Here is a 57671-nt window from a genome sequence, read left to right on the forward strand (position 1 = left end):
TCTCTTTACATAATTTCTTATTCTAGATTAAGTTGAAATCCATTATATACCGATAAATTTGCTTTGAAAACTAAATCAATATGAAAACTCTCGAATTCTTATTACTTGGAAAAAATGAAGCGATTTTAGCCATTTTGCTTCGATTAGTAAATGCTGATGAAAACTGGAATGCGGTTGCGTTTAATAATGAGACCGAAGCTCAGAAATATTTCGAAAATCATAAAATCGACTTTGTGCTTTTGAGCTCTGGAATTGAAGATCACATTGAAAAAGATTTTACAGCTTTTTGCCTAAAACAACAACCCGATGTTGAAGTAATCGAACATTTTGGAGGCGGAAGCGGTTTATTGAAATCGGAAATTATGCATCGATTGTATTTAAAAGGAAAGCTTTAAATTTGTAATTCAAAGCTCCAAAAATGGAAAAAACGTACTCAGTTGTAATTCATCCTTCCGATAATGTTATTGATGCAATCAAACTAATGAAGGATTATTTAAAAAGTAAAATTGGCTGGTTTAACAGTTGCAATTCCGTTGCGCATATTACAATTTGCGAATTTAAGATTGAAGAATCTCAACTTCCTTTCATCAAAAAAAAGCTTTCTAAAACTGCTGATGCTTTTACACCTTTTCAAGTCTATTTAAATCATTTCAATTCTTATCCAAACAGCGGTGCTTTTTTTATTGGCACAACAGAAGATTCAGAAAATAATCTTGTTCCTATAATGAGAAAAATTCATGAGACTTTGAAATCCCAAAATCTTAAAAAAAGTGACAATCCTCATTTGTCAATTGGAAGAAGATTAACACCCGAAAATACAAAAATAGCTTCTGAACTTTTTACCACAATTGATCTTCAGTTTTTGTGCGACAAGATTGTTTTGCGAGAATTTGATCCCGTTAAAAAACAGTTTTTTGTAATTGATGCTTTTTCTTTTGGAAGTAATCCTGAACCGGAATTCGTTCAAGGAAGTCTTTTTTAACCGGAAAGAGCAGAACTACCAGAAACTTGAAACCTTAAACCTTAAACAAAAAAAACAATTCTATAATTTTCGTATATTTGAATTTTACAATTCACAAATATGAAATCCCTAGATTCATTTTATCAAGATATTACCGAAGGCTCCGCAATTGAACCTACTTCATTATTGCCAAATGACATTCAGAAAGAAATTGGGCATTTTAATGTTTTCGACATCAAGGAACTTCTTGAACGCATGAAAGGAAAACCCGGAATGCCTTATGACCGCAGGGCTTACTACAAAATAAGCTTGATAAGAGGCCATAACCGCGCCGAATATGCTGATAAGATAATCGAAATTGAAAAACAAGGATTGTTATTTGCAACGCCAAAAATTCCGTATAATTATCTGCCTCAAGACACTAATCAAGCTGGGCAATTTTGTGTTTTTACAAGTGAGTTTTTATCCAAAAGCAAAAGCGGCATTGATCTTGACGAACTTCCAATTTTTGCTTCAGAAGGTTATCCCATTTTTCAGCTTTCAGACGAAGAAGTTTCAGAAGTTGAATTGATTTTCAACAAAATACAAAAAGAAATCAATTCGGATTACATCTATAAATATGATTTGATCCGAAATTATGTTGCAGAATTAATTCACTTCGGACAAAAATTACAACCTATAACAGCACTTTATTCCAAACATAATTCGGCTGCGAGAGTTTCCTCTTTATTTGCTGAATTATTAGAAAGACAATTCCCAATTGAGTCGCCAAATCAGCGATTAGAATTACGAACGGCAAAAGATTTTGCTTCGAGATTATCGGTTCATGTCAATCATTTGAACAAAGTTTTAAAGGAAAATACCGGAAAAACGACAACCGAATTAATTAGTTCCCGATTGACAAACGAAGCAAAAATCCTTTTAAAACAAACGGATTGGAATATTTCAGAAATCGCTTATTCTTTAGGTTTTGAAGAACTAGCGCACTTTTCCAATTTCTTTAAAAAGCAAACTTCATTGACGCCTTTGGCTTTTAGAGCTTAATTGTAGATTTTAGATTGCAGATTTTAGATTATTTACAATAGTTACCATAAAGTTTGGTCATTGCGAGGAACGAAGCAATCTCATTTGCTAAATAAAACTAATGACTCATATGAGTTTGGTTGCTTCGTTCCTCACACTGACATAAAATAATTTGATTTGAATTTCGCAAACATCGATTTGATATTTACAATTCCCCAGCTCTACTTCGATCTTACCTTTGTATTAACAATTTAAAAGATCAGAAAAGATGAATTTATCAAACAACAAAATTTTAATAACAGGCGGTGCAAGTGGTATTGGACTTGGGCTTGCCGAAAGATTTATTCAGGAAAACAATACCGTTATTATATGCGGAAGAAGAGAATCGGTTTTAAACGAAGTAAAAGCAAAATTCCCTTCGGTTATTACAAAAGTCTGTGACTTAAGTAATGAAAAAGAACGCATTGCACTTTATGAATGGATTGCCGAAAATCATCCCGATTTGAATGTTTTAATCAACAACGCTGGAATTCAGAAATGGGTTTCAGTTACTGATGCAGATTTTTATGAAAGCATGAAAACAGAAATCAATACTAATATTGAAGCTCCATTGCATTTAACTTCGTTATTTATTCAGTTAAAATCATTGACAACGGTAATGAATGTAACTTCTGGATTGGCATTTTCTCCATTTGCAAAAGTTCCTGTTTATTCAGCTACAAAAGCATTTTTCCGTTCGTTTACGCTTTCACTTCGTCATTTGCTAAAAGCAAAAAATATCGAAGTAATCGAAATTATTCCGCCAGCATTGAATACTGATTTAGGCGGAATTGGCCTGCACGACGCGCATCCAAGCGTGAGCAGTTTTATCGAATCTATTTTTGAGCAATTAAAAAACGGAAGACAGGAACTTACTTTTGGAACCAGCGAAACAAGATTAAACGCAAGTGTTCCTGAATTAAAAGCATCGTTTGAGGCGCTACACGGGAACTAATAATTTAAACACATAGAAACATAGAGATTATAAACGCATAAAAGGCATTTTATTTATTTAAACAAACATTAAGTTTGCTATGTGTGAGAAACTAGTTTCTTTTTGTACTCTTTTTGAAAAGAAAAAATCTATGTTTCTATGTGTTTAAAAACAATTCACATTTCACATTTCACATTTCACATTTCACATTTCACAACTCACAATTAAAAAACATGACAATAAATACAAAAATAGCTCTGGTTACAGGCGGTAGCAGAGGTTTAGGAAAAAATATGGCAATAGCAATTGCAAAAAAAGGAATCGACGTAATTATTACGTATAACAGCAAAAAAGACGAAGCCGATTCAGTAGTAAAAGAAATTGGAAGTTTAGGACAAAAAGCAGCTTCGCTACAACTTAATGTTGCAGAATCTGGAACTTTTGACGCCTTTTTTGAAGAAGTAAAAGCAGTTTTAAAAAGCACTTTCAAAACAGATAAATTTGATTTTTTAATAAATAACGCTGGAATCGGGATTCACAATTCTTTTATTGGAACTACAGAAGCAGAATTTGATCAATTGACAAATATTCAATTCAAAGGTCCGTTTTTCTTGACGCAAAAAGCTTTGAACGTTATGAATGACGGTGGTGGAATTGTAAATATCTCAACAGGTTTAGCACGATTTTCTTTTCCTGGTTATGCGGCTTATGCTTCCATGAAAGGTGCAATTGAAACTTTAACAAAATATCAGGCGAAAGAATTAGGCGCAAGAAAAATTAGAGCAAATGTTGTGGCTCCAGGTGCCATCGAAACAGATTTTGGTGGCGGAGTTGTTCGCGATAATGAGCAATTGAACAAAAATTTAGCAGCAGCAACAGCTTTAGGAAGAGTTGGTTTGCCAGATGATATTGGCGGTGTGGTTGCCTTTTTATGCACCGAAGACGCACGATGGGTAAATGCGCAAAGAATTGAAGCTTCTGGTGGAATGATGCTTTAATGGTTGATGCTTTAATGGTTGATGGTTGATTGTTGATGGTTGATTGTTGATGGTTGATTATTAATTGTTAATTTTTGACGGTTAATTTTTGACGGTTAATTTTTGATGGTTGATTATTAATGGTTAACTAAAATTTAATACAAAAACAAAACCCGACAGTCCTAAAACTGCCGGGTTTGTCTTTTCAAATATATTGAATTAGTAAGCAAACATATTTTAATTTTTCTCGATTATGACATCAAAGTCACCATCTTTATCAAAAACAACATCATAAAATTTTGAGTCTTTAGTCACTCCAACTTCATACGTTGTTTTATTTTTATCATCAACAACAACCGCTATTTCCTTAATCGCTTTTGGTGAATAATTCTTTCTCAAATAATTCTGCGCAGGCCAAGGCAATTTACTTAACGGAATTTGAAGTTCAAATGCTTTCAAAACTCCTAAATTGTCATAAATCGCGACTGCTTTTGTGTTTTTGTCTTTGTTGAATTTCGCTTCATAACGAATTTCATCATCATCGTCTCCCACATATTCTTCCGACCAAACAGCCGTTTTTCCTGGATATTCTTTATCAAAAGCAAATTGCACCTTTTCTGGAGGCGTTATTACTTTCTTCATATTTGTGCCTTCTTGTGCAAAAAGAAAACCTCGGCATAAAAAAAGAAAAATCAGCAAAAGACTTCTCATAATTCTTTGTTTAAAAAATTAATACATCAAAAATATCGTATTAAAATTACTACTTTTAAATGAAGAACAAATTAATTTTTTAGATTTTTTTGTCTCAGCTTACTGTAGCAACATAATTAATAATTGACAATCAACAATTAACAATTACTTCTTAAGTCGATCAGAAAGTTCTCTTTTATAAGTAATTCCAATAGGCAGTTTTTCATGTTTAATGATCACAAAATCTTTTTCGGTTTCTTCAATTTTATCCAATGCTACGATATACGATTTGTGAATTCGTATAAAGTTCCTTTCGGGCAGGCATTTCTCAAATTCAGTTGTTGTTATCGAAGCTAAATACGTTCGTTTTAACGTATGCAGTTTCACATAATTTCCAAAACTCTGAGCATATAAAAGCTGATCCAATTCGATATCAATAAAAAAACCATCAACTTTGACACTAACTGAATTTATTGCAGCTTCTTCTTCCTTGACTTTTACATTTTCTGTCGAAAAAAATCGGTCAACCGCTTTCAAAAATCTTGGAAAATAAATAGGTTTCAACAAATAATCAATTACGCCATAATCATAACTTTCAAGCGCAAATTCAGAATAAGCTGTCGTTAAAATTGTCTTAGGGTGATTTGGAATAATTTTCAATAGTTCCATTCCCGAAATCTCAGGCATATTGATATCCAAAAACATCAAATCGACCTGATTTTCACGCAGATAATCCATTGCTTCAATTCCGTTATAACCTTGAAAAACCAATTCTAATTGCGGATTCTGCTTGATATAATTCGCCAAAACGTAATGCGCCGCTGGCTCATCATCAACAATAATACATTTTTTTGGCTCTTTCATTATACAAACTTTTTCAGCTGCAGTTTCAAATCAATTATATACGTTTTTTTATCGTCTTGAATGTCTAATTTATAGTCTTTTCCATAAATCAAATTCAGTCTCTCAATAGTATTTTTTAAGCCAATTTTAGTTGAAACAACATCGGTTTTTTTCGTCGGAATTGAATTTACAACGTGCAAATGCAACAAACCATTTTCAACCGTAATAAAGATTCTCACAAAACATTTTTCGATAGCACAAGTTCCGTGTTTAAAAGCATTTTCTATAAAAGCGATTAAAAGCATTGGCGACACTTTATAGGCGTTTTCATTGTCGATTTTACAATCATAAGTAATATCACAACGATAGCCAACACGTTCTTTTTCGAGCTGTACATAACTGTTTATAAACTCCAATTCATCTTCTAAAGTTACGCATTGTTTGTTATTGCTTTCAAGCTGATAACGCATTAATTGCGAAACTTTCATAATCAAATCAGGAGTTCGGTCAGGAAATTCCAGGCTAATTCCGTAAAGCGTATTAAAAGTATTGAATAAAAAATGCGGATTCAATTGTCCTTTTAGCGAATTCAACTGCATTTGGTTGAATAGCAACGTTTCATCAGTATGTTTTCTGTGGATTCTGTAAAATTTAAAAACAATAATTGGGCTTAAAATACAAACCAAAGTTCCTAAAACACTCGCTAATTGATAAATATAACTTCTTTGATGCGAGTTTTGATACAAACGGCAATTGCTGAACATATCAAGCATTGTAATCTCATAAAGAATGACGGAAAACACAAAAACACCAAAAAGAGTCAGAAAAATATAGGTTATAGGACGTTGTGTTTTGAATAATATTGGAAGAAGAAAAAAGCGATTAAACTGCGCATGCATGTACAAAATGCAGTAGAAAAAAATTCCCATTAATATGGAAGTGGCGGAGCTGAAAAGCATCCAGTCATTTTTTAACGTATAAATTGTAAATGAAAAAAGGACAACAGCAATTTCCTGCCACCACTTGTTATCCAATATATTATCAAACTTTTTATTCATTTTTAAAACTTAAATAGTTCACAAAGTACGGACAAATATTTAATTATTTTTTCCAAAAAATGACAAATTCAATTGGTCATTTATCAGTGCAGTACATCACTTAACAACCGCTTTATCTGCATAAGAGAAATAAATTTGCGCTTTAATTTCACACTTTGAGTTTTATGTATTTCAAAAAAATTACTTTATTATTTTTCTTGATTTTAGCCTCAAATGGTTATTCACAAACCTTGTCTTTAAAAGAAGCAATAAAAACGGGTCTTGAAAACTATGGTTCGATCAAAGCAAAAAACAATTACGCCAGTGCCTCAAAAGAGACATTAAAACAATCTCGACGTGATTATCTTCCTAATCTTAATTTATCTGCTCAACAAGATTATGGAACTATTAATGGACAAAACGGTGCATTATATGGATTTAATGGTTTAGGAACTGCTTCTTCTGGACCTGTATTACCAAACCAAAACTGGAATTCTGCTTTTGGCGCTTTATATTTAGTGAACATGAACTGGGACTTTTTCACTTTCGGAAAAACTCAGGAAAAAATCAATTTAGCAAAAGTTGATGTTCAGGCAAAAGAAAAAGATTTAGAGCAGGAAATGTTCCAACAGAAAATTAAAATTTCAGCCGCTTATTTGAATTTATTGGCGAGCCAAAGGTTACTGATTTCACAGCAAAAGAATTTAAGCCGTGCAGAAGTTTTCAAAAAGACAGCTGTTGCCCGAGTTAAAAACGGATTATTGGCTGGAGTAGATTCGACCTTGGCAACAGCTGAAGTTTCAAAAGCAAAAATCGCGCTGAATCTTGCTCGAAATTTCGTTAAGGAACAAAACAACAAACTGGTTGATTTAATGGGTGTTGCACCTCAAGATTTTATTGCTGATACTTTATTCGTAAATCAAATTCCGAAAGAAGTTTTAAGATCAACAGCTTCGACTGACAGTCTGCATCCGCTTTTGCAATTTTATAAAACTAAGATTGAGTATAGCAATCAACAAGTTAAATTATACAAACGCTTTTATTACCCGACGATGAGCGCTTTTGGTGTTTTACAAACCAGAGCTTCGGGTTTTGAAACGGGTTATGCGCTAGATCAATCCAATTTCAGCAGAAATTATTGGGATGGCGTAAATCCAGATCGTTCAAATTACTTGGTTGGAGTTGGAATTACGTGGAATTTGACAACGCCTTTTAGAGCCAACAAACAAGTAACATCTCAAAAATTTGTTTCGCAAGGTCTGCAAGAAGAATATAATCAAGCGAGCAGAGAATTACAGTCACAGCTGGCTTTCGCCGAAGATAAAATAAAAATCACTTTGGAAAATTATGCCGAAGCACCAATTCAAGTCAATGCCGCACAACGCGCTTATATTCAAAAATCGACTTTATACAAAAACGGCTTAACCGATTTGACCGATTTGACACAAACGATGTTTACGTTGAACCGCGCCGAAATCGACCGTGATATTGTCAACAACAATGTATGGCAGTCGTTCTTGCTGAAAGTAGCCGCAACAGGTGATTTTGACTTATTTATAAATGAATTTTAATTATAGAGCCTAATGAATTTAATACGTTTTGCACTCCGCAAACCCATCTCCATATTAGTATTGGTTGCGGGTCTATTTTTCTTCGGAATTGGTGCCATCAAAGACATTAAGGTAGATATTCTGCCAAAAATGAATTTGCCGGTTATCTATATTGCACACCCATTTGGAGGTTATACGCCAGACCAAATGGAAGCTTATTTTGCCAAAAACTACGTGAACGTTTTACCTTTCTCGAATGGTATAAAATCAGTAGAGACCAAAAATATTCAGGGGTTGATGATTATGAAATTAACCTATTACGAAGGTACGAATATGGCTCAGGCTGCTGCCGAGTTGAGTGCGCTTTCAAACAGAATCCAAGCGGCTTTTCCACCGGGAACACAGCCTCCGTTTATCATTCGTTTTGATGCTTCTTCTTTGCCAATTGGACAATTGGTTTTGAGCAGTAAAATACGTTCAAACAACGAATTGCAGGATTTAGCCAACGTTTACGTTCGTGCTTCGTTTACTTCGATTCCGGGATTATTATCGCCAGCTCCTTTTGGCGGAAGCCCAAGAACAATTGAGGTTAACGTAGATCCAGATTTATTGCGTTCGCACAATATGACGCCAGACCAAATTGTTGAAGCTATCAGAATCAACAACCAAACTGCGCCATCTGGAAACGTGAGAATGGGCGATAAAAACTATATTACGCCAACAAATAATACCATTAAGGAAATCAAGGATTTTGAAAACATTCCGTTATTTAAAGGAAGCGTTCAAAACTTGAAATTAGGCGATGTCGCTGTTGTAAAAGATGGTGCCGATATTACACAAGGTTATGCATTGGTAAACGGAAAACGTTCGGTTTACATCAGTATTGCAAAAGCCGGAGATGCTTCGACTTGGGATGTGGTTCAGAAATTAAAAGCCGAATTGCCAAAAATTCAGAGCACATTGCCTGAAGACGTTAAATTATCATACGAATTTGACCAGTCTGTTTATGTAATCAACTCGGTTAAAAGTTTGATTACAGAGGGAATTATTGGTGCGGTTTTAACGGGATTAATGGTTTTATTATTCCTTGGTGACCGTCGTGCGGCTTTGATCGTAATTATGACAATTCCAATTTCTATTATTTCTGGAGTTTTATTCCTGAAATTATTCGGGCAAACGATCAACTTGATGTCATTATCAGGATTGGCTTTGGCAATTGGTATTTTGGTGGATGAAAGTACGGTGACGATTGAAAATATTCACCAGCATCTCGACATGGGGAAACCAAAAGCGCTCGCTATTTGGGACGCCTGTCAAGAAATTGCCTTGCCTAAATTATTGATCTTGCTTTGTATTTTGGCGGTATTTGCTCCGGCATTTACAATGGTCGGAATTCCGGGAGCGTTGTTTTTGCCATTGGCTTTGGCAATTGGTTTTTCAATGGTAATTTCATTCTTATTATCTCAGACATTTGTTCCTGTAATGGCAAACTGGTTAATGAAAGGACATGCAAAACACGAACATGGTCCAGAAATTACAGATGATGAAGCAGAATTTAGAGACTGCGGATTAACACCAGAATCTGAAAAAGATTTGATTACGCAGAAAAGAGTAATGGTCGAAAGATTAGATACTGATCAAAACGGAAAAATAAGTCCGTTTGAGCGATTCAAAATTCGCTTTATGAAATTGCTGGATCGTTTGTTCGTTCATAAAAAAATCACAACTATTACGTATTTGATTTCTGCAACGGCTTTAGCTGTTTTATTGATCACATTTATTGGAAAAGATGTTTTCCCGAGAACCAATTCTAGTCAGTTTCAATTGAGATTGCGAGCAATTGACGGAACACGTTTGGAAAGAACAGAAGAACAAGCCGTAATTGTTTTGAAAGAATTGAAAAAAATGGTTGGCGAAGAACATATCGGAATTACCTCTGTATATGTGGGACAACACCCGTCATTGTTCTCAATCAACCCAATTTATTTGTTCATGGCAGGTTCTCATGAAGCTGTTTTTCAGGTAAGTTTGAAAGATTATCACGAGGATATGGATGAGTTCAAAGACGAGTTTAGAAGCCGACTTAAAAAACTGCTTCCGAATACAAAAGTTTCTTTTGAACCAATTGAATTGACCGATAAAGTTTTGAGCCAAGGATCTCCTACTCCAATCGAAGTTCGAATTGCAGGAAAAGACAAAAAACGAAATGAATTATACGCGAATCAGATTGTAGAAAAACTAAAAGCGATTTCGTATTTCAGAGACGTTCAAATTGGACAGCCAATTCATTATCCAGCAATGAATATTGATATTGACAGAACGCGCGCCGCCGAATTAGGCGTTGACATGAATGATATTTCGAGATCTCTTGTAGCTTCGACTTCATCATCAAGATATACAGAGAAAAATACTTGGGTTGATGAAAGAGCCGGATTATCATACAACGTTCAGGTGCAAGTGCCTTTGAACAAAATGAAAAGCAAGACTGATATTGGCGAAATTCCATTATTAAAAAATTCGCTTCGTCCTGTTTTAAGCGACGTTGCAAAAATTACACCTGGCTTTGTAAGCGGTGAAAACGACAATTTAGGGGCAATGCCATACATTACTGTTACAGCAAACATCAATCAGACCGATTTGGGGACGGCTTCAAAAGACGTTGCTACAACAATCAATTCGTTGGGTGAATTACCTAGGGGGTTATTCATAACACCAATTGGATTAAGTAAAGTATTGGAGGAAACATTAAGCAGTTTGCAAGTAGGATTATTGGTTGCCATTTTTGTAATCTTCTTAATGTTGGCCGCTAATTTCCAGTCGTTCAAAGTTTCGTTGGTGATTTTAACAACCGTTCCGGCGGTAGTTTTAGGAGCCTTAATAATGCTGACTTTAACTGGTTCAACATTAAATTTACAATCGTACATGGGAATCATCATGTCGGTTGGGGTTTCGATTGCGAATGCCGTTTTATTGGTTACCAATGCCGAGCAATTACGAAAACGAAATGGAAATGCATTAGAATCGGCGCGTGAAGCAGCGGCGTTGCGTCTTCGTCCAATTATCATGACATCAGTTGCGATGATTATGGGAATGTTGCCAATGGCAATTGGTCACGGCGAAGGAGGCGATCAAGTTTCTCCGTTAGGAAGAGCGGTTATCGGCGGATTATTATTTTCTACTTTTGCCGTATTATTAATCCTTCCGCAGATATTTGCGTGGGCACAAGAAAAAACAACAACACAATCTGTTTCTTTAGATCCTGAAGACGAAGAAAGTATCCATTATATCTCATCTTTAAGTAAGTCGAAAGTTGCAAAGTCATAACTCGTTGAGTGTAATTATTTTTTTAACACATAGAAACATAGATTTTAGTTTTAAATAAAAAAAGGTAAAAGAAAAAACTAGTTTTCACACATAGTCCCGAAGCCTCGGGATGTATTTTAAAAAGTGAAACGCCTTTTATGCACAAAGAAAAGCTATGTATCTATGTGTTAAAATAATCACTCTCAAAGAATTAAAAACATATTCATTATATAAAACCAAAAAATGAACACTAAAATTATAAAATATAGCGCGCTGTTTTTTGCAGCATTATTTTTCCTGAACAGCTGTAATTCTAAAAAAGAAGAAGTTGTTACAGCAGAAATCGAACCTAAAACAGAAACCTTTCTTTTAGAAAAAGAAAAACTGACTACCGAATTGCGTTTACCAGCCGAATTAACTGGTTTTCAACAAGTAGATTTATATGCAAAAGTGAGCAGTTTCGTAAAAGATCTAAAAGTTGATATTGGTTCAAAAGTAAAAAAAGGACAACTTTTGATTGTTTTAGAAGCGCCTGAAATCAGTTCGCAATTGGCTGCAGCCGAATCGAGATTAAAATCGATGGAAGCGATTTATGCAACCAGCAAAAGTACCTACAACCGTTTGTATGAAACCAGCAAGGTGGAAGGAACGATTTCTAAAAATGATTTAGAAATGGCAAACGGAAAAAAGAATTCTGATTACGCACAATATCAAGCCGCAATTGCAGCACACAAAGAAATCTCGATTATGAGAGGTTATCTTGAAATCCGTGCTCCTTTTGACGGTGTTGTAGCGGCTAGAAATGTGAATTTAGGAACATTTGTTGGTCCGTCAGGAAAAGGTTCTGATTTGCCTTTATTAACGATTCAGGAGCAAAGCAAATTGCGTTTAGCCGTTTCGGTTCCAGAATTGTACACAGGATATTTGCACCAAGGCGACGAAATGAGTTTCAACGTAAAATCATTGCCGGAAACTTTTAAAGCAACAATTACCAGAATGTCAGGCGCATTGGATTTAAAACTTCGTTCTGAAAGAGTCGAAATGGACGTTCACAATACAAAAGGCGATTTATTGCCAGGAATGGTTGCCGAAGTTTTATTGCCGCTTAACGCGAAAGACAGCACTTTTGTAGTTCCGAAATCGGCTGTGGTAAGCTCTGCAGAAGGAATTTATGTGGTAAAAGTGGTGAACCACAAAGCGACAAGAGTTGACATTAAAAAAGGAAGAGAAATCGACGATAAAATTGAAATTTTCGGTGATTTGTCTCCAAACGATAAACTGGTAAAAATTGCCAGTGAAGAAACTAAGGAAGGCGACACAATAAACGAATAACCTGCGTTTAGTCTTCTTCTTAGTAGATTACCCAAAAACTGTACGCATTTACGAATGCGGCATTTTAAAATTTGATTTGGTTTTAAAATGCAAAATTAAATTTATTTTGAAAAGGGAGCGGTGCTATTTTTAGTGCCGCTTCTTTTTTTCGTTTGGAAACCGAAATAACAATTGACATTAAAGAAGGAATAGAAATCGACGATAAAATTGAAATTTTCGGTGATTTGTCTCCAAAAGATAAACTGGTAAAAATTGCCAGCGAAGAAACTAAGGAAGGCGACACAATAAACGAATAACCTCGTTTAGTCTTCTTTTTAGTAGATTACCCAAAAACTGTACGCATTCTTAGGAATGCAAATTTAAAAATTTGTATTTAGGACAGTTCCTCTTTTTTGAAGAGGGATTGTCCTTTTTTTTTGTAATTTAAAAAGAATATATTTGAATGAATTATTACTGAAACAAAGCATAAATTGATTAAATAATTTTGAAAAGAGATTTTACACAAAAGACTATAAGCACTCTTAGAAAAAGAGCTGGGGAAATGTGTACTATATGTAAAAGACTAACATCTATTCCTCATACTGATCCTGAAAAATCAATTAGTCTTGGAGAAGCTGCACATATAAAAGGAAAAAATAATTCTCCAAATAAAAGATTTGATAATTTACTCAGTGATGAAGAAGTAGCAAATATTTCAAACTCAATTTGGTTATGTAGAGAATGTCATAAAAAAATTGACACCGATGAATTACATTTCACTGTTCAATATTTGAAAGATGCAAAAAAGCAACATGAAAGTGATTTGACTTCAGGCAAACTAAATTATACAAAGTTCATAGAATATCAAAAACTAGAATTTGAAGTTCATTATCTTAGACAAGAATTGGACAATAAGGCTAATTTCAAATTAATTGAAAAATTAGAAAAGGAAAAACAACAATTTAAAGAAAAAATTGATGATATAGAAAAAATGCTATTAAATAGCGCCAATTCTCTAGAAAAAGCTAAAAAATGTTTTTTTGAATTAAATGATCTTGAAGCCACATTAAATTTAATAAATGAAGACACTCTAATAAAAGAGGAAATAACTATTGCTCAAAAAAGATTATTAACTGCTCAAGTGAAAGAAGCTCAAGGCAAAAATAATGAAGCAGAGATAAATTATCAAAAATCAATTGACATCTATCCCTATTTAGAAAATTTGTTCTATTATGGTAAATTTCTTTACAATAATGTACAATATACTAATGCTGTAAAATTGTTTAAACGTATCGTTGGACCTGGAAACGACAACTCTGTAAAAAAAACGGATCTAAATTATGAATCGATTCATATACTTAATAGAACCTGTTTATTTCTAGCATATATTTTTCAAACACTTAATGATGATTCGAGCGCCACTCAATATATCAACAATGCTTTATCTTTTCAAAAATATTTGATCGATAAAAACCCAAAAGAAATTGACTTTCATATTAATACATTAAGTGTCCAAGGAATTTTATTAAATAAAAAAGGTCAATATAGAGAGGCTTTAAGATTTCACAAAAAAGCCTTAGAATTAACTGAAATTATTTTTGACAAAAACTCACATGAAGTAGCTTCATGTTTAGCAAATTTAGGCATAACTTATTTCGATTTAAATGAGAAAGAGGATGCAAAAAAATATTTAATGCAGGCATTAAATATCCTTGAAGGAATACAATATAAAGTTGAAAGGAATAAAAGTTCATTAGCACAATTATACTTGTGGCTTTTCCGTCTAACTAATGATGAGATATACTGTAATAAATCATACAATCTCTATCTAGAATTATCAGAATACAATCCAAAAAAATATCTTCGAGATAAAATTATCTCACAAATCGATGTTGCAGCAATAACTATTAATTTAAAAGAAAAAGAAAATTTGTATGAAAATATATTATCTCAAGAAAATGATTTAGTAAGTATTGATAAAAATCTTTATGAACCATTATTAGCAAATATATATAGAATATTTTCCATAGATTTAATTAATCATAATAAATTAGAAAAAGCATTATTAATGATTAATAAATCTATTCAACTTTTCACAATAAATGCAAAAAGAAATCCAAATAATTCTCAAGATTTTATCATAGCAATTAATTTACAAATTGATCTTTTACTTCAAGACAAAAAAAATAATAAGGTTGAATTAGAAAACAGTATATATCTTTTTAGAGACTTAATGCATAATAATACCTCAAATTCAAAAATCTTTTCAGAAGTATTTGAAAACCGATTAAATTATTTACTGTCAGAAATAAATTAAAATATATGGTTACGGAAAACCATAATACCTAATCAATAGAACATACTACATTTCCAAAAATTTTAAATATTAAATATTATGGGAACAACAGTTGCAAACGTCTTAATATCTTATGATATTGACAAATTACATTCATCAGTTAAGGATGCATTAGAAAAACTAGGTTATTTGGATCGCTTTAAAAATCCTAATGACCCAAAAACTTATTTACTACCAAATACAACAATGTGGCATCCAAAAAAATCTTCAAATCAAGCTATGGATGACCTAAAAACTGTTTGTAGAAATTTGCAAGTTAAACTTGAAAAAGCTGTTACAGTAAATGCCTCTGAATTTGTTGGGCTTTAATTAAAATTAAAAAAACCTCGACCTTAAAAAATCGAGGTTTTTCCATTTTATAAACCTTACTCCTCACTCAATAAGGATTCAAAATCCCCCTGCTGGCGCGAGCGTCTCGCTCGTGCACGCATTCCGCATAAAAGGCACGAGCGAGACGCTCGCGCCAGCAATACGATGTAATAAATAATTCAAAACTGAAATAAAAAAGCATTATTTTTGAGAAAACAGAATCACAAATGATTGATATAAAAACATTTGACCAAGCAGAAGATTTACAAAATCCGAGACGTGTATTAAAATACATGCTGCTATTTTGTACATCGGGTAAAATGACGCTTTCTGTGGATGAAAATGAGTATATCATTACCAAAAATTCAGTCATAACCATCACTTCTGGTCAAATTCATTATATCAAAAACTGCAACGAAGCAACCGGATTTGTTCTTGAATTTACTTATGATTTCTTCTGCAAAAATGATAACGACATCGAACTGATTTTTCATAATAGTTTGTTCTGCCATTTTGCAATGAATGAAGTCATTCAAGTTGATGACGATAAACTGGTTATTGATTCGCTAGAACTTATTCAGCAAGAAATTGCCGAAAAACCTTATCAATACCTCATCTCTATTCATTCCAGAATCCAATTGATTTTAATAGAAATCAATCGGTCTAAAATAAAACTCGGAGAAGAAATTTATAAACCTGATGCTTTGTTTCTTCATTTTCTGGAAGCGATTCGCGGGAATTTTGACAAAAATCTTTCGGTTACGGAAATTGCCAATTTAATTGGAACTACCGAAGCTAAACTGAATGAACTCTCCAAACTACATTGCAATAAAACCGCTCAAAATATCATCTTCGGACTGATTATTTCTGAGGCAAAACGTTTGTTTACTTACGAGAAATTATCGGTTAAAGAAACGGCTTATGCTTTGGGTTTTAATGATCCGTTTTATTTTTCGAACTTCTTCAAAAAGCACACGAATATTTCTCCAAAATCTTATAAGGAAAAAGTAACCGAATTATAGTTTGAAACTTGTTACGCGTTTTTTTTTTAACACATAGAAACATAGATTTTATATGTGTTTAAAAGGGTGCAAAAGAGAAACTAGTTTCTCAACACATAGCTGACTATGTTTGTTTAAATAAGTGAAACGCCTTTTTTAAGGACTGTAATCCTATGTTTCTATGTGTTTAAATAAATCGCATGGAATGTTCTATTACATGCTTTTTCCAAGATTCTCTATTCTTTAACGAGAACAACCGCCCGATCTTTGTATCTGATTAATAACTAATAAAATAGTCTATGAAAAGATATCAGGATTTTGCCGTTTTGCTTTTACGAATCGCAATGGCAATTGGATTTTTATCAGCCGTTTTGAGTCGGTTGGGTTTGTTGGGGAAACAATCTTCTGGTTGGGAAAATTTTCTGGCTTACGCCGAAGAAGTCAATTCTTTTTTGCCTAAAAGCTTTATTCCGTTAATTGCAATTTTCAGCACTTTTTTGGAAGCATCATTTGCTGTTTTATTATTGATTGGCTTTCAGACTAGAAAAATGGCTGTTGGCGCTTCAATACTTACTTTTCTTTTTGCGCTGGCAATGACGTATTCTTTCGGAATTAAAGAACCTCTTGATTATTCGGTATTTGTATTTTCTATGGGCTCTTTTCTTTTAGCCACCGCCGACAACTATCGATGGAGTTTGGACGAATATCTTTTAAAAAATTAATAAATCCTTTTGAACCTGAAAAAATAATCAAACACATAAACATAGGTTTTAAATGAACTTAAAAGAATGCAAAAGAGAAACTAGTTACTCAACGCATAGTCCCGAAGCCTCGGGATGTATTAATGCAAGTGAAGCGCCTTTATAAGTTTACAATCCCGAAGCTTCGGGACTATGTTTCTATGTGTTGAAAATGATTATACAACAGTTTAACTAATTAAATGAAATAAATTATGGAAACTAAAATCACAAAAAGCACTGAATTAGAATGGAAATCGCTTCAAGAAGAAGGCATAAAAACAGACGGAATTTATGCTAAAGTACTTCGCTTCGACAAAACCACGAACCGCCCTCCTACTTTTCTTTTAAAGTTTGAACCTGGCGCGTCATATCCCAATCATGTGCATCCGGCTGGCGAAGAAATCTACGTTCTTGAAGGCGAAGTACGCTCTGGAAAAGATGAACTAAAAGCTGGCGACTATTTGTATATGCCTCCGGGAAGTACACATTCTGTGTTCTCTAAAACGGGTTGTACACTTTTGTTTATGGTTCCGGAAGAAGTTCAGATTTTGAAGTAATAATTTTAGGAAGTTTCTAAGCCTTTGAAATGTTTGTTTTGAAGGCTTTTTTTATGAGTCTTTTCTAGTCCCTTTACAATTTTTGAAATAAAATTAATTTGTATTATGTGTAAGAAATTTTAAATATATTTGAAAAAATATAGTTGCGTATTTTAACATCCAAACTCAAAACACTCTAAGCCAATTCATCAAAATCAAACAAAAACTATTAATTGATTAAACAACAAAAAATTACCAAAAAATAAAAAAAACCTGAATGAAATATAAAATTACTCTACTTCTTTTTTTAGCTTTTTTTACATTTACAAATGCTCAAACTATAGATGCAACTTTAGTCGAATTAAATTTTCGTGAAGATAGCGACCCTCAAAAATTAACGCCTTTCAAATCTGGATTCTTTTTTACTGCAACAGATGGTTACTATAAAAAGTTTGGCCGGGAATTATGGTACTCAAATGGTACTACAAAAGGTACAGCAATGGTTAAAGACATTAGAGCCGGACAAACTTCTTCGAACCCAAGTTCTTTAACTGTTGTCGAAAATCTCCTTTACTTTACAGCTTATGATGAGCATGGTACCGAATTATGGAAAAGTGATGGAACTGAAGCTGGGACATCATTAGTTAAAGATATAAAGCCAAACAATACTGATGAATATAACGGACCGACAGAATTAATTGGCTGGAAAGGAAAATTATATTTTAATGCGAGTAATGAGCTCAATGGCTCTGAACTCTGGACAAGTGACGGAACTGAAGCTGGAACTTATATGGTAAAAGATATAAATCCAAAAGGAAATGGCAGTCCTAGTAATTTATTCATTTTTAACAATGCTTTGTATTTTATAGCCGATGACGGAGTAAATGGTTTTGAACTTTGGAAAAGTGATGGTACAGAATCAGGAACTAAAATGGTTAAAAATATTAGTCCAAATAGCTCAGGACTTACTTTTGGAAATCAATTTTTGATCATGAATAACAACTTTTATTTTTTCGCAAATAATACGTTTAATAATTATGAGCTATGGAAAAGTGATGGTACAGAATCTGGAACTCAAATGGTTAAAGATATTAATCCAAATACTAATTCCATCACCACAATCTTAAAAGGAGTTTCCCTTGACAATTTGATAATTTTTGAAGTTAATGATGGCATTAATGGTTCTGAAATATGGAAAAGTGATGGTACAGAATCTGGAACAATGATGGTCAAAAACATTAATAACACAGCGACAAGTAGTATAAGTTATGATAATAAATTCGCAGTGTTTAATAATGAAGCTTACTTTATAGCAAATGACAATGTAAATGGAGCTGAAATATGGAAAACTAATGGAACTGCAAGTGGTACAATTTTATTAAAAGACATTAGTGAAGGACCATCATCAATATGGATAGAAAAATTTCATGTGGATAAAGTAAACAACAAACTTTTATTTTATTCCAATGGTACTAATTCCCCAGAAAGGAAACTTTGGGCAAGTGACGGTACAGCAGCTGGTACATTCAAATTATCAGATGTTCAAGCAAGTAATATCTCAGGATTAGAACAAAGTTTTGTTTCTGTTAATAATAAGACATACTTCACAGGACAAACTGAAAAAGAAGGAAATGAACTATGGAGTACAGATGGTACAATATCTGGAACTTCTTTTTTCGCTGATCTAAATTATTCAAACAGTAGTAATGCTTCTAAATTTACTAATGTAAACGGAAATCTTTTTTTTAGTGCAAACGAGAAAGAATCCGGAAATCAATTGTTTAAAAGCGATGGTACTGTTCTGGGTACAAAAATGATTAAAGATATAAATCCAGGCTATAACGGCATGGACAACTTGTCTGAAATGAAAGCAATAAATGGTACCTTATTTTTTAGTGGAATTGACGCTACTCATGGATATGAATTATGGAAAAGCGACGGAACTGAAAATGGAACTATTATGGTTAAAGATATCAACCCAGGCAACAAAAGCAGTTTGCAAAATTATAATGACAAACAATCTTTTACTGTCATAAATAATATTCTTTATTTTTCTGCTGACAATGGTTTAAATGGTTTTGAATTATGGCGAAGTGACGGAACTGAATCAGGAACCTACATGATAAAAGATATAGCTACTGATAGAAGTAGTTATCCGAAAAGTTTTACCGTCTTGAACAATACAATTTACTTTATTGCTATTGATCAAACCGGAACTGCATTATGGACAACTGATGGTACCCAATCTGGAACAATTAAAATAAAAAATTTGAACGATATGAGGGTTCTGCAAACCGTGAACAACAAATTATTTATTGTTGCAGAAACATCTGGAACAACTTATGGACCACATGATGTATGGGTTTCAGATGGAACGGCGTCTGGAACAAGTCATATCAAAAGTTTTGGAGATAATATCGACAGTGATATCCAAATAACGGCTTCACTTAAAAACGAAATATATTTTGTTGCCAGAAGTCCCGAAAGTTACAATAAGGCAGTTTACAAAACTGACGGAACAATTGGAGGTACTGTTTTATTGTTTGATGGAGCGACACATCCAATATCAAATCTTGATATAAATACAATTTTAACATGTGGTGAATATGTATATTTTGTGATTGAGGATTATTTAAGGATTCCAAGAGAGTTGTGGAGAACTAATGGAAAAATAACAGAGCAAGTCGCTAACACAGAATCTGCTGTTTTCACCTACATCAGAGGCTTGACATGTTTTAATAAAAATTTATTATATTTTCTTGAAACGTTCCCTCATAAAGTGTCGATGATCAATGATCAATTAGCTCAACCAGTAGAGTTAAATTTAAATCTTCCAAATGGCCAAAAATTTGCTGACAATGAAGGCATTGAAGAATTCGGAGCAACGGATAATACTTTATATTTCAGAGCACGAACTGATATTAGTGGAAATGAACTTTACATTGCAAAAATAAATAGCCCAAACTTGAGTACTATTGATCATAACAATGCCAAAAATAATGACCTTAAACGTGTAAGTGTTTATCCTAATCCAGCTAATAAAATAATAAATATTAGATCTTTTGATAATTCTGAAATTGTTAAGTTCGAGATATGGGATGTAAATGGAAAAAAAATTCAGGAACAATTTAATGATGACTTAAAAGGCGAAATTAAATATGATGTAAGCTGGTTGCATACAGGAATCTATTTTGTAAAAGTAAAACTTTCGGACGGAAAAGTTAACAATCTAAAAGTTATCATTAATCACTAATAATTACAATTAATTACATTTTTATAGCACTCCGTAAAATCTCCTGATTTGCGGAGTTTTTTTTAGTATAAATACACAATGCTTAAAATGAACTTATATCACTTATATGGTGAAATAAAACTTATTTAGCTGGTGTTATAAGAATATTGCGATATTCCACAGGTCGGGGTTCGCTTTCATTACTATCAATCGCTCCGCCCGTAATTCCTAGAATATTCTGATTGCTGATTATGGCTATAAATAATAAACTCAACATCAAAATCTGATGATATAAATTCAAGAATGGTTTTGTTTTGGTTTTGTGGTTCATATCGTTTTTTTGAAATAAAAGAAATTTAATTTTCAAAAAAACAATTTTGGAGTTAAATCTGTAAGATTGAGATATTCCTTCGGAATTTTGTTTTTCATTGAAATGAAAAAATCTTTCTTTTTAATTGTTTATCTAATGGCTGTGATATTTTACTTCAAATCCTTTTTAATTACCAAATATTTCAAATCGGTATTTCCGGCGTTTTTGATTCCGTGTTCAGCATTTGGCGGACAATAAAAACTAGTGTTTGCCCCAGCTGTAACTGTTTTTCCGTCAAGAAAGAATTCGGCTGTTCCTTCTAAGATGTAAAAGAATTCTTCTTCAGGATGATGATGTGGCGCATGTGTCGATTTTCCAGGTTCTACAATACTCATTTTTAGCGTGTTTTCCTGAGTGAAGTTTTTGTCGGCAAACCAATATTGATAACCAACTTTTGTTTTGGTGGCTTTGTTTAAATCAAAATGATTGACACAATTTTCAATTGTGTATTTTGGCGCTTCAGTTTCTTTTTTGGCTTCCTGAGAAAATGCTAAGTGCTGGAAAAATAAGACCACAATTGTAGTTTTTATGAGGATTGTTGGTTTCATTATTTTTTTTTTTTACTCTTTCGTTTAAACTGGACTAAAGTCCAGCCCTACAAAATAGCCCGAGCCTTTGGCTCTTTTTAGGGCGAAATAAAATTCCGAAGGAATGATTTATATTGTAGAGCTGGACTTCAGTCCAGTTTAATAACGGGAATTATTATACAGTTTATTTTTAATGATTCTAATGCAAATTCATATTAGCTTTTAAAAATCCTTCAATAAAGGATATATTTTTTTAAACTTGTTGAAAGCCACTTCATATACACTTTTATGTTTCGTATTAGGGAAATAAGTTTTTCCCGTTTTGTTATCATTTGTGATCTTCTCTCCTATTGATTTTAAACCAATAAGAACAGCGCCCCAAGAAGATCCTTCGATAGTTTGCGAGGTTTCAACCTGCATCTGAAAAATATCAGCGACTATTTGAAGCCATAACTCGCTTTTACCAAATCCGCCACTGGCCATGACTTTTGTTTCTTTTCTATCTTCGGGATCCGGAATTAAAATTTCTGTGATTTGGAACAATCCAAATAAAATTCCTTCTAAAGTGGCTCGGACCAAATGCGCTTGTGTGTGCGTAATCTGCATTCCTAAAAGAGTTCCTTGCGCCGAGGCATCCCAAATTGGCGCTCGTTCTCCCAATAAATAAGGCACAAAAAGCAGTCCATCAGAACCGGCAGGAATTTTTGCAGCGTCATCAATAAGAACTTCTAAAGATTTCTCTGTATTCAGCAACGTTTCTCTCAACCATTGTAAAACTATTGCCCCATTATTGACAGCACCTAAAGTAAGATATTGATTGTCCATCAAATGATAACATTGCGTGCGCATTTGGTCGTCAAGATATGGTTTGTCAATTGGCAGTCGAACAGCTCCGCTTGTGCCGATCGTTAAAGCAATACAATTTTTGTTCATTGCGCCTGTTCCGAGATTGGCCAACGCACCATCGCCACCGCCTATTACGTAAAGGAAATCATCTGAAATTCCTTTGCATTGGTGTGTGACTTCGCAAACTTTAGATAGTTGATGCAATTTTATGTTCAAGAAATCCAAAACTTCCGCATCCCAATCTAAAGTATGAATGTTCAACAATCCGGTTCCAGACGCCATAGAGGTGTCTGTATAATATTCGTTGGTCAAATGATGCCAAACATATTCTTTAATACTGATGAATTTATAAATTTTGGAAAATAGTTCAGGGTCAAATTCTTTAAGCCAAGCAATTTTTGTGAACGGAGAAAAAGGATGAATTGGTATTCCGGTTTTTTGATAAAAATGCTTTCCTTGATCTGAATTTTTAAGTTTTTCGGCAATTTCTGCTGCTCTATTATCTGCCCATAAAATAGCATCTGTCAGCGGTTTTCCATTTTCATCAATGGCAATAACACTTTGCATCGCCGAACTAAAACTGATAAACTGAGGCCGAATTCCGTTTGTAATCTCACTAATACATTCCTTTACGGTTTGTAAAATTTCGTGCGGTTTTTGAACACTCCATTCCGGTTTGGGATGATACATTTCGTACGACTTAGCAATTTGTCGAAGCACATTTCCCTGTTTATCAAAACAAACGGCTTTTGTAGCTGTAGTTCCTATGTCAATGCCGATATACAATGTTTCCATGTTATTTATTTGATCCATAAATTTAAAAGTAATACACCAATTAACCCCATTACTCCAATAATTGTTTCCATAACCGTCCAAGTTTTAAAAGTGTCTGAGACGCTGATGCCAAAATATTCCTTAAACATCCAAAAACCAGTATCGTTTACATGCGAGCACATTAAACTTCCAGCGCCAATAGACAAAACCATCAATTCCGGACTCACACCAGATGCAATAACTAAAGGCTGTACAATTCCGGCTGCGGTTAATCCGGCAACGGTCGCAGATCCTAAAGCAATGCGGATAATAGTTGCAATAAGCCAGCCTAAAAATAAAGGCGAAAGAGACGATTGTTCGAAAAACGTACTTAAATCTGTTCCAATTCCGCTGTCAATTAATACTTGTTTAAAAGCACCGCCGGCAGCAATTATTAAAATTATCATCGTAGCCGCACTTAAAGCACTACCCGATTTATCCATGATATCCTGCATTTTTCTTCCGCGCAAAATGCCTAAGGTAAATACAGCAAAAAGTATTGCAATTAACATTGATGTCAACGGATTTCCAATAAAAAGCAATACGGCACGTAACGCACTTTCTTTAGGCAATAGTAATTCGCTGAAGGTTGCTGTTGCCATTAAAAAAACTGGAACTAATGCCGTTACAATGCTAATGGCAAAAGAAGGTATTTCTGATTCAGTGAAAGTTTTACTGTCGAATAATCCTTTTGGTGGAAAAGCATTTATTTTTTTTATAAATTCAGGAAAAATGATTCCCGCCATTAAAAGCGACGGAAGTGCAACTATAAGTCCGTAAAGAAGTGTTTTGCCTATATTGGCTTTAAAAATAACCGCAATTGCTGTTGGTCCCGGATGTGGAGGCAAAAAACCATGCGTAATAGAAAGCGCCGATGCCATGGCAATTCCTAAATAAATGATAGGCTGTTTTGTGCTTTTGGCCACTGCAAAAACCATTGGGATCAAAATTATAAAACCTGCATTGTAGAACATCGAAATTCCGACAGAGAATCCAGTAATGACCATTGCCCACTTAATATGCTTAATTCCAAAGGAACTAATCATGACCGAACTGATTCGCTGTGCAGCGCCACTATCAGAAAGCAAATTTCCTAAAATAACACCAAAAGCAATTATTAAAATTAAAGAGCCTAACGTACTTCCTATTCCTTCCTGCATCGAATTGATTAAATCTGGAAACGGCATTTGCTTGAAAATCCCGACAAAGAAAGCGGCAACAATTAAGGAAATAAAAGCATTGAGTTTTACTATGGAAATTAGAATCAATAATAACAGAATCCCTGCAATTAGAATCAGTAGCGACATAATTTATTGATTAAGTGGTTTTGAATTTGTCTTGTAAAAATATTACTTTCTGCACGTAAAAAGGTGGCATTTACAATTTAATATGTTAAATAAATTCATTTAAAATTGCTTAGAAAAATTATGAAAAAGATACCTTCTTACCTAGCCCCGATAGAAGCGGTATCTCCCGATTTAGAAAAGCAAGGCTTTTTAGCCGTAGTTTTTCTAAATCGGGAATATAGCGGATAGCGGGGACTAAACGTTCTTTTGAAAACGGATTTTCTGCTCCTGAAAAGAATCTTACCCCAATTTTGCAGTATATCAGAAATAAGAACTACTTTTAAAACCTCTTCAAAAGCAACTTTTTTTATTATGAATCTATGCCAATTTAAAACAAAATCACTTCTACTATTTGTTATCACTTTAGCTCTTTCAAATTTTATATCCGCTCAGACATCAAACGAAAAAAACTATAGCTTAATAGCAAAAGGTGCAGTTCTCACAAAACTATCGGATCAACTCAGTTTTACCGAAGGTCCTGCTGTAGATAAGAAAGGAAATATTTATTTTACGGATCAGCCGAATAATCGAATTATGAAATGGTCAGTTAATGGCGAGCTTTCTGTTTTTATGGAAAATGCAGGAAGATCTAACGGTTTGTATTTTGATCGTGCGGGCAATCTTTTGGCTTGCGCCGATGAAAAAAATGAGCTTTGGAAAATAGACCAGAACAAAAATCATACGGTACTACTAAACAATTTTGAAGGAAAAAGGCTGAATGGCCCTAATGATCTTTGGGTTGACCCAAAAGGCGGTATCTATTTTACAGATCCTTTTTATCAAAGAGATTATTGGAAACATACTACCAAAGAAATTGAAAAAGAATGTGTTTACTATTTGTCGCCGGATAAATCTAAAATTATCAACGTTGCGAATGATCTTGTAAAACCTAATGGCATTATTGGAACTTCGGACGGAAAAACCTTATTCGTTGCGGACATAGGAGCAAATAAAACCTACTCGTATGCAATTGAAAGCAATGGTTCTTTGGGCAAAAAAATGCTGTTTACCGAATCAGGTTCAGATGGAATGACTAGAGACGAGCTTGGAAATATTTACTTATGCGGAAATGGAGTTACTATATTCAATCCGCAAGGAGAAAAAATAGCCCATATTGATGTTCCTGAGCCATGGACAGCTAATGTTTGTTTTGGAGGGAAAAAATTTAAAACATTATTTATTACTGCCAGTAAAAGTGTTTATACAATAGAAATGAACGTTCGTGGAATGAAATAATCAATAAATCATCGATTTTATTATCGATTTTTCACAATCTTGTCATTTCGGAACGAGACCCGAGCGATAGCGAATAGGCGAAGCAAATCTTCGCAAGAAACTCCACAATCTAAATCGATAATCTTTGTCGAGCTACTTGCGAAGATTTCTCGTTCCTCGAAATGACAAACTTTGTGGTAAACTTTGACAAAGTTCTAATGAAAAAATTTATGTTCTCTCCTAGCCCCGATCGAAATGGCATCTTTTTGTGGTGGGGTTCACCACAAAAAATATAATGTAGAGCGGGACAAATCGTTCTTAAAAACGAAAAGTGCCCTGCTTCTAAAAAATATTAAAAGCGCAAAACCTCAATAAATTCAAGGCTTCCTAATCCATCTATGGAACAATAAGAAAATATTATGATAAAAATATTTCATAATTAGAAAAACCGCCATACATTTGCCTAACAGTGTTAAACAATTTAATACTTAATCAAAATGGCTAGTAAAGATCGAATTTTAAGACAAAAAGAAGAGACAAGAAACAATATTCTTGGGGCTGCTTATGACATCGTAAAAGAAGACGGCTGGAATGGTTTGAGTATGCGCAAAATTGCTGACCGAATTGAATATACTGCTCCAATTATTTATGAATATTTCTCTAATAAAGAAGCTATTTTAAATGAATTAACTGCAAAGGGATTCATTAAGCTGGCAAAAGAATTAGAGGAAGCGAAAGCAAAATTTGAAAAACCTGAAGAACAATTAGAAGCCATGTGGATGGCGTATTGGGACTTTGCCTTTACAGATACCGAAATGTATCAAGTGATGTTTGGAGTTCAGATGAATTGCTGTTCGCAGAAATGTTCGCTTTCAGATGCACCTTACATGATGTTTACAGAGGTTATTGCTGAAATTATGAAAGACAGCAAACCAAGTCAGGAAGTGATCAAACAAAAGTATTTTACTTTCTTTTCTGTTATTCACGGATTGATTGCTATCAACATCATAAATAAAAATATTTCATTAGAAAGCATCAACAATCAGATTTTAAAAGATGCTATTGGCGGTATCATCAAATCGATACAATAAAAAAATTTTCAAATTTACTTAACAGTGGTAAATAATTTAATTGGATAATATAAAATCCTTTTTTTTATAACGATAACTTAACACTGTTAGAAAATTTAATCTTAGTAATTTCGAGTTTTTTTTACTCTTTTACTTAACAGTGATAAATAATTTAATACCGATTTAAAATACAATTGAAAAGGCTTATAAAACGGAAATTTGCGCACTTTTACTTAACAACGTTAGAAAATTTAATATTATTAAATATGAATCCCGAGAATGTCAGAATATCACAATTTTTTAAAAGAAATGTTCAACCAATTAAAACCAATATGAAAATGAAAAATGTAATAATAACCAGTTTTATTCTGGCTTTAGTAGTAAGCAGCTGTGCTGATAAAAATCAGGCGCCTACTGCTCCGCCTCCACCGGTTTTACCTGTGTTGGCCATCACAAGTGCAAATACAACAACGGATGCTGAATATCCTGCTGCTATACAAGGAACTGTAGATGTTGAAATTCGCCCACAAGTAAGCGGAAACCTTGAAAGAGTTTTGGTTGACGAAGGCTCTTATGTAAGCAAAGGACAAACTTTATTCAAAATAAACGAACGCCCTTTCCGCGAGCAGTTAAACAATGCTTTGGCAAGTCTTCACGCTGCAGAAGCGGCTTTGATCAACGCTAATTTAGAAGTTGATAAACTGACACCGCTAGTTCAAAACAAAGTAGTTTCTGATTATCAATTGAAAACAGCTAAAGCTTCTCAAAAAATTGCTGCTGCCAATATCGAACAAGCAAAAGCAATGGTAGGTTCGGCTAAAATCAATTTAGGATACACAAATGTTACAGCTCCAGTGAGCGGTTACATTGGAAGACTGCCTAAAAAACAAGGAAGTTTAGTTTCTGCAACTGATGTTGAACCTTTGACTACTTTATCTGATGTTCACGAAGTATTTGCTTATTTCTCTTTAGGCGAAACAGATTTTATTCACTTTAAAGAGCAATACAAAGGAAGTTCGCTTGGCGACAAAATCAAAAAACTGCCACCTGTTACTTTGATTTTGGCTGACAACAACGCTTATCCTCAAACCGGAAAAATCGATATGATTGACGGTCAGTTTGATAAAACAACCGGTGCCATCACAATTAGAGCAACTTTTCCAAATGCAAACGGAACACTTCGTTCTGGAAATACAGGGAAAATCCGTTTAGGTTTAGAACACAATGATGCGATTTTAGTGCCGCAAGCTGCAACAGTTGAAATGCAGGACAAAGTATTTGTTTTCACTGTAGGCAAAGACAACAAAGTGACTAAAATGCCTATCGTAGTTGTAGGTAAAAGCGGAACAAATTATTTAATTAAAGAAGGTGTAAAAACAGGCGACCAAATCGTATTGAGCGGTATTGACAAACTTCAGGATGGACAAGCGATTCAGCCAGAAAAATCAACTAAAGTTGCCGAAGTAACTAATCAAAAATAATTATAAAAAACAATGTTCAAAATATTTATACAAAGACCTGTACTGGCAACCGTAATTTCCATTTTATTGGTGATTCTTGGTGTATTGGGTTTAACTAAACTGCCTTTACAACAGTTTCCTGATATTGCGCCACCATCGGTTTTGGTAACGGCGGTATATCCGGGAGCCAACGCAGAAACGGTTTTACGTTCTGTAGCACCTTCAATCGAAGAATCTATAAATGGTGTAGAAAACATGACTTACATGAGTTCTACTGCCAGCAACGATGGTACTTTGGCCATTACTGTTTTCTTTAAACTAGGAACTGATGCCGATCAAGCTGCTGTAAACGTACAAAATCGTGTTGCGCAAGCAACGAGCCAGCTTCCTGCAGAGGTTGTGCAGCAAGGTATTATTACAGCGAAACAGCAAAACAGTTTCATCATGGCGATTGGTATGTACACGGATGATGAAGCAAAATACGATCAGACGTTTGTTGCCAATTATGCACAAATCAATATTATTCCGGAACTAAAACGTATTCCGGGTGTGGGTTCTGCCAGTATTTTTGGTGGTGTAAAAGATTACTCTATGCGTGTTTGGTTAAATCCAACTCAGATGTCAACTTACAAGATAACTCCAAATGAAGTTATGGCAGCTATTCAGGACAAAAGTTTGGAAGCGGCTCCGGGGAAATTTGGAGAACGAAGCAAAGAAGTTTTTGAATACGTTATCAAATACAAAGGAAAATTATCTAAGCCAGAGGATTATCAAAATATTGCCATTCGATCTAATCCAGATGGTTCGGTTCTTCACTTAAAAGATGTAGCGAGAGTTGAACTTGGCGCTTACTCTTACAACAGTTTAACACGTTTAAATGGTAAAAAAGGTGTTGTAATTGGGGTTATCCAATTAGCGGGATCGAACTCAAATGATATTCAGATTGCTATCAACAAAATGATGGAAAAGGCTTCTAAAGATTTTCCAAAAGGTATCAAACACAATATTTTCTATAGTACAAAAGTATCTCTTGACCAATCAATCGAACAAGTTGAACATACTTTATTAGAAGCTTTTATACTGGTATTTATTGTGGTATTTATCTTCTTGCAAGATTTTAGATCAACATTAATCCCGGCTATTGCTGTACCTGTAGCAATTTTAGGAACGTTCTTCTTCATGCAGTTATTCGGATTTTCGATCAATCTTTTAACGCTTTTCGCATTAATTCTGGCGATTGGTGTTGTGGTCGATGACGCCATTGTGGTAGTCGAAGCGGTGCATGCGAAAATGGAGCACAAACGCTTGTCTCCAAAAGTCGCAACCCATGAAGCAATGCACGAAATAACGGGTGCTATTATCTCGATTACGCTGGTAATGGCTGCTGTATTCCTGCCGGTTGGTTTTATGGAAGGCTCAACAGGAGTTTTCTATCGTCAATTTGCTTTTACTATGGCGATTGCAATTGTAATTTCGGCTGTTAATGCCTTGACATTGAGTCCGGCGCTGGCTGCATTATTCTTAAAAGATAATCACGGAGCACATGACGGCAATGAACCTTATCAGAAAAAAGGATTTAAAGAGAAATTCTTCAGCGCTTTCAATAGCAGTTTTGAATCATTGACAAACCGCTATGTTGGCGGTATTAAATTCTTAATCAGAAGAAAATGGTTGAGTTTAGGCGGATTAGCATTAATTACTGTTGCGACTGTGTTTTTAGTAAAAACAACTCCTGCAGGATTTATCCCAACAGAAGATCAAGGATTTATCGCGATTGCAGTAAACACGCCATCTGGAACATCATTAGACGGAACTCAAAAAGTAATGACGCAAGCCGAAAATACTTTAAGAGGTTTAGATGCTTCACGATTTGTAACCGCAATTTCAGGTTTCAACTTATTGACAAATTCTACAAGTCCATCTTCTGCCGTTGTATTCGTATTGCTTAAACCAAACGAAGACCGAGGCGAAGTAAAAAACATTGACGAAATCATGAATCAGGTTCGTGGCAAACTGGGCGCTATTTCAGGCGGAAGTTTCTTCGTATTCAGTTTCCCAACTGTTCCTGGATTTAGTAATGTTGAAGCTTTAGATTTGGTTCTTCAGGATAAAACGGGAGGAAAACTGGATAAATTCAGTGGAATCTCTCAGGAATTTATCGGAGCATTAATGAAACGCCCAGAAATTGCCGTTGCTTTTACCTCTTTCAAAGCTGATTATCCGCAATTGCAATTGGAAGTAAACGACGAAAAAGCAAATCAATTGGGTGTTAATGTAAAAGACATTTTACAAACGATGCAAGCTTATTTTGGTAGTGCACAAGCATCTGACTTTAACCGATTTGGTAAATATTACCGAGTAGTTGTTCAGGCCGATATCGAAGACAGAGCTGATCCAACAGCAATTGACAGAGTTTTTGTAAAAAACAAAACTGGCGAAATGGTACCAATAAATACGTTAGTAAAACTGACTCGTATTTATGGTTCTGAAACCGCTTCTAGATATAATTTGTTCAACTCAATTTCGATTAATGCCATTCCGAAACCAGGATTTAGTTCCGGAGATGCCATTAAAGCAATTGAAGAAGTAGCAGCACAACAATTACCTGCAGGTTACGGGTATGAATTCTCGGGTCAGACTCGTGAGGAGATTTCGTCAGGAGGACAATCTGCAACCATATTCTTACTGTGTTTGATATTCGTTTATTTCCTACTTGCTGCACAGTATGAAAGTTACATTTTGCCTTTGGCGGTAATCTTGTCAATCCCTGCAGGTATTTTTGGAGTATTCGTAGCTATTGGTTTAACTGGAATTGAAAACAATATTTATGTTCAAGTTGCTTTAGTAATGCTTATCGGACTTCTTGCCAAAAACGCCATCTTGATTGTGGAGTTTGCTTCACAAAAACGAAAATCAGGTCAAGCACTAGTTCGAGCTTCTATCGATGCTGCCAAATTACGTTTACGACCAATTATCATGACGTCTCTTGCTTTTGTGGTAGGTTTAGTGCCAATGATGAGTGCCAAAGGGCCATCTGCACAAGGTAACCACTCCATCAGTATTGGAGCCGCTGGAGGAATGCTTTCAGGAGTAATTCTAGGATTGTTTATCATTCCTATTTTATTCATCATCTTCCAGCATTTACAAGAAAAGGTTTCTGGAAAACCAGTTGCCGTAATTCATAACGAAGAAAAATAATAAATGGAAAACTATATCACAACCTTACTTGTTGCCATCATATTTGGCATCGGCTATATATCGTACAGAATCTCAAGAGATCTAGAAACTAGAAAAGATACTTGTACAGAAATTTAACCCTTTGGGATGAAAAAAATATTTTAACACATAGAAACATAGATTTCTTATTCGAAAAAAGAGAATAAAAGAAACCAGTTTCCACACATAGAAAACTATGTGTATTTAAAATGAGTGAAACGCCTTTTTTAAAGCTTCTATAAACTATGTTTCTATGCGTTTAAAAAACTACACCCAACGGATAAAAAAATTTAATTAAAAACACTAATGAAAAATCATATAACCAAAATCGTGACCTTCGCCATTCTGATCACGACTTTAATATCCTGTAAAGTCTCTAAGGATATTGAAACTCCAAAAGATGCATTTCCTGAGAATTTCAGGAATGCATCGGTTTCGAGTGATACGGCAAGCATTGGCGATGTGGAATGGAAAAACTTCTATACTCAAAAAGATATCGTGAAGTTGATCGACAGCGCTATTGCCCGAAATAACGACTTGCAGATTGCTGCAAAAAACATCGAAATCGCGCAATACCGTTTTACTCAGTCAAAATGGGGAAATATTCCGCAAGTGAATTTAGCTGTAAATGCGAGTTCAAGCAATCCGTCAGACAATAGTTTTACGGGAAGAAATTTGAATCAGGCTTTGGGCCAAAAACACATCAACGATTATTCGGCTGGTGCGACGCTTTCTTGGGAAGCTGATATTTGGGGAAAAATCAAAAATCAGAAAAAGGGCGCTTTCGCGGAATATCTTCAATCAGAAGAAGTGAAAAAAGCATTGCAGACGAATATTGTAGCCAATGTTTCTAGCGGTTATTACAATCTTTTGATGTTGGATGCTCAATTGGATATTGCCAGACAAAATCTGCGTTTAAATGATAGTACAACCAATATTATCAAATTAAAATATGATGCTGGACAAACGACTTCATTGGCAATTCAGCAATCAGAAGCGCAGAAATTAAATTCAGCGCAATTGATTCCATTATTGGAGCAAAATATTGCGATTCAGGAAAATGCTTTGAGTGTTTTGACAGGCTCTTTTCCGAGTGCAAAAGAAAGAACGACAACGTTGAGTGCTATTGAAATCAAAAACAACAATACAGTAGGAATTCCGTCTTCATTAGTAAGCAGAAGACCAGATGTAAAAAGTGCCGAATTGGAATTAAAAATCGCCAATGCCAATGTTGGAATCACAAAAGCAGATTTATATCCTACGCTTAGAATTACTGCTCAAGCCGGGGTGAATTCTTTTGAAACTAGCACTTGGTTTACTATTCCGGCTTCATTGTTTGGAACTGTAGCAGGTGGTCTTACGCAACCTTTGCTAAATAATAAAAGACTGAAAACACAATATAATATTGCGCTAGCCGAAAGAGAAAAAGCAGTTTTGAATTTCAGACAATCTGTTTTGATTGCTGTTGGAGAAGTTGCTGATGCATTAGTTGTTACAGAGAAATTACAACAGCAAGAAACTTTTTTACAGCAAAAAGTAAAAACGTTGCAACAAGCTATTAAAAATGCTAATCTGCTTTTCAAAAACGGAATGGCAGAATATCTTGAAGTTTTAACAGCACAAGCAAATTTACTGCAAAGCGAATTAGAACTGGCAGATATCAAAAGACAACAACTTACCGCTAATACCGAATTATACCGCGCTCTTGGAGGAGGCTGGAAATAATACACCTATTTACCCATTAATTATTTATTTTTTGAGATGAAAACGCTGTGAGACCTTTTTGGTTTCATGGCGTTTTTTGTTTTATTTAACCGCAAAGAACGCAAGGATTTACGCAAAGGGCGCAGAAGTTTTTTATTGCATGAAGATTCTACACTCAATATTGTCATCCCGAGGAACGCAGCAATCTCACTTGAATTGTCGTCATAGCACACGGATGATACGGATTCGCTTCGCGAAAACGCAGATTTGAACGGATTTTCTTTTTATTCTTTTTTTTCTTTTTTTTCTAGACAACGTTTCAAGACAATCTTGTCATCCCGAGGAACGAGGGATCTCCGCAAGAAACTCCGCAAACTAAATCGACAATCTTTGTAGAGCTTCTGTGTGGTCCTTCGACTCCGCTCAGGATGACAAATCGAATAGTAGGTACAAAAATTATCAATTATCAATTATCAATTATCAATTATCAATTATCAATTAAAAAAAAATCTTGTCCCAAATGCCCCTAAAATAGTCGTAAATGCGTATTTCTTCAAAAAACAAGAATTGTACATTTGTAATACATTAACTAATAACTATTTAAAAAAACAAACCACATGAAAAAAGCAAAAATTATTTTTTGGACTACTACAATCTTAATTTTTTTATTTGAAGGTGTCATGCCAGCATTGACTTCTCAGACAGAACTAGCTAAAGAAGGAATCAGACATTTAGGTTATCCAGAATATTTTGGGAATGCATTAGTCGTTTTCAAAGTATTGGGGGTTTTGGTATTAGTGATTCCGCAAGTTCCTAAAAATGTAAAAGAGTGGGCGTATGCCGGATTTGGTTTTGATTTCATCTTTGCCTCAATCAGTCATTTTGCTGTTGATGGAATGAACTTTCAAAGCTTTTTCCCGTTGATTATTTTATTGATTCTGGCGACTTCTTATATCTATTATCATAAAATAGAACGCTACAAAAACATAGCGTTATAAACTTCTGAAATCATGATCGAGGTTTTCAAAACAAATGTTCAGGAAGTTGACCAATCCGAAATGATAGTCGGGAAACTTCTTGAACATTTCCCAGACAGCAATATAAATTTTGACTTAGAAGATTGCGATAAAATTCTGCGGGTTCATGCCTCATCTATTTCAAAGCGAAAAATTATCGATCTTCTCCATTCGTATGGCTTTCATTGCGAAGTACTTCTGTAAAAATTTTAAATCACTGATTTAAAACATCTTAAATATTTTATTGTACTTTTGAAAGAGTATCTCTTATCCATTTTACAAAAAAATAAACTCCTCTTTCATACCTCAAGTCTAATTTAAAAATTGACAAAATGAAAACAGCAGTTAAAAAAAATATTACCGAAACATTCAAAAAACTGAATGAAATACTTGATTCTTTTTCTGATGAAGAATTAAATCAAGTTCCGTATCAAGGAAGCTGGACCGGCGGACAAACAGCACAACATATTGTAATGGCATGTTCTGGATATCCTAAACTATTTGCGGGAAAAACACAAAAAACCATTCGCAAATACGATGATAATATTGCGCCTCTAGACGCGCTTTTTCTAGATTTCAGCACAAAAATGAATGCGCCAGATTTTCTAAGACCTGAGCAAAAAAACTACAGCAAAAGCGAATTAAAAAACGAACTTCAAAGAGTTGAGTCCGAATTGCTGGATGGTGCCGAAAATTACGACTTGACTTTGACTTGCCTTGATTTCCAAGTTCCTGGTTTTGAAAATTTTACTATTTTTGAATGGATTCATTTTGCGCTCGTTCATACACAGCGACATACGTATCAATTAAATTCTATCTTAAAAACATTAACCAAAGTATAATTTAAAGCTTCAAATCTAACCAAAAACCTAAATAACTATGAAATCAAAAAGTGGCGCCATTTTCATAACTGGATTAATTGCAGGAACATTAGATGTTGTTGCAGCCATTACCATTTATGCAGGAATTCTAAATAAAACAACCGGAGTTAAAATTCTGCAATCCATTGCCAGTGGCATTTTTAAAAAAGAAGCTTACAGTGGCGGTTCTCAAATGGCACTTTATGGTCTTTTATTGCATTATTTCATCGCTTTTACTTTTGCGTGGTTTTATTATACCGTTTTTCCTTATTTCTCATTTCTGAAAAAAAACACATTGCTTTCAGGAATTATTTATGGAATTTTTGTGTGGATTATAATGAATTTGGTCGTACTTCCCGTAGTGTTTCCGGTTTTGCCTGAGAAACATTTGGATTTTCCATTGTTCTTGTCTATGATAATTTTGATCTGCTGCATCGGAATTCCGATTGCTTTTCTTCACAAAAAATATCTTTCATTGCGCAGCTAGCATGAAAATTAAGATATAAAAAAACGCGAAATCAATTAAATTGGTTTCGCGTTTTTTTGTTGGCTTTCTACAGATATTCGTCCTATTATTGCGGTTATGATCGTTAATATTATAAAAACGAAGAAAAGCAATTTTACAAAACTATGTGCTATATCAGCAGCTCCTCCAAAACCATAAACTCCTGCAATAATTGTCAGAATAATAAAACTCACTGTCCAATGTGACATAAGGCATTTTATTTAAATCAATACTCATTTTTACTCTATGCAAAAATCGATTCTTGATTTAAATGACTTAATATTAAAAAGGTTTTTAAATAGCAAAATAAGCTTAAAATGAACTCTTGGCTTATAAGTTTTATAATTCATTTTTCCTATTTACAAAATTCCCATCTTTAAGTGATTGAGTCAATTTTTTGATTGATTGGAGTAATCATGCGCTCATTCCCAAAGTAATTTTAGATAAAAATTGAAATATATGGAAATCGAGGCCACAAAAAGCTTAACGGCAGTAAAGCATGGTGTAATTCTAGAAAAATCAGATCGTCCTTTTGAAGAACTTGGAGTTCTAAACCCAGCTATTTATCAAGATGGCAACAATGTACATATGTTTTACAGGGCAGCAAAACGAGGCAATTTTTCAACGATTGGCTATTGTCGATTTGAGGGTCCAAAAACATTGGTCGAACGTCATACAGAACCCATTTTTGTTCCTGAATATATTTACGAAATTCATGGCGTCGAAGATCCTCGAATTGTAAAAATTGAGGATCGTTTCTACATGACATATGTTACTTATGACGGAATAAATGCTTGCGGTGCTCTGGCAACATCAAAAGATTTGGTTTCTTTTAAAAAGAAAGGAATTTTAACGCCGAGATTTATATTGCACGAATTTACAAACTTGATACGCAAACACTTGCAAATTCCGAGCATTGCCAGAATATTAGCTTTCAATACCGCAAGGAATTATCCCCTGACGGAAACAATGAAAGAAAATTTATACGTGTGGGACAAAAATGTAGTGCTTTTTCCGAAAAAAATTGACGGGAAATTCATAGCTTTACATAGATTATTTCCTTCGATTCAATTATTTTCTTTTGAAAAAAAAACCGATCTGACGGTTGAATTTTGGAAAGACTACATCAAAAACTTGCCAGACCATATTATTCTGGAACCAAAATATGACCATGAAACCAGTCATATTGGTCCAGGCGCCCCGCCTATTGAAACTGAAGACGGATGGCTATTGATTTATCACGCTGCCGAAAGACGTGAAAAAGGTCTTGTGTATCATGCTTGCGCTGCTTTATTAGATCTAAATGATCCATCAAAAGTACTGTATCGTTTGACAAAACCAATTATTACGCCATCAGAATATTATGAAAGACACGGTTATGTCAATTATGTGGTTTTCCCTACCGGAACTGCCATTTTTGATGAACAACTATATATTTATTACGGTGCCGCCGATGACAAGATTGCGGTGGCTTCATTGAACCTGAACGACTTATTAACTGAATTAAAACAGAATCCCCATGAAGACGATATCCAATAAATTAAAAATAGTTTTTTTATCTACTTTTCCGCCAACACAATGCGGCATAGCAACTTATACGCAAGATACCATAAAAGGAATTACCGATGTTTATGGTAAATCTATCCAATGCGAAATATGCGAGCTTGTCGATAAACCAAAAGAAAATCCTACTGAAGCGTATACGCTAAACACAAAAAACAGAGAAGATTATGCTAAAGCTGCCGAAGAAATCAATAAAGATGAAGCGGTTAAATTAGTTCATATTCAGCATGAATTTGGTTTGTTTTCAGGAAATTATGGAGATCATCTTTTAGACTTTTTGAATGTGATCAAAAAACCGGTTACGTTTACTTTTCATAGCGTAATTCCGAATCCGAATAATGATTTAAAAACGTTCGTAAAACTACTGCTAAGTTACAGCAATTCGGTTTTTGTGATGACCAATAAATCGAAAGAAATTTTGATCAACGATTATCAAATCGATGAAAAAATAATTACCTGCGTATCACACGGAACACATATCGTTGTGTATGAAACTCCGGCGCAGGCAAAAGAAAAATTAAACATTCAGGATCGATTAGTACTTTCCACTTTCGGACTTTTAGGCGAAGGAAAAAATATAGAAACCGGACTTCAAGCGCTTCCAAAAATTGTTGAAAAAGCACCAAATGCCTTGTATTTGATTATTGGCAAAACACATCCAAATTTAATCAAAGACGGCGTCGATGCTTATCGTGATAAACTCGAAGGAATTGTTAAAGATTTAAAGCTTGAAAACAATGTTCGTTTCATCAATCAATATTTAGACACCGATGAACTTTTGGAATATCTAAAAGCAACCGATATTTATATGTTCACGTCAAAAGATCCAAATCAGGCGGTAAGCGGCACTTTTGCTTATGCAATGAGTTGTGCGTGCCCAATTGTAGCTTCAAAAATTCCTCATACGAGAGAAGTTTTGACTTCAGATTCGGGAATATTAGTTGATATTGGCGATGTTGATCAATTTGCAGAAGCCGCAATCAAACTGATTTCAGATGAAAATCTAAGACATGAAATGGGAATTAATTCCTTTACAAAAATGCGTGCTTCTTCTTGGGAAAATGCAGCGATTACACACATGAATACGTATAAAAAACTGATCGAAAATCCGTCAGAAATTAAATATAGCTACCCTGCAATTCAGTTAAATCACATCAAAAAACTAACTACAGAACTTGGAATCATCCAATTCAGCAAAATTTCGATTCCAGATTTAGACACGGGTTATACTTTAGATGATAATGCTAGAGCTTTAATTGCATTTTGCATGCACTATAAACTGACTCAGGACAAAGACGACTTGGCTTATATTTTAATTTATTTGGATTTTATTCAGCGTTGTCAAAAACCAAAAGGCGATTTCATCAATTATGTTGATAAAGAAAACCGCGAACACGTTGAGCAAAATGCCGAAGTTAATTTAGAAGATTCGAATGCAAGAGCAATTTGGGCGTTGGGAACTGTAGTTTCTATTTCCGATATTCTTCCAGAAAAGATTACTGAAAAAGCAACAAAATGTTTATTGAATTCCTTGAAATGGGCCGAAAATATTCAGTCGCCGCGTTCAATTGGTTTTGCAACCAAAGGTTTGTATTTATATCATTCTACTATTCCGAATTTGTATGTTGCAGCAATTATCAACAAATTGAATGCTAAATTATTAGCCAATTATGAAGATACAGCGACAGAAGACTGGCAATGGTTTGAAAACTATTTGACTTACGGAAACGGAATTCTGCCAGAATCAATGCTTTATGCTTATTTGATCACCAATAAACCAGTTTACAAAAAAGTGGCTCTCGACTCATTAGATTTCTTGATTTCGAAAACATTTGTAAACGGAAATATCAAAGCAATTTCGAACAAAAGCTGGCATCATAAAGGTTCAGAACCACAACAATACGGCGAACAGCCAATTGATATTACCTATACTATTCAAACTTTAAATGCATTTTATAACGCATTTAAAATTCCAGAATATAAAAAGAAAATGAAAGCTTCGTTCAACTGGTTTTTAGGGAAAAATCATTTAAATCAAATAATGTATAATCCCGTAAGCGGTGGCGGTTATGACGGGCTAGAAAAAGAAAATGTCAATTTAAACCAAGGTGCCGAATCGACAATTTGTTATTTGACTGCAAGATTGTTAATGGAAAAATTTGCGATTTCAGAATCAAAAGTAATTCCGCTCATGAAAACCCGAAGAGGCATTGCGATAAATTTATAAAAGCAAATAAAGCTGACCAAAATTCAATTTAACCCTTGAAATCCCTTTCTAAATGAAAGGGATTTTTTGTTTTAAGAACGCACTAACGTGACTTTCAATCAATTATTGCGCTTAAATGTAAATTATATAAGCATCAAAAAAAGTTGTGTAAAAGATTTTAACAAGTATTAGGGTAACTTTCATCTATAATTACAAAAGGGATATAAAACTGTTAAAAAAATGATTTTCAATATGTTTTAACTTTTAAACGACACTATTTTGATTCTCAGCTTAAAAAATACATTCGCACAAATTGGAAATGCAACACTATTTGCATCGCGTTTTTTTAAAGAACTTATTGTGCCTCCTTATGAGGCAAAAGAGTTTTTAAAACAATGCTATATTATTGGTTATAAATCATTTCCGTTGGTTGCCATTACCGGTTTTATTATGGGTTTGGTTTTAACCATTCAGTCAAGACCAACTTTGGTAACATTTGGTGCTGAAAGCTGGTTGCCGGGAATGGTTGCACTTTCGCTGATTCGTGAAATTGCGCCTGTGATAACTGCCTTGATTTGTGCCGGAAAAATTTCATCAGGAATTGGTGCCGAATTAGGTTCGATGAAAGTAACAGAACAAATTGATGCGATGGAAGTTTCGGCCATTAATCCTTATAATTATTTGGTTGTTACTCGAATTTTAGCTTGTACGCTGATGGTTCCAATATTAGTGATTTTTGCTGACGCGATTGGACTTGTTGGTGGTTATGCCGGAATAAATATTAAGGGCGATGTTAATTTCTATCGCTATCTAAGCCAGATTATTCAGTCTTTAGAATTTTCAGATTTGATTCCTGCAACGATAAAAACATTCTTTTTTGGTTTTTTCATCGGAATGATTGGATGCTTCAAAGGATTTAATGCTGCAAACGGAACAGAAAGTGTGGGACGCGCGGCAAACTCGGCAGTAGTTACAGCTTCTTTAAGCATATTTATTATTGATATGATCGCAGTACAATTAACTGATTTAATTTATTAAGATGATAAAGGAAAAGAAAAATAGCGACCCAAAATCAAAAGATAAAAATCAGGCTCCGATTATCGAGATTAAAAACCTGCACAAAACCTTTGGCAAAGACAACAAAGTTTTACAAGGCGTAAATCTCACCGTGAACAAAGGAGAAGATCTTGTCATATTAGGACGCTCTGGTTCAGGGAAATCGGTAACAATAAAATGCATTGTTGGCTTGATAAATCCTGATAAAGGTGAGATAAAAGTTTTTGACGAAAACATCTTAAATCTCAGCAAAAGCGAACTCAATAAAATGAGAGTAAAAATTGGTTTTCTGTTTCAAAGTGCCGCTTTATACGACTCTATGTCGGTAAGAGAAAATCTTGCTTTTACCTTAAGAGCACACAAAAGAGATTTGACTGCCGATGAAGTTGAAAATGAAGTTATTGAAGCGCTGGAAAATGTAGGTTTGAGTGATGCGATCGATAAAATGCCAGCCGAATTATCTGGCGGAATGAGAAAAAGAATTGGTCTTGCAAGAACGCTGATTTTAAAACCCGAAATTATTTTATACGACGAACCCACAACGGGTCTCGACACGATCACATCGCGAGAAATCAGTGAATTGATTCTGGATATCAAGCACAAACAAAAAACCTCATCAATAATTATTACGCACGATATGGCCTGCGCCAAATTGACTGCCGACAGAATTATGGTTTTGAAAGATGGAAAAATCCACGCCGAAGGAACTTACGAAGAACTAGAAAAAGACGAAGACGAATGGGTGCGCTCATTTTTTGAATAAAGCAAAATAAAATGTAGAAATCATGGAAAAGGAATCTGGATATACTTGGAAATTAGGAATGTTTGTATCAATTGGTTTACTGCTGTTTATAACGGCCGTTTATTTCATTGGAAAACAAAAAAACCTATTTGGCTCGACTTTCCACATCAGTTCAAAATTTAAAACGGTGAGCGGTTTAGAAGTCGGGAATAATGTTCGTTTTTCCGGAATTAATATTGGAACCGTAGAAGAAATCCAAATTATAAATGACTCTTCGGTAATCGTTTCAATGGTCATCAAAGACGAAGTCCGCAAATTCATCAAAACCGATGCCCGCGCAGGAATTGGTTCTGACGGATTAATGGGCGACAAAGTTTTGACGATTTCTCCAGGCGTGAAGTCAACAAAAATTATTGAAGACAACGGCACAATTGCTTCCATTGACGGAATTGAAATGAATGACATCATGAAAAGCGTCAAAAAAAGCGTGGATAACGTGGGCGTAATTTCTGAAGAATTGGCGATTTTCAGCCATAGCATGAACAACGGAAACGGCGCTCTAGCACGTTTAGTCCGCGATGATAAAATGGCAAACAGCGTTTCAAATACACTTTCAAATCTAGAAAGCGGCACAAAAGGTTTCAGCGAGAATATGGAAGCTGCAAAAAGCAATTTCCTTTTTAGAGGCTATTTCAAGAAAAAAGAGAAAGAAAAAGCTAAGAAACAAGAAGAAAAACAGGAAAAACAAGCAGAACAGGAAAAAGCGGCCAAAGAAGAAAAAGAAAAGCAAGAAAAGGAAAAACAAGAAAAAGCAAAAGAAGAGAAAGCTAAAGACGAAAAAGAAAAACAGGACAAGCAAAAAGAACAAGATGCCAAAAAAGAGCCTGAAAAAAAACAGTAAAATTTATATGCCATGAAAACTTCATATAAAAATATAAGCCTTAAGATTTTAAAATGGACCGGAATTACGATTGCAGGAATATTATTCCTGTTGTTTGTGATTCCGCTGTTGTTTCCTGGAAAAGTTGCCTCAGAAGTTAAAAAAATCGCCAACGAACGTTTAGATACAAAATTGGATTTTACGAAATCTAAGCTTTCCTTTTTCACTCATTTTCCGTCGCTTACCGTTTCGTTGGATAATTTGTCAATGACCGGTTCAAAACCTTTCAGCAATGATACTTTGTTAAAAGCCGATCAAGTAGCTTTTGGAATAAACTTAAAAAGACTGATTTTTGACAACGAAGTAAAAATCAACAAATTATACGTTTCTGATGCTTTAATAAATGTAATGGTCAACGAAAAAGGACAAGCCAATTACAATGTTTATATTGCGCTAGAAGATCGGAAAAACGAAAAAAATGACCCAAACGCACCCGAAGAAGGAACTGCAATTCGGCTAGAAAGAATTGATCTTAAAAACTGTCATGTCAAATACAACGATCGTTCCGCCAAAATTTTGGTTGACGCTAGAGGTTTTAATTACATTGGAAAAGGAAACCTCAGCGACGACATTTTCGACTTAAGCACCAATGCCAAAATTGACAATCTAGATTTCTACTACGACCGCACCGGATATTTGAGACGAAAACACGTCAGCGCTGATTTGATTACACGTATCAATACGCACGCACTTTCGTTTATTCTTCAAAAAAATGAACTTCATATCAATAAACTGCCCTTAAAATTTACGGGGCTTTTTACCATTTTACGAGACGGCTATAAAATCAATATCAAAGCCGCATCTGAAAACACAACAGTAAAAGATTTGCTTTCTGTAATGCCACCAGAATATTTAACGTGGCTGGAAAAAACAGATATTTCAGGTAGAAGCGATCTCGTTTTTACTCTTAAAGGAGATTATAATGCTGGCAAAAAACAAAAACCAAATTTAGCTTTCAATCTAAAAATTAATAATGGCGCGGTGAATTATAAAAATGCTCCCGTTCCGCTGACTGATTTTCAGATGGATTTGAATGCGATGCTTCCTTCTTTAGATAGGGAACAATTGCTTGTCAATCTCCGAACTTTTAAATTTAAAGTGGGCGAAAAAGATTATTTCAACGCTTATTTGCATAGCAAAGGTTTTAACGAAATGACAATCGATGCCAGCGTAAAAGGCGCGCTGGATCTCGCAGTTGTTGATGCGGCTTTAGGCTTGAATTCAGTTGATTTAAAAGGAATTTTAAAAACAAATATCAAGGCAAAAGGAATTTTCAGCACTTCAAAAAAACTGTTTCCAAAAACAATTGGCGGTATTGCGCTTCACAACGGCTGGCTGAAAACCAACTCTTACCCTAACCCAATTACCAATATCACTTTTGTTGCCAATGTGCTCAACAAAGCTGGAACATATCAAGATTTGATTGTGGCTGTGGCGCCTGCATCATTTGTTTTTGAAGGAAATCCGATGTATGTAAATGCAACGCTTTCTGATTTCAGTGATCTGGCTTACAATGCAAAAATTAAAGGTGAATTGAATGTGGGCCGAATTTATCAGGTTTTCTCTCAAAAAGGAGTTGATGTAACGGGTTATGCCAAAGCCGATTTATCGTTAAAAGGAAAACAAAGTTACGCGACAACGGGACAATATAATAAACTGGACAACCGAGGCACAATTCTGCTGAAAAATATCAAAGCAACTTCAGAACTTTTCCCGAAAGCTTTCTTTATCAAACAAGGAAATTTCCGTTTTCAGAATGAAAAAATGTGGTTCGAAAAATTCTATGCTTCTTATGGAAAATCAGATTTTGATATTAACGGATATCTTTTAAATACCATCAATTATTTTCTGGAATCGCACGGAACTTTGAGCGGGAATTTCAATATGAAATCAAAACTGATCAATGTCGATGAATTTATGGCTTTGAAAAATGGCGAAAATAATGACCGAAAGCTAGAGGTCGATTACGCTAAAGAAGATCATCCGAAAATGAGCGGTGTCGTTATGATTCCGAAAAACTTAAATGTTTCTCTTACCGCAAATGCCGATAAAGTAGAATACAACGGATTGGTTTTAAACAAACTTTCAGGCAAAACAGGAATTGAAAAAGGCAATTTTTATTTGCAGAATGCTACTTTCAGTATCATTGACTGCATTTTAGGAATCAATGCTTCTTATAAAGATGAATCGCCAACAACCGCACATTTTGACGCGCATTTCACAGCCAAAGATTTTAGCGTGCAACGCGCGTACAAAGAAATTCCGATGTTTCATGATATGGTGACCGTTGCCGAAAAAGCGCAGGGAATTATTTCTGTCGATTATAATGTCAAAGGCGATTTAAACGGAAATATGGGTCCAATTTACGAATCATTAAACGGAGGCGGTACCATAAACCTGCGTGATGTTCAGGTAAAAGGCTTGAAATTATTTGACGGAATAAGTTCGAAAACCGGACAAAAAGGTCTTGATAATCCTGATATGAAAGGAATTGAAATCAACTCGACAATCGACAACAACCTAATTTATATTGAGCCATTTACGTTTTCGGTGGCTAGTTTCAGGCCAACGATAAAAGGTACAACCAGTTTTGACGGACTCTTGGATTTAAGAATGCGATTAGGACTTCCGCCTTTTGGAATAATTGGTTTTCCAATTGTAATCACAGGAACGCATGAAGATCCCAAAATAAAAATATTCAGCAAAACCGGACAACCAATTGATCCGGCGGTTTATGATGAAAAACACAACAAAGTAATTAAAGAAGAAAAAGTAAGCAAAACCAAAAAATAAAATTCTAATGAAAGCAAAAAAACAAAATAAAAACAGCGCATTTGAAAAATTTGCAAGTGCAGTTTGTAAAGCAACAGGAAGTACTCCAGCCTTTATTATCGCTTTTTTAACTGTGGTTGTCTGGGCCGTTTCGGGACCATTTTTCGGTTATTCAGAAACGTGGCAGCTCGTGATTAATACCGGAACAACGATTATTACTTTTTTAATGGTTTTCTTGATTCAGAAAGCCCAAAACAAAGATTCGCTTGCCATTCAGCTTAAATTAAATGAATTGGTAGCTTCAAACGAATTGTCCAGCAATAGTCTCGTTGACATCGAAAGTATGACGGAGGAAGAGATGGAAATTATTAAAAAATATTATCACAGACTGAGCGAATTGGCTAAAAAAGACGAAACCATTAGACAATCTCATTCTATTGCAGAAGCAGACGAATCGCATGAAAGAAAAGATAAAAATAGAAATCAATTTAAAGCTGCTTCTAAAACGGCTAAAAAACCAAAAACAACAACTACCCCAAAAACTGGCAAAAAATGAAACTACGTTCAACAGAAACTTTCTGGCCTTTAAAACACAAAATGCAGGCAAGTTATCCGTCTTTAGATTCAAATTTAGAAACACCAATTTTGATTATTGGAGGCGGCATCACAGGTGCATTGATTGCTTACAAATTGATCAGCGAAGGAAAAAAAGCGGTTTTAGTCGACAGGCGCGACGTTTGCAACGGCAGCACCGCCGCAAGTACTGCGTTGCTTCAATACGAAATTGATGTTTCGTTGCATGAATTGATCAAATTACGAGGAGCAGATTGTGCGGTAAACAGTTACAGAAACGGCAAAAAAGCCATTTTTGACTTGAGAACCATTATCGATACCATCAAAAGCGACTGCGAATTTGAATTTAAAAAAAGCATCTATTTCTGCAGTCTCAAAAAAGATATTCCGTTTTTAAAAAATGAATTCAAAACCAGAAAACAACATGGTTTTGATGTTAATTGGCTGAGTAAAGCCGAACTGGAAACAATGGGTTTAAAAGCAATTGCAGCAATCGAGTCTAAAACTGCGGCGGTTGTCGATCCGTATCATTTGGCGCAGGATTTAATTTTTTATTGCCAAGAAAACGGATTGAAAGTTTTTGACCGAACGAATATAACATCCATAAAAAATCAAGGCGGAAAGTTTATTGCCCAGACTGAAAATGGAAATTCAATCATGGCGCATCACATTATTCATTGTTCTGGCTATGAAAGCACCGAAACCTTAAAAGAAAAAGTGGTCGATTTGAAAAGCACGTTCGTTATTGCATCTGAAAGTTTGCCTGATTTGCCGGCTGTTTTTAAAAACTCTATTTTGTGGGATACGTCAAATCCGTACTTGTATTTTAGAGCGACGGGTGATAACCGACTGATTGTAGGCGGAGGCGATGAAGATTTTATTGATGCAAAAAAACGAGATAAATTGCTTCCGAAAAAAGAACAATATTTGCTAAGATCTTTCCGAAGAAAGTTTCCGAATATCAATTTCAAACTTGATTATTCCTGGGCGGGAACTTTTGGCGAAACCAAAGACGGACTTCCCTATTTTGGAAAACCAGATCCTAAAAAAAACGAACATTATGTACTCGGTTTTGGCGGTAACGGAATCACCTTCAGCATCATCGGAATGAATTCTATTCTGGATTCCATGAACAATAAAATCAATATGGACTTGGAGTATTATCGATTTGGGAGATGACTTAGAAAAGGTGCTAAGATGCTAAGGTTCTGAGGTACTAAGAAAAAAACTTAGAACCTTAGAACCTTAGCATCTTAGTACCTCAGAACCTTCCTATTAACAAAAATTATACTTATACTCTTTTGGACTGCAGTTGAATTTTTGTTTGAATATTTTTGAGAAGTAACTTCTTGAAGTAAAACCGATGCAATACACGATTTCGGAAATATTAAGGTCTGAAGTGCGCATTAAAATTTCGGCTTTCAAAACGCGCATGTGGGTGATATAATCGTTTACCGTTCTGTCGTGGATCATTTTAAAACCTTCCTGAAGTTTACTTGGCGATAAGCCCGATTTTTTGCTTAATGATTTAATCGTGAAAGCTTCTTCTGGACTTGATTTGATAAATTCTGAAAGTTCTTTGATTTCTTCCATTTCTTTCAAAGTCAAGCAATTTGAATCTTTTGAAAACGAATTTAAATCGTCGCTATGTTGTTGAATTTCCATTGCCAAAATAATTTTCAGAATTCCTTCTTTCAATAAATTTCTAACAATTCCGGTTTGTGTAACGGCGTTTAGCTGTTCAATTTTTTCGGCAATTTTTAAGTTGTACGAACCCATGTAAAAGAAATTCTGCATGGCATTATTTTCAAAAAAAGTTTCTTTTACTTTTTGGTTTAAAGAAGGCATCAAATAAGATTGTTCTGTTTGAGTTCCAACAATAATCAACGTCAATTTTGTATTGACGTCTTTGTCAAAAAACAAAACATTATCCTGATTTTTATTCGACGCTAAAATCGCAGTCTGAAAAGGTTTAAATTGTCGCTCTTCGCCGTTGATTCCAAAGCTATGCGATAAACCGCCTTTTGAGCAATACGCAAAATAAACAGGCGTTGAAATGACATTTAGAAAATCCATTCTCACTGCCATAGAAAACGTCATGTCAAACTGAACGTACGAGATATTATCATTAAATGAAGCGCCTGTAATGGTACCTTTTGCAAAATCACTATTGATATCCAACGTATATTCATCAAAATCAAAAATGATTTTTCCACCTAAATTATCATTCAATTCATTAAATACGGTTTGAATTTGCTCTGTATGTATGGTAACTACTTTCATTTTGCGTACATTTAAATTTGACATTTTGATTTCAGATTTGGCTAAAAAAGAGACTTTAGCTTTCTAAAAATCAATAATTCAAAGTTCGCACAAGCGTTCTTGAAAATGTTATATAATTTTACGGTTTTGTTTTATAATTACTTCGAAATGATAATTTTAACTCAAACAAAAAATTTCTTAATTCAAAAAAAACAATGAAAAGTTTTTCGTTCGAACCCATTTCGTCAAATGATGCTACAATTCTGATTCTCGGCACAATGCCCGGCACAAAATCATTGGAATTAAACCAATATTACGGACACAATCAGAATAATTTTTGGAAGTTTATGTTTCAAATTCTCAACGAGGATTTCTCGCAGGATTATGAAACCAGAAAAGCATTGCTTCAAAAAAATAAAATTGCACTTTGGGATGTTCTCCAATATTGTGATCGCGTAGGAAGTCTGGATAGCGCCATCAAAAACGAAATCGCCAATGATTTTGAAACTTTTTTAAAACAACATCCCAATATCAAAACTATTTTCTTCAACGGGCAAAAAGCGCATGCTTTCTTTAAAAAATATGTTCATTTAGAAAACAGTTATCAGCTTCATACACTTCCGTCCACAAGTCCGGCAAATGCTGGAAAATCATTCGATTCAAAATTAGCCGAATGGAAGATTATCGGCACTTTAAAAACCGGCAGTTGAAATCATATAACATTTTCAAATTAAAATATAACAGAAACCTCCAGACTCGATGTAATTTTACTATCAAGAAATTAAAGCCAAAATAAACGAAGATTTATATGCAGTATGAAGGCTTTTTTCAAATAAATAGAATTACAAACTTTAAGTAGTTTAGAGTATAAAGGAAACATTGGTTATGTTAGTTTATTTTGAGAAATAAAGCTATTCTAAATTTTAGAGTAGCTTTGTTTTTTTAATCAAGATCTAAAAAAGTAATTATGAAAGTTCAAACTTATTACAATCACATACGATTTTACACCCCGCATCATTTTATATATTATCCCGTTTTAATCATTTTTTTGGTTTTCAGCATTTATTTTGCCTGCACTACAAGCGATACGCTTATCTGGTCGTTTATCAGCGTTGGTTTTGTTTTTCTGTTCTTTTTGGCTTTTATGCTCCGCCAACATTATGCGCTTATACTCCAAAACCGAATAGTGCGTTTGGAAGTCCGTTACCGCTATTTTACACTTACGGGAAAAAGGCTCGAAGAATTTGAATACAAATTAACTGATGATCAAATATTTGCACTTCGTTTCGCACCTGACAACGAATTTTTGCCACTTCTTGAAGATGCCCTTAAAAATAATCTTCCAGGAGATTCTATAAAAAAAGCAATCGTTCACTGGAAAGCGGATTATAATAGAGTTTAGTTAATTGTTAATTATGAATTGTTAATTATAAATTTCTCTCTATGTCATCCTGAGCGAAGTCGAAGGACACGCACTGTAATTCACACAATCTGGATCACTTCACAATTAACATTTCACATTTCACATTTCACAATTAACAATTAAGAATTCATAATTAACAATTCATAATTAATCTGGGCGTGCCACCAATTAAAAAAAGGCCTGATCAACATTGCGTTCATCAGGCCTTTTTTTAATTGCTGTCGGGCTATCCGCGCTGCTTCGGCAGCATGCTCCTATCCCTCACGCGACAATTATTTTCAAAAGAAATTTTCGTTATCAAAACCTCATCATTCCATATCAAACTGATAATCAAACTAATTAATTAAATATTAAACATCAAAAATTTAAATGAATGATTTTTTTTGTTAACTTTAAGTGTTAAAAATTTATCAAAAACTCTAAAATTAAATCCGATGAAAAAATTAATTTGTTTTATGATAGTTTGCCTCTTTTGGATTCCGGTGAAAGCACAAACTACCGCCGAAATTCCAGCTGATACTCTACCCGCCTTACAAAACAACAATTCCAAAGCAGATGATTTTCAGAATTATGATCCTGAAGATTTGCCTTGGCACGCAAGACGATTCAAATTTTCGGCCGGTGCTTTTTTCCCTATTAACAACACACAAGTAGAAGTAGGAGGCAATAATGGTAACTTTGGAGATATGATCGATTTTGAAAAAGATCTCGGATTTAATAAAAGTAGTGAATCCTTTACTGCTGCTTTTGAGTGGCGCATTTCAAGAAGATCAAGATTAGGCTCTGAATATTTTTATTTGAACAGAAGATCTACAAAAGTTCTTCAAAAGGATATCACCTTTGGTGATCATACTTATCCAGTTGACGGACGTGTTTCAGCATTTTTTGATAATCAGATTATTAGAGTATTTTACGGTTACGCTTTTATATCAAAACCAAAATATGAAATAGGTGCCTTAATAGGTGCTCACGTAATGTTAATAGATGTTGGTTTAAGTCTTGAAGGACAAACACAACAAATCTCGTTTAATGATGATTTTGGTGTGACTGCTCCACTGCCGGATATTGGAGTTTGGGGCGAATTTGTATTAGGCAAAAAAGTGGGACTTTATGCAAACTTTAATTACTTCGCTCTAAAAGTAAACAACATTGACGGGCGTATTTTAAGCTATAACTTGACTGTATTATATAATTTGTATAAAAATTTCAGTATAACAGCCGGATATACAGGTCTAAACATTAGAGTTGATGCTGAAAAAGAAAGAGTTAACGGTTTCTTTAAATGGGGCTACAATGGACCAACAATTGCTTTAACGTATTCTTTTGGAAAACACATTCAATTGCATAAGTAAAATTCTGAGATACTGAGGTTTTTAACCGCAAAGACGCAAAGGATTACGCAAAGTTCGCAAAGTTTTTTTCATAAAGCTTTGCGAACTTTGCGTTTTTAAACGCAATCTAGAAAAAAAAACTTTGCGCCCTTTGCGGTTAAACTTTCAACATGAAACCTGAAACTTGAAACAAAAAAACAAGCCCGAAATCTCCAAGAAGAAATCGGGCTCATCTGCTCAAACTTAACTAAAATAAACGCAGTTACTACTAACTCAAATTAATTAACCGGAGTGAATTTTATAGCTGTTCCTCCACCAGCTGCCAATTTGATATTTATTACACTTTTATTATTCACTTTTTGTGTTGAAATCGCAACCGGATACGGATTCGTTTTATAATCTGCTCCTGCTCCATCGGCGTAAACTGTAGCTTCGTAGTCTTTTCCGTTATCTAAAAATGACAATGCAACTTTTAAGTCTCTTGCATCTTTATTTGTAATAGATCCTAAATACCAGTTTTTCTCCTCCCAATCTTTGCGGGCAATTGTGGTGTATTCTCCAATTTTAGAATCCAAAACTTTTGTATATGACCACGTGCACGGAACATCTTTTATAAACTGAAATTCAGGTTTTCCAACATAATTCTCAGGTAAATCTGAAGCCATTTGCAACGGACTGAAAATAATCACATACAAAGCCAATTGATTTGCTAAAGTCGTTTGAACTCTCGCTCCAGAAGGCGTTTTGTAATCAAAATTGAAATTCCCCGGAGTATAATCAAACGGACCAGAAAGCATTCTTGTAAACGGTAAAGTCGTTAAATGCTGTGGTGTATTTCCGCCATCAACAGACCAAGCGTTATATTCCTGTCCTCTTCCGCCTTCTTGCGACATAAAGTTTGGATACGTACGCTGAATTCCAGTTCCTTTCATTGGCTCGTGGTTGTCAATCATAATATGGTATTTCGCCGCCGTTTCAATCACTTTTCTGTAATGACGCGCTCCATATTGACTGTCATGCCATTCTTTTTTATCCAAATATTTGTTTACATAACCCGTTTTAACCGAATTAACGCCCATTTTTTGGTACAATTTAAAAGCATCTTCAAGCTGGCTTTCATAATGTTTTGAAGCACCAGCCGTTTCATGATGACCAATTAAACGCACATTTTTCATGGCTGCATATTTTGTAATTTCTTCCAAGTTAAAATCGGGATATGCTTTTACAAAACTAAACGCAGATCCGTCGGCAGTCCAGTCGCCGTCCCATCCCTCGTTCCAGCCTTCCACCAGAACGCCGTCAAAATTGTTTTTCGCAGCAAAATCAATATATTCTTTAGTGTTTTTTGTAGTAGCACCATGTTTTGGACCTTGTCCCCAAGTGAATTTTTCTAAATGCATTCCCCACCAAATTCCGATGTATTTTGACGGCGTAATCCAAGAAAGATCTTCAATTTTTGAAGGTTCATTTAAATTCAGCATAATAGTCGAAGTTGCTACATCGCCAGGCGTTTTTCCAACCACAACGGTTCTCCAAGGCGTTACAAAAGGAGTTTCGGCATATACTTTTACGCCGTCAGCCCAAGGCACTAAATCGCTTTTGTATTGTTTGTCGCTTGTTTTTAAAAGCGTCATTGAGGCAAAATCAGTCAAATTTGCTTCGTGAATGGCAACATATAATTTTTCTTTCGTTTCAAAAGTTGCCGGAGTATTAATCGTATCTGTTTTGCTGATAGGCGTTTTGCGGTATTCACTTTCATAATAACTGTTTTCGCGGTGCACCGGAATCCACCAAACGTCATTATCTGATTTGAAAGTAAACTGCGTCACTTCATTCGAAATCTTCACTTTGCCTAAGTGAGGCTGTTTTGGGAAAGAATAACGAAATCCTAAACCATCATCAAAAACTCTGAAAATAATATCAACCAAGCGCTCCTCACCTTTAGCTTCTTTCAAATGAACGATCAATTCATTGTGGTGATCGCGTACTTTTTTGAATTCTCCCCAAGGCTGTTCCCAAGTTTCATCGGACGTTTTTTCTTCGGTGGAAACCACTTCAAAACCATCGGTCATTTTTTGAATTCCTTGAAACTCAAACCCCATCAAAGAAGGCTCAATTACCGATTTTCCGCCAGAAGTCAAACTGTACTCAGGCTGCCCAGAAGGTGTTAATTCAAAAACTAATTCGGTGTTTTTTCCTGGAGAACTGATTTTATAGGTCGTTTTTTTAGTACCGCAGGCGCAAATCAGCATTGAAGCTAAAGCAATCAGGCAGTATCTATATCTTATGTTTTTCATTATTTAATTGTATTAATTACAACTCTTTATTTTATTTCGCTTACTATTTGTTTTGCTTTTGCGGGCTGCATCGAAACAAAATAATTAAAAGCCTGATCTAATTTTTTCTGAGCGTCAGTATCGTTTTTCTTTTCAATTCTTAGGTTATATAATTTGCTGATGTCTGCAAAATAGGATTCGGTGTTTTTTACGCCAGCAAAAGCTTTCACTTTTTCTATATAGGTGTAACCAAATTCAACTGTTGGCTCAAACATAGTTCCCTCGCCAAAGTCATTCCACGTAATCAATTGCAGGTAACTTAGATTTGCATTTTTAGCCAAAGAAAGCGTTTCATCGAGCGTAGCTCCATTATTGTGTTCGATTGTCCATCCAATAGCTGCTCCTCCGCCACCTTCGGCATAAAAATCTTTGAAACCAGGATAAGCACTTCCCATTGCAACAGAAAGTTTTGGTTTTGTATTCGTGTACCAATTCGTTAAATACGTGCTGTTTTTAAATACCCAAGAATATTCGCCAGAAGCATTATCTCCTGCTTCACCAGATTGATCCCAAAGCGTTAGGAAAGTAGGTTTTGTAGTCAATGAGCTAAAAACATTTGTCCATTCTGCAGCAGTCTGCAATACAATTGGCCCGAAATTAAGCAGCAACGGTTTTCCGTTTACTTTGATGTAATTTGCATTCGGAAAATAATTGGTCTGCATATAAGCCAAATCCGTTTTTGCCGCACTCGTTACCGAAATTGCTTTTCCAGCATCAACAACATTTTTTGTTACTCGGTCTTCATAAACAATTGCATATTCGAGTCCAACTTTATCAAGCATGGCAATTAATTGTTCGGTATTTTCTTTTACCATTCGGTAATCGTTCACATCATAAGTTCCGTACCAATCGATTAAAACACCATCAATTCCTGAATATTTCATCAATAATAAATGATTTTCAATCACATTTTTGTCTCCCGAATGATAAGGTCCAATCAGCGGATAATAGTAAGAAGCGATTTCCCTGCGGTTGTTTGCTCCAATGGTATTTGGGTTTTTATTTGCCATTGTCCAGTGATATCCCCATTTTTTATCGGCGCTGCTTTCATTGGTTTCAAACCAAGGCATGTAGTGCACATAAATTTTAGTGCTGTTCGTTTTTTCAATCGCGACTGGAGCAAATGTTTCAGGTTCTGTGGGTTTATCTGAACCTTTGTCATCACCGCTGCTGCATCCGGCGGCGATTAAAATATTCACGATCCCAAAAAACAATAAGGTGATAGATCTTTTCATATTGATGTAATATTTGTTTTTATTTTTAAACACATAGAAACATAGCTTTTAGCACTCAAAAAAGGCGTTTCACTTTTTTACAATGCATATAGCAATCTTTGTGAAAGAAATAAGTTTCTATTTATATTCTTTACCTGCACATAAAATCTATGTTTCTATGTGTTTAATAATATTCTCATGATTTATACCTAAGAATAATCCAGGTTTAAAAATATGTCAGCCTTCCACGACTAACCAACATGGAAGACTGACATTCAATAACCTAATACCCAGGATTCTGTTTTAGGTTTTTATTTGTTGTTAAAACCGTGCTTGGAATTGGGAAAATAGCTCTGTATTTTTCAGTAGGTCCCTTTTCCCACCATGGCAAGAAGAAAGTACCAAAACGAATGTTGTCTGTTCTTCTTCTTCCTTCAAAAGTAAATTCCTTAAGCAATTCCTGATCAATAAAATGAAGATCAATTGTTGTTGGCATTGCTTCACCCGCACGCGCTGTAACCTGCTGTACAAATGGTTTTGCCAAATCTGGAGAACCTAAACGAACGTAGCATTCTGCCTGCATCATCAAGATTTCGGCATAACGAATTACAACTAAATCGTGATCGCGTTCCCAAGTTTCTCCTTCTTTCATTTCGTATTTGCCTAAACGAACACCTTGATTTTCTTTGGCATCAGTAACGCTGTTTACTTCTTCAGTATACGTTAGCTTTTCACCATTGTCCATTAAAATCACTTGTCCTGTAGCCAAATTGATCTGATCTCCTGCAACCATACATTTTTTTCTTTTATCTGTATCGTCAAATGCAGAGTAAACGCCTGGCTGAGCACACATTCCGTTTGCGCTCCAAGGATAATCGCCTGTTGCTGAAACTGTCAATTTATGCAAATAGTGGCAAGACATTGAGTTCATATAGTTTCCTACAGTTCCTGCTTTTGAATCGTAAGGAATTGCAAAAATAATTTCAGGCGATTTCTGATTTTCAGTAACGAAATTCGCGAAGAAATCTGGCGTCAATGAATAACCTGAAATTTTTTGGCACATATTCAAACAATCTTGCCAACGCGCTGTTCCAATAAAAGCTTCAGAATTTAGATATAATCTAGCCAATAAAGCATACGCCACATTTTTTGTCATTTTTGAATACACCACATTTGAATTTAAATGCGGAATAGCATCTGTAAGCTCTTTTTCGACAAAATCATACACTTGTTTTCTTGTTGAATTTGATGGTAAAGAAGTGTCTTCGAAATTGGTTACGATTGGCACGTTTCCAAATAAATCCAAAAGATTATAATAATAGTAAGCTCTCAAAGCTTTTAATTCAGCATAAATTGGCGCTTTTGCAGTATCAGTCAAAGATGATTTATCAATTTGATAAATAATTGAGTTGATCTTCGCAATTCCAGTATAATTATAACGCCAAGCCGAAAGAATCATTCGGTTGTCTGCTTTCCAAGTATGTTTCTGTGCATCTTGATATTGCCCTCCATCGTACCAGTTTGAACCTCTGGTAGGAATTGTCGCTTCATCAGAAACTGTTTCAGTTAAAAAGAATACATACTCACAAGTTGGATAATTGTTTGATATTCCGTCAGCGAATCCTCTTAGAGAAGAATACGCCCCTCCAACTAATGCATCAACTTCTTTGGAAGTATTTCCAAAATTTCCATCCTCTACTTTATCATATAAGTCTTCACTTAAATCTGTACATGATATCGTAAAAAGCATGCTCATCAATATTGCTGCTGTTATTTTGATTTTCATTTGTTCTATTTTTGAGTTAATTCGCTTAGTTATTCAGCGAGAAATTTAATCCAACAGAAATCGTTGTTGGTCTAGGATAGTTATTGTATCTGTCAATTCCTGGAGATGCTAAACCTGTTTGATCAATAACACCATTTACTCCATTTTGCGCATTTAAGCCAATCTCTGGATCAACACCTTTATAACTTGTAAAGACAGCAAGATTTTCTCCCATTAAATAAATTCTAAGTTTTGATTTTTTTTGCAAGCCAAGAGGCATTGTATAACCAAAAGAAACCGTTTGAAGTCTAAAGAAAGAAGCATCCTCGATCCAGTAATCAGAATATTTAGGTGCCGATGTAATGCCGCTTCCTAAGAAATCATCTGGAACATTGTAAGCCGGTAATCTGTTAGGATCATTAAGCATCATGTTTGTTGCGTTCAAAGCTTTTTGACCAAACATTCCGTAACCGCTGATTCCTAAATCAAAAGCTCCATAAGTAAAGTTCATTCCAATACCCAAAGTCAAATCTGGTTGGATATTTCCTAAATCTGTTTTATCAGCATCAACCAAAGCGCTTTCTGGAACAATAGCTCCTGCTGCATTGTAATATTGGATTTTTCCATTTGCATCAAGTCCAGCATTTTTGAATCCCCAGAAAGTTCCAACAGGATAACCCTCAGCAATAATTTGAGAATATTGTCCAGACATACCCGCTAAACCGTGTAAAGAACCGCTGTAGATAACATCCGTTTTATACGTTGGATTTGAAAGTTTTTCGATTTTTTGAACGTTGTGACCAAGCGTTAAATTAGCATTCCAATTGAATTTTGGTCCTTTGATGATATCAGCATTCAAAGTAAGCTCAACTCCTTTGTTAGACATTTCACCAACGTTTGCCAACATTGTTCCAACTAAATAAGGTGGCTGAGGCACTTCATAAGTGTATAACAAATCACTTGTGTTTTTAGAATACCATTCAAATGAACCCGTAATTCTGTTGAAAAGCGTAAAATCAAAACCAATATTCAATTGTTTAGTAGATTCCCATTTCAAATCTGGATTTGGATTTTGTTGTGGCGAATAAGCCAAACTCCAAGTTCCTGTAACTGGATCGTAGTAACTGTCGTTTCCAACTCCTAAAATAGAAAGTGATTTGTACTCTCCAATTCCGTCTTGATTACCCGTTACACCATAACCAACTCTCAATTTCAAATTATCAAGCCAGCCTTTTGTAGAGTCCATAAATCCTTCATTAGAAATTTTCCAAGCCACAGAAGCAGATGGGAAAGTTCCCCATTTATTGTTTTCTCCAAAACGGCTAGAACCGTCTCTTCTTACTGTTGCAGTCAGCAAATATTTTCCGTCATAAGAATAATTTGCACGAGCATAAAAAGAAACCAAATTTGATTTTCCTTTATATGAATACACATCACCTAAACGATATTTGTAACCTGCACCCAAATTATTGTAGCTAAAAGCGTCTGTTACGAAACCGCTTCTTTGCGCTCCAAAACCTTGATAAATATTTTCTAAGTAAGAATATCCTCCAAGTGCACTAATGTTATGTTTATCAATTACTTTAGTATAATTCACATAAAGTTCGCCTTGCGCATTTGTATATTCTGCGTATGTTTTTTGCGCATAACCATCTTCTGTACTTCCTTCTAAAACAGCGTAGCTTGGTTTGTACGTGC

Annotated in this window: 48 protein-coding genes (1 of these 48 only partly in view); 35 read left to right on the top strand and 13 right to left on the bottom strand. The window is 34.7% G+C overall.

What is annotated here, in order from left to right:
* The first annotated feature begins 80 nt into the window (after nucleotides 1–80).
* The 5 genes from FND99_RS15920 (at nucleotide 81) to FND99_RS15940 (ending at nucleotide 3955) form a co-directional block, all read left to right on the top strand.
* Nucleotides 81–395, top strand: coding sequence for a hypothetical protein (locus tag FND99_RS15920; RefSeq protein WP_144338931.1), 315 nt, complete (start codon nucleotides 81–83; stop codon nucleotides 393–395).
* A 23-nt stretch (nucleotides 396–418) separates the two neighbouring features.
* On the top strand, nucleotides 419–982 hold the full coding sequence (locus tag FND99_RS15925) for a 2'-5' RNA ligase family protein (RefSeq protein ID WP_144338932.1): 564 nt from the start codon (nucleotides 419–421) through the stop codon (nucleotides 980–982).
* A gap of 99 nt (nucleotides 983–1081) precedes the next feature.
* Entirely contained in the window at nucleotides 1082–2005 is a 924-nt protein-coding gene (locus FND99_RS15930; protein WP_144338933.1) for a helix-turn-helix domain-containing protein, read from the top strand.
* 247 nt (nucleotides 2006–2252) lie between these two features.
* Entirely contained in the window at nucleotides 2253–2978 is a 726-nt protein-coding gene (locus FND99_RS15935; protein ID WP_144338934.1) for an SDR family oxidoreductase, read from the top strand.
* 212 nt (nucleotides 2979–3190) lie between these two features.
* On the top strand, nucleotides 3191–3955 hold the full coding sequence (locus tag FND99_RS15940; protein WP_144338935.1) for an SDR family oxidoreductase: 765 nt from the start codon (nucleotides 3191–3193) through the stop codon (nucleotides 3953–3955).
* 216 nt (nucleotides 3956–4171) lie between these two features.
* Here the strand turns inward: FND99_RS15940 and FND99_RS15945 are convergent, their stop codons facing one another.
* The 3 genes from FND99_RS15945 to FND99_RS15955 form a co-directional block, all read right to left on the bottom strand.
* Nucleotides 4172–4576 carry a hypothetical protein gene (locus tag FND99_RS15945; RefSeq protein ID WP_246074231.1) on the bottom strand — a complete coding sequence of 135 codons (405 nt, stop codon included), beginning with the start codon at nucleotides 4574–4576 and terminating at the stop codon, nucleotides 4172–4174.
* Between the two features lie 213 nt (nucleotides 4577–4789).
* Nucleotides 4790–5488, bottom strand: a complete 699-nt coding sequence (locus FND99_RS15950) for a LytR/AlgR family response regulator transcription factor (RefSeq protein ID WP_144338937.1) — start codon at nucleotides 5486–5488, stop codon at nucleotides 4790–4792.
* Complete coding sequence (locus FND99_RS15955; protein WP_144338938.1) at nucleotides 5488–6525, bottom strand: sensor histidine kinase; 1038 nt, start codon at nucleotides 6523–6525, stop codon at nucleotides 5488–5490. Before FND99_RS15955 ends, FND99_RS15950 begins: the two co-directional genes overlap by 1 nt.
* A gap of 164 nt (nucleotides 6526–6689) precedes the next feature.
* Here FND99_RS15955 and FND99_RS15960 point away from each other — a divergent pair, with 164 nt between their 5' ends.
* The 10 genes from FND99_RS15960 (at nucleotide 6690) to FND99_RS16005 (ending at nucleotide 20863) form a co-directional block, all read left to right on the top strand.
* Nucleotides 6690–8075, top strand: coding sequence for a TolC family protein (locus tag FND99_RS15960; protein WP_144338939.1), 1386 nt, complete (start codon nucleotides 6690–6692; stop codon nucleotides 8073–8075).
* 12 nt (nucleotides 8076–8087) lie between these two features.
* On the top strand, nucleotides 8088–11378 hold the full coding sequence (locus tag FND99_RS15965; protein ID WP_144338940.1) for an efflux RND transporter permease subunit: 3291 nt from the start codon (nucleotides 8088–8090) through the stop codon (nucleotides 11376–11378).
* A 222-nt stretch (nucleotides 11379–11600) separates the two neighbouring features.
* Nucleotides 11601–12689, top strand: coding sequence for an efflux RND transporter periplasmic adaptor subunit (locus tag FND99_RS15970; protein ID WP_144338941.1), 1089 nt, complete (start codon nucleotides 11601–11603; stop codon nucleotides 12687–12689).
* Between the two features lie 152 nt (nucleotides 12690–12841).
* Entirely contained in the window at nucleotides 12842–12985 is a 144-nt protein-coding gene (locus FND99_RS15975) for a hypothetical protein (protein ID WP_246074232.1), read from the top strand.
* A gap of 188 nt (nucleotides 12986–13173) precedes the next feature.
* The gene (locus FND99_RS15980) at nucleotides 13174–14985 is read left to right on the top strand and encodes a tetratricopeptide repeat protein (protein WP_144338942.1); all 1812 of its coding nucleotides are present in this window, start codon (nucleotides 13174–13176) and stop codon (nucleotides 14983–14985) included.
* A gap of 78 nt (nucleotides 14986–15063) precedes the next feature.
* Nucleotides 15064–15333, top strand: a complete 270-nt coding sequence (locus FND99_RS15985; RefSeq protein ID WP_144338943.1) for a hypothetical protein — start codon at nucleotides 15064–15066, stop codon at nucleotides 15331–15333.
* Between the two features lie 227 nt (nucleotides 15334–15560).
* Nucleotides 15561–16355 (top strand): helix-turn-helix domain-containing protein, encoded by a 795-nt coding sequence (locus FND99_RS15990; RefSeq protein ID WP_144338944.1) that lies wholly within the window; start codon nucleotides 15561–15563, stop codon nucleotides 16353–16355.
* Nucleotides 16356–16633: 278 nt separating this feature from the next.
* On the top strand, nucleotides 16634–17056 hold the full coding sequence (locus FND99_RS15995; RefSeq protein ID WP_144338945.1) for a DoxX family protein: 423 nt from the start codon (nucleotides 16634–16636) through the stop codon (nucleotides 17054–17056).
* A 230-nt stretch (nucleotides 17057–17286) separates the two neighbouring features.
* Nucleotides 17287–17631 (top strand): dimethylsulfonioproprionate lyase family protein, encoded by a 345-nt coding sequence (locus FND99_RS16000; protein ID WP_144338946.1) that lies wholly within the window; start codon nucleotides 17287–17289, stop codon nucleotides 17629–17631.
* 256 nt (nucleotides 17632–17887) lie between these two features.
* A complete protein-coding gene (locus tag FND99_RS16005) occupies nucleotides 17888–20863 on the top strand; it encodes an ELWxxDGT repeat protein (RefSeq protein WP_144338947.1) in 2976 nt (991 codons plus the stop codon).
* Nucleotides 20864–20984: 121 nt separating this feature from the next.
* On the opposite strand, the gene FND99_RS20260 is transcribed toward FND99_RS16005, so the two are convergent.
* The 4 genes from FND99_RS20260 to FND99_RS16025 all read right to left on the bottom strand — a co-directional run bounded on the left by FND99_RS20260 (nucleotide 20985) and on the right by FND99_RS16025 (nucleotide 24705).
* The gene (locus tag FND99_RS20260; RefSeq protein ID WP_211356638.1) at nucleotides 20985–21173 is read right to left on the bottom strand and encodes a hypothetical protein; all 189 of its coding nucleotides are present in this window, start codon (nucleotides 21171–21173) and stop codon (nucleotides 20985–20987) included.
* Between the two features lie 149 nt (nucleotides 21174–21322).
* Entirely contained in the window at nucleotides 21323–21760 is a 438-nt protein-coding gene (locus FND99_RS16015; RefSeq protein ID WP_144338948.1) for a cupin domain-containing protein, read from the bottom strand.
* Nucleotides 21761–21961: 201 nt separating this feature from the next.
* The gene (locus FND99_RS16020; RefSeq protein ID WP_144338949.1) at nucleotides 21962–23398 is read right to left on the bottom strand and encodes a gluconokinase; all 1437 of its coding nucleotides are present in this window, start codon (nucleotides 23396–23398) and stop codon (nucleotides 21962–21964) included.
* Nucleotides 23386–24705, bottom strand: a complete 1320-nt coding sequence (locus FND99_RS16025; RefSeq protein ID WP_144338950.1) for a gluconate:H+ symporter — start codon at nucleotides 24703–24705, stop codon at nucleotides 23386–23388. Before FND99_RS16025 ends, FND99_RS16020 begins: the two co-directional genes overlap by 13 nt.
* Nucleotides 24706–25056: 351 nt before the next feature.
* On the opposite strand from FND99_RS16025, the gene FND99_RS16030 reads away from it, so the two are divergent.
* The 9 genes from FND99_RS16030 (at nucleotide 25057) to FND99_RS16070 (ending at nucleotide 35772) form a co-directional block, all read left to right on the top strand.
* Nucleotides 25057–25980: an SMP-30/gluconolactonase/LRE family protein gene (locus tag FND99_RS16030; RefSeq protein WP_144338951.1), complete on the top strand. Its 924-nt coding sequence runs from the start codon at nucleotides 25057–25059 to the stop codon at nucleotides 25978–25980.
* Between the two features lie 476 nt (nucleotides 25981–26456).
* On the top strand, nucleotides 26457–27050 hold the full coding sequence (locus tag FND99_RS16035; RefSeq protein ID WP_144338952.1) for a TetR/AcrR family transcriptional regulator: 594 nt from the start codon (nucleotides 26457–26459) through the stop codon (nucleotides 27048–27050).
* A gap of 245 nt (nucleotides 27051–27295) precedes the next feature.
* Nucleotides 27296–28510 carry an efflux RND transporter periplasmic adaptor subunit gene (locus tag FND99_RS16040; protein ID WP_144338953.1) on the top strand — a complete coding sequence of 405 codons (1215 nt, stop codon included), beginning with the start codon at nucleotides 27296–27298 and terminating at the stop codon, nucleotides 28508–28510.
* Nucleotides 28511–28522: 12 nt separating this feature from the next.
* On the top strand, nucleotides 28523–31687 hold the full coding sequence (locus tag FND99_RS16045; RefSeq protein WP_144338954.1) for an efflux RND transporter permease subunit: 3165 nt from the start codon (nucleotides 28523–28525) through the stop codon (nucleotides 31685–31687).
* A 324-nt stretch (nucleotides 31688–32011) separates the two neighbouring features.
* Nucleotides 32012–33430 (top strand): TolC family protein, encoded by a 1419-nt coding sequence (locus FND99_RS16050; RefSeq protein WP_144338955.1) that lies wholly within the window; start codon nucleotides 32012–32014, stop codon nucleotides 33428–33430.
* Between the two features lie 596 nt (nucleotides 33431–34026).
* On the top strand, nucleotides 34027–34407 hold the full coding sequence (locus FND99_RS16055; protein WP_144338956.1) for a DoxX family protein: 381 nt from the start codon (nucleotides 34027–34029) through the stop codon (nucleotides 34405–34407).
* Between the two features lie 12 nt (nucleotides 34408–34419).
* The gene (locus FND99_RS16060; RefSeq protein WP_144338957.1) at nucleotides 34420–34629 is read left to right on the top strand and encodes a hypothetical protein; all 210 of its coding nucleotides are present in this window, start codon (nucleotides 34420–34422) and stop codon (nucleotides 34627–34629) included.
* Between the two features lie 128 nt (nucleotides 34630–34757).
* Nucleotides 34758–35267 carry a DinB family protein gene (locus tag FND99_RS16065; RefSeq protein WP_144338958.1) on the top strand — a complete coding sequence of 170 codons (510 nt, stop codon included), beginning with the start codon at nucleotides 34758–34760 and terminating at the stop codon, nucleotides 35265–35267.
* 37 nt (nucleotides 35268–35304) lie between these two features.
* Nucleotides 35305–35772: a DUF1440 domain-containing protein gene (locus FND99_RS16070; RefSeq protein ID WP_144338959.1), complete on the top strand. Its 468-nt coding sequence runs from the start codon at nucleotides 35305–35307 to the stop codon at nucleotides 35770–35772.
* Nucleotides 35773–35807: 35 nt separating this feature from the next.
* Here FND99_RS16070 and FND99_RS16075 read toward each other — a convergent pair whose 3' ends face one another.
* Nucleotides 35808–35999: a DUF1328 domain-containing protein gene (locus FND99_RS16075; protein WP_144338960.1), complete on the bottom strand. Its 192-nt coding sequence runs from the start codon at nucleotides 35997–35999 to the stop codon at nucleotides 35808–35810.
* A gap of 250 nt (nucleotides 36000–36249) precedes the next feature.
* On the opposite strand from FND99_RS16075, the gene FND99_RS16080 reads away from it, so the two are divergent.
* The 8 genes from FND99_RS16080 to FND99_RS16115 all read left to right on the top strand — a co-directional run bounded on the left by FND99_RS16080 (nucleotide 36250) and on the right by FND99_RS16115 (nucleotide 46821).
* Nucleotides 36250–37329 carry a glycoside hydrolase family 130 protein gene (locus FND99_RS16080; protein ID WP_144338961.1) on the top strand — a complete coding sequence of 360 codons (1080 nt, stop codon included), beginning with the start codon at nucleotides 36250–36252 and terminating at the stop codon, nucleotides 37327–37329.
* Nucleotides 37310–39580, top strand: a complete 2271-nt coding sequence (locus FND99_RS16085) for a glycosyltransferase (RefSeq protein ID WP_144338962.1) — start codon at nucleotides 37310–37312, stop codon at nucleotides 39578–39580. Before FND99_RS16080 ends, FND99_RS16085 begins: the two co-directional genes overlap by 20 nt.
* Before the next feature lie 258 nt (nucleotides 39581–39838).
* A complete protein-coding gene (locus tag FND99_RS16090) occupies nucleotides 39839–40597 on the top strand; it encodes an MlaE family ABC transporter permease (protein WP_144338963.1) in 759 nt (252 codons plus the stop codon).
* A gap of 1 nt (nucleotide 40598) precedes the next feature.
* A complete protein-coding gene (locus tag FND99_RS16095) occupies nucleotides 40599–41378 on the top strand; it encodes an ABC transporter ATP-binding protein (protein WP_144338964.1) in 780 nt (259 codons plus the stop codon).
* A gap of 22 nt (nucleotides 41379–41400) precedes the next feature.
* Nucleotides 41401–42258: an MlaD family protein gene (locus FND99_RS16100; RefSeq protein ID WP_144338965.1), complete on the top strand. Its 858-nt coding sequence runs from the start codon at nucleotides 41401–41403 to the stop codon at nucleotides 42256–42258.
* 12 nt (nucleotides 42259–42270) lie between these two features.
* Nucleotides 42271–45090: an AsmA family protein gene (locus tag FND99_RS16105; RefSeq protein ID WP_144338966.1), complete on the top strand. Its 2820-nt coding sequence runs from the start codon at nucleotides 42271–42273 to the stop codon at nucleotides 45088–45090.
* Nucleotides 45091–45097: 7 nt separating this feature from the next.
* Nucleotides 45098–45625 carry a low affinity iron permease family protein gene (locus FND99_RS16110; RefSeq protein ID WP_144338967.1) on the top strand — a complete coding sequence of 176 codons (528 nt, stop codon included), beginning with the start codon at nucleotides 45098–45100 and terminating at the stop codon, nucleotides 45623–45625.
* On the top strand, nucleotides 45622–46821 hold the full coding sequence (locus tag FND99_RS16115) for an NAD(P)/FAD-dependent oxidoreductase (protein WP_144338968.1): 1200 nt from the start codon (nucleotides 45622–45624) through the stop codon (nucleotides 46819–46821). Before FND99_RS16110 ends, FND99_RS16115 begins: the two co-directional genes overlap by 4 nt.
* A 96-nt stretch (nucleotides 46822–46917) precedes the next feature.
* On the opposite strand, the gene FND99_RS16120 is transcribed toward FND99_RS16115, so the two are convergent.
* On the bottom strand, nucleotides 46918–47925 hold the full coding sequence (locus tag FND99_RS16120) for a helix-turn-helix domain-containing protein (protein ID WP_144338969.1): 1008 nt from the start codon (nucleotides 47923–47925) through the stop codon (nucleotides 46918–46920).
* A 194-nt stretch (nucleotides 47926–48119) separates the two neighbouring features.
* Here FND99_RS16120 and FND99_RS16125 point away from each other — a divergent pair, with 194 nt between their 5' ends.
* The 3 genes from FND99_RS16125 to FND99_RS16135 all read left to right on the top strand — a co-directional run bounded on the left by FND99_RS16125 (nucleotide 48120) and on the right by FND99_RS16135 (nucleotide 50679).
* Nucleotides 48120–48614, top strand: coding sequence for a DNA-deoxyinosine glycosylase (locus FND99_RS16125; protein ID WP_144338970.1), 495 nt, complete (start codon nucleotides 48120–48122; stop codon nucleotides 48612–48614).
* A gap of 257 nt (nucleotides 48615–48871) precedes the next feature.
* Complete coding sequence (locus FND99_RS16130; protein ID WP_144338971.1) at nucleotides 48872–49306, top strand: DUF6526 family protein; 435 nt, start codon at nucleotides 48872–48874, stop codon at nucleotides 49304–49306.
* Between the two features lie 455 nt (nucleotides 49307–49761).
* Entirely contained in the window at nucleotides 49762–50679 is a 918-nt protein-coding gene (locus tag FND99_RS16135; RefSeq protein ID WP_144338972.1) for a hypothetical protein, read from the top strand.
* A 257-nt stretch (nucleotides 50680–50936) separates the two neighbouring features.
* Here FND99_RS16135 and FND99_RS16140 read toward each other — a convergent pair whose 3' ends face one another.
* From FND99_RS16140 to FND99_RS16155, 4 genes are all read right to left on the bottom strand, one after another.
* Nucleotides 50937–52955, bottom strand: a complete 2019-nt coding sequence (locus FND99_RS16140) for a glycoside hydrolase family 97 protein (RefSeq protein WP_144338973.1) — start codon at nucleotides 52953–52955, stop codon at nucleotides 50937–50939.
* A 26-nt stretch (nucleotides 52956–52981) separates the two neighbouring features.
* Complete coding sequence (locus FND99_RS16145; RefSeq protein WP_144338974.1) at nucleotides 52982–54229, bottom strand: glycoside hydrolase family 71/99-like protein; 1248 nt, start codon at nucleotides 54227–54229, stop codon at nucleotides 52982–52984.
* Nucleotides 54230–54491: 262 nt separating this feature from the next.
* Nucleotides 54492–55994: a RagB/SusD family nutrient uptake outer membrane protein gene (locus tag FND99_RS16150; protein ID WP_144338975.1), complete on the bottom strand. Its 1503-nt coding sequence runs from the start codon at nucleotides 55992–55994 to the stop codon at nucleotides 54492–54494.
* Between the two features lie 25 nt (nucleotides 55995–56019).
* Nucleotides 56020–57671, bottom strand: partial view of a SusC/RagA family TonB-linked outer membrane protein gene (locus tag FND99_RS16155; protein ID WP_144338976.1) — the 3' portion only. 1363 nt of this gene lie beyond the right edge of the window; 1652 of the gene's 3015 nt are visible here — the last part of the coding sequence; the start codon falls outside the window, past its right edge; the stop codon is at nucleotides 56020–56022.

The sequence above is a fragment of the Flavobacterium daemonense genome, assembly GCF_007341385.1.
Classification (GTDB): Bacteria; Bacteroidota; Bacteroidia; order Flavobacteriales; family Flavobacteriaceae; genus Flavobacterium; species Flavobacterium daemonense.

Coding starts and splice junctions, on each gene's coding strand:
- FND99_RS15920 (WP_144338931.1), top strand. CDS start 81: ATGAAAACTCTCGAATTCTTATTACTTGGAAAAAATGAAGCGATTTTA.
- FND99_RS15925 (WP_144338932.1), top strand. CDS start 419: ATGGAAAAAACGTACTCAGTTGTAATTCATCCTTCCGATAATGTTATT.
- FND99_RS15930 (WP_144338933.1), top strand. CDS start 1,082: ATGAAATCCCTAGATTCATTTTATCAAGATATTACCGAAGGCTCCGCA.
- FND99_RS15935 (WP_144338934.1), top strand. CDS start 2,253: ATGAATTTATCAAACAACAAAATTTTAATAACAGGCGGTGCAAGTGGT.
- FND99_RS15940 (WP_144338935.1), top strand. CDS start 3,191: ATGACAATAAATACAAAAATAGCTCTGGTTACAGGCGGTAGCAGAGGT.
- FND99_RS15945 (WP_246074231.1), bottom strand. CDS start 4,576: ATGAAGAAAGTAATAACGCCTCCAGAAAAGGTGCAATTTGCTTTTGAT.
- FND99_RS15950 (WP_144338937.1), bottom strand. CDS start 5,488: ATGAAAGAGCCAAAAAAATGTATTATTGTTGATGATGAGCCAGCGGCG.
- FND99_RS15955 (WP_144338938.1), bottom strand. CDS start 6,525: ATGAATAAAAAGTTTGATAATATATTGGATAACAAGTGGTGGCAGGAA.
- FND99_RS15960 (WP_144338939.1), top strand. CDS start 6,690: ATGTATTTCAAAAAAATTACTTTATTATTTTTCTTGATTTTAGCCTCA.
- FND99_RS15965 (WP_144338940.1), top strand. CDS start 8,088: ATGAATTTAATACGTTTTGCACTCCGCAAACCCATCTCCATATTAGTA.
- FND99_RS15970 (WP_144338941.1), top strand. CDS start 11,601: ATGAACACTAAAATTATAAAATATAGCGCGCTGTTTTTTGCAGCATTA.
- FND99_RS15985 (WP_144338943.1), top strand. CDS start 15,064: ATGGGAACAACAGTTGCAAACGTCTTAATATCTTATGATATTGACAAA.
- FND99_RS15990 (WP_144338944.1), top strand. CDS start 15,561: ATGATTGATATAAAAACATTTGACCAAGCAGAAGATTTACAAAATCCG.
- FND99_RS15995 (WP_144338945.1), top strand. CDS start 16,634: ATGAAAAGATATCAGGATTTTGCCGTTTTGCTTTTACGAATCGCAATG.
- FND99_RS16000 (WP_144338946.1), top strand. CDS start 17,287: ATGGAAACTAAAATCACAAAAAGCACTGAATTAGAATGGAAATCGCTT.
- FND99_RS16005 (WP_144338947.1), top strand. CDS start 17,888: ATGAAATATAAAATTACTCTACTTCTTTTTTTAGCTTTTTTTACATTT.
- FND99_RS20260 (WP_211356638.1), bottom strand. CDS start 21,173: ATGAACCACAAAACCAAAACAAAACCATTCTTGAATTTATATCATCAG.
- FND99_RS16015 (WP_144338948.1), bottom strand. CDS start 21,760: ATGAAACCAACAATCCTCATAAAAACTACAATTGTGGTCTTATTTTTC.
- FND99_RS16020 (WP_144338949.1), bottom strand. CDS start 23,398: ATGGATCAAATAAATAACATGGAAACATTGTATATCGGCATTGACATA.
- FND99_RS16025 (WP_144338950.1), bottom strand. CDS start 24,705: ATGTCGCTACTGATTCTAATTGCAGGGATTCTGTTATTATTGATTCTA.
- FND99_RS16030 (WP_144338951.1), top strand. CDS start 25,057: ATGAATCTATGCCAATTTAAAACAAAATCACTTCTACTATTTGTTATC.
- FND99_RS16035 (WP_144338952.1), top strand. CDS start 26,457: ATGGCTAGTAAAGATCGAATTTTAAGACAAAAAGAAGAGACAAGAAAC.
- FND99_RS16040 (WP_144338953.1), top strand. CDS start 27,296: ATGAATCCCGAGAATGTCAGAATATCACAATTTTTTAAAAGAAATGTT.
- FND99_RS16045 (WP_144338954.1), top strand. CDS start 28,523: ATGTTCAAAATATTTATACAAAGACCTGTACTGGCAACCGTAATTTCC.
- FND99_RS16050 (WP_144338955.1), top strand. CDS start 32,012: ATGAAAAATCATATAACCAAAATCGTGACCTTCGCCATTCTGATCACG.
- FND99_RS16055 (WP_144338956.1), top strand. CDS start 34,027: ATGAAAAAAGCAAAAATTATTTTTTGGACTACTACAATCTTAATTTTT.
- FND99_RS16060 (WP_144338957.1), top strand. CDS start 34,420: ATGATCGAGGTTTTCAAAACAAATGTTCAGGAAGTTGACCAATCCGAA.
- FND99_RS16065 (WP_144338958.1), top strand. CDS start 34,758: ATGAAAACAGCAGTTAAAAAAAATATTACCGAAACATTCAAAAAACTG.
- FND99_RS16070 (WP_144338959.1), top strand. CDS start 35,305: ATGAAATCAAAAAGTGGCGCCATTTTCATAACTGGATTAATTGCAGGA.
- FND99_RS16075 (WP_144338960.1), bottom strand. CDS start 35,999: ATGTCACATTGGACAGTGAGTTTTATTATTCTGACAATTATTGCAGGA.
- FND99_RS16080 (WP_144338961.1), top strand. CDS start 36,250: ATGGAAATCGAGGCCACAAAAAGCTTAACGGCAGTAAAGCATGGTGTA.
- FND99_RS16085 (WP_144338962.1), top strand. CDS start 37,310: ATGAAGACGATATCCAATAAATTAAAAATAGTTTTTTTATCTACTTTT.
- FND99_RS16095 (WP_144338964.1), top strand. CDS start 40,599: ATGATAAAGGAAAAGAAAAATAGCGACCCAAAATCAAAAGATAAAAAT.
- FND99_RS16100 (WP_144338965.1), top strand. CDS start 41,401: ATGGAAAAGGAATCTGGATATACTTGGAAATTAGGAATGTTTGTATCA.
- FND99_RS16105 (WP_144338966.1), top strand. CDS start 42,271: ATGAAAACTTCATATAAAAATATAAGCCTTAAGATTTTAAAATGGACC.
- FND99_RS16110 (WP_144338967.1), top strand. CDS start 45,098: ATGAAAGCAAAAAAACAAAATAAAAACAGCGCATTTGAAAAATTTGCA.
- FND99_RS16115 (WP_144338968.1), top strand. CDS start 45,622: ATGAAACTACGTTCAACAGAAACTTTCTGGCCTTTAAAACACAAAATG.
- FND99_RS16120 (WP_144338969.1), bottom strand. CDS start 47,925: ATGAAAGTAGTTACCATACATACAGAGCAAATTCAAACCGTATTTAAT.
- FND99_RS16125 (WP_144338970.1), top strand. CDS start 48,120: ATGAAAAGTTTTTCGTTCGAACCCATTTCGTCAAATGATGCTACAATT.
- FND99_RS16130 (WP_144338971.1), top strand. CDS start 48,872: ATGAAAGTTCAAACTTATTACAATCACATACGATTTTACACCCCGCAT.
- FND99_RS16135 (WP_144338972.1), top strand. CDS start 49,762: ATGAAAAAATTAATTTGTTTTATGATAGTTTGCCTCTTTTGGATTCCG.
- FND99_RS16140 (WP_144338973.1), bottom strand. CDS start 52,955: ATGAAAAACATAAGATATAGATACTGCCTGATTGCTTTAGCTTCAATG.
- FND99_RS16145 (WP_144338974.1), bottom strand. CDS start 54,229: ATGAAAAGATCTATCACCTTATTGTTTTTTGGGATCGTGAATATTTTA.
- FND99_RS16150 (WP_144338975.1), bottom strand. CDS start 55,994: ATGAAAATCAAAATAACAGCAGCAATATTGATGAGCATGCTTTTTACG.